This window comes from Paenibacillus sp. 1-8 (assembly GCF_056316205.1).
The window spans coordinates 172672-230342 of the sequence record NZ_CM149995.1 but is presented as its reverse complement, the minus strand read 5'-3'; the positions used below and the strand labels follow the sequence as shown (position 1 = coordinate 230342).

Annotated in this window: 49 protein-coding genes, 11 tRNA genes, 3 rRNA genes and 1 other RNA gene (2 of these 64 only partly in view); 3 read left to right on the top strand and 61 right to left on the bottom strand. The window is 48.8% G+C overall.

Annotation, left to right across the window (positions count from 1 at the left end; translation table 11 throughout):
- From rnr to AC0WRU_RS00995, 8 genes are all read right to left on the bottom strand, one after another.
- Positions 1–1284 carry the 5' end (the start) of a ribonuclease R gene (rnr, locus tag AC0WRU_RS01030; RefSeq protein WP_476126870.1) on the bottom strand. It extends 1344 nt beyond the left edge of the window, so 1284 of the gene's 2628 nt are visible here — the first part of the coding sequence; the start codon lies at positions 1282–1284; its stop codon lies off the left edge, out of view.
- 186 nt (positions 1285–1470) lie between these two features.
- Complete coding sequence (gene secG / locus AC0WRU_RS01025) at positions 1471–1704, bottom strand: preprotein translocase subunit SecG (protein ID WP_013368823.1); 234 nt, start codon at positions 1702–1704, stop codon at positions 1471–1473.
- Between the two features lie 341 nt (positions 1705–2045).
- Positions 2046–3332: a phosphopyruvate hydratase gene (gene eno / locus AC0WRU_RS01020; RefSeq protein WP_134911632.1), complete on the bottom strand. Its 1287-nt coding sequence runs from the start codon at positions 3330–3332 to the stop codon at positions 2046–2048.
- 63 nt (positions 3333–3395) lie between these two features.
- Positions 3396–4940: a 2,3-bisphosphoglycerate-independent phosphoglycerate mutase gene (gpmI, locus tag AC0WRU_RS01015; protein ID WP_476126869.1), complete on the bottom strand. Its 1545-nt coding sequence runs from the start codon at positions 4938–4940 to the stop codon at positions 3396–3398.
- Position 4941: 1 nt separating this feature from the next.
- Positions 4942–5694: a triose-phosphate isomerase gene (tpiA, locus tag AC0WRU_RS01010; protein WP_071639087.1), complete on the bottom strand. Its 753-nt coding sequence runs from the start codon at positions 5692–5694 to the stop codon at positions 4942–4944.
- A gap of 56 nt (positions 5695–5750) precedes the next feature.
- The gene (locus AC0WRU_RS01005) at positions 5751–6932 is read right to left on the bottom strand and encodes a phosphoglycerate kinase (RefSeq protein ID WP_476126868.1); all 1182 of its coding nucleotides are present in this window, start codon (positions 6930–6932) and stop codon (positions 5751–5753) included.
- Between the two features lie 123 nt (positions 6933–7055).
- Entirely contained in the window at positions 7056–8066 is a 1011-nt protein-coding gene (gene gap, locus AC0WRU_RS01000; RefSeq protein ID WP_476126867.1) for a type I glyceraldehyde-3-phosphate dehydrogenase, read from the bottom strand.
- 92 nt (positions 8067–8158) lie between these two features.
- Positions 8159–9196 carry a sugar-binding transcriptional regulator gene (locus tag AC0WRU_RS00995; protein WP_476126866.1) on the bottom strand — a complete coding sequence of 346 codons (1038 nt, stop codon included), beginning with the start codon at positions 9194–9196 and terminating at the stop codon, positions 8159–8161.
- Between the two features lie 235 nt (positions 9197–9431).
- On the opposite strand from AC0WRU_RS00995, the gene AC0WRU_RS00990 reads away from it, so the two are divergent.
- Positions 9432–9506: transfer RNA gene (locus AC0WRU_RS00990), tRNA-Arg, on the top strand.
- Positions 9507–9716: 210 nt separating this feature from the next.
- A complete protein-coding gene (clpP, locus tag AC0WRU_RS00985; protein ID WP_025686039.1) occupies positions 9717–10313 on the top strand; it encodes an ATP-dependent Clp endopeptidase proteolytic subunit ClpP in 597 nt (198 codons plus the stop codon).
- A 129-nt stretch (positions 10314–10442) separates the two neighbouring features.
- Here clpP and AC0WRU_RS00980 read toward each other — a convergent pair whose 3' ends face one another.
- From AC0WRU_RS00980 to rpoE, 52 genes are all read right to left on the bottom strand, one after another.
- Positions 10443–11552: a DUF3298 domain-containing protein gene (locus AC0WRU_RS00980; RefSeq protein WP_476126865.1), complete on the bottom strand. Its 1110-nt coding sequence runs from the start codon at positions 11550–11552 to the stop codon at positions 10443–10445.
- Positions 11553–11783: 231 nt separating this feature from the next.
- A complete protein-coding gene (locus AC0WRU_RS00975; protein WP_476128525.1) occupies positions 11784–12542 on the bottom strand; it encodes an SIMPL domain-containing protein in 759 nt (252 codons plus the stop codon).
- A 268-nt stretch (positions 12543–12810) separates the two neighbouring features.
- Positions 12811–13080 carry an HPr family phosphocarrier protein gene (locus tag AC0WRU_RS00970; RefSeq protein ID WP_013368811.1) on the bottom strand — a complete coding sequence of 90 codons (270 nt, stop codon included), beginning with the start codon at positions 13078–13080 and terminating at the stop codon, positions 12811–12813.
- 136 nt (positions 13081–13216) lie between these two features.
- A complete protein-coding gene (whiA, locus tag AC0WRU_RS00965; protein WP_476126864.1) occupies positions 13217–14161 on the bottom strand; it encodes a DNA-binding protein WhiA in 945 nt (314 codons plus the stop codon).
- 5 nt (positions 14162–14166) lie between these two features.
- Positions 14167–15153, bottom strand: a complete 987-nt coding sequence (locus AC0WRU_RS00960; protein WP_025686035.1) for a gluconeogenesis factor YvcK family protein — start codon at positions 15151–15153, stop codon at positions 14167–14169.
- Positions 15154–15165: 12 nt separating this feature from the next.
- Entirely contained in the window at positions 15166–16065 is a 900-nt protein-coding gene (gene rapZ, locus AC0WRU_RS00955; RefSeq protein WP_025686034.1) for an RNase adapter RapZ, read from the bottom strand.
- A 52-nt stretch (positions 16066–16117) separates the two neighbouring features.
- On the bottom strand, positions 16118–17068 hold the full coding sequence (locus AC0WRU_RS00950; protein WP_025686033.1) for an ROK family glucokinase: 951 nt from the start codon (positions 17066–17068) through the stop codon (positions 16118–16120).
- Between the two features lie 289 nt (positions 17069–17357).
- Positions 17358–18311 carry a thioredoxin-disulfide reductase gene (gene trxB, locus AC0WRU_RS00945; protein ID WP_476126863.1) on the bottom strand — a complete coding sequence of 318 codons (954 nt, stop codon included), beginning with the start codon at positions 18309–18311 and terminating at the stop codon, positions 17358–17360.
- Positions 18312–18350: 39 nt separating this feature from the next.
- Positions 18351–20132, bottom strand: a complete 1782-nt coding sequence (locus AC0WRU_RS00940; RefSeq protein WP_476126862.1) for a tetratricopeptide repeat protein — start codon at positions 20130–20132, stop codon at positions 18351–18353.
- A gap of 232 nt (positions 20133–20364) precedes the next feature.
- The gene (hisJ, locus tag AC0WRU_RS00935) at positions 20365–21189 is read right to left on the bottom strand and encodes a histidinol-phosphatase HisJ (protein ID WP_476126861.1); all 825 of its coding nucleotides are present in this window, start codon (positions 21187–21189) and stop codon (positions 20365–20367) included.
- 36 nt (positions 21190–21225) lie between these two features.
- Complete coding sequence (gene hisIE, locus AC0WRU_RS00930; protein ID WP_476126860.1) at positions 21226–21966, bottom strand: bifunctional phosphoribosyl-AMP cyclohydrolase/phosphoribosyl-ATP diphosphatase HisIE; 741 nt, start codon at positions 21964–21966, stop codon at positions 21226–21228.
- A complete protein-coding gene (gene hisF, locus AC0WRU_RS00925; protein ID WP_025684761.1) occupies positions 21963–22721 on the bottom strand; it encodes an imidazole glycerol phosphate synthase subunit HisF in 759 nt (252 codons plus the stop codon). The genes hisIE and hisF overlap by 4 nt, the downstream gene beginning before the upstream one ends.
- An 11-nt stretch (positions 22722–22732) precedes the next feature.
- Positions 22733–23464: a 1-(5-phosphoribosyl)-5-[(5-phosphoribosylamino)methylideneamino]imidazole-4-carboxamide isomerase gene (gene hisA / locus AC0WRU_RS00920; RefSeq protein ID WP_044645048.1), complete on the bottom strand. Its 732-nt coding sequence runs from the start codon at positions 23462–23464 to the stop codon at positions 22733–22735.
- A 43-nt stretch (positions 23465–23507) separates the two neighbouring features.
- Positions 23508–24137 carry an imidazole glycerol phosphate synthase subunit HisH gene (gene hisH, locus AC0WRU_RS00915; protein WP_044645049.1) on the bottom strand — a complete coding sequence of 210 codons (630 nt, stop codon included), beginning with the start codon at positions 24135–24137 and terminating at the stop codon, positions 23508–23510.
- A 3-nt stretch (positions 24138–24140) separates the two neighbouring features.
- Positions 24141–24749, bottom strand: coding sequence for an imidazoleglycerol-phosphate dehydratase HisB (gene hisB / locus AC0WRU_RS00910; RefSeq protein ID WP_025684758.1), 609 nt, complete (start codon positions 24747–24749; stop codon positions 24141–24143).
- The gene (hisD, locus tag AC0WRU_RS00905) at positions 24739–26046 is read right to left on the bottom strand and encodes a histidinol dehydrogenase (protein ID WP_476126859.1); all 1308 of its coding nucleotides are present in this window, start codon (positions 26044–26046) and stop codon (positions 24739–24741) included. The genes hisB and hisD overlap by 11 nt, the downstream gene beginning before the upstream one ends.
- Positions 26047–26105: 59 nt before the next feature.
- The gene (gene hisG / locus AC0WRU_RS00900) at positions 26106–26750 is read right to left on the bottom strand and encodes an ATP phosphoribosyltransferase (RefSeq protein WP_025683469.1); all 645 of its coding nucleotides are present in this window, start codon (positions 26748–26750) and stop codon (positions 26106–26108) included.
- Positions 26747–27952, bottom strand: coding sequence for an ATP phosphoribosyltransferase regulatory subunit (locus AC0WRU_RS00895; RefSeq protein ID WP_476126858.1), 1206 nt, complete (start codon positions 27950–27952; stop codon positions 26747–26749). The genes hisG and AC0WRU_RS00895 overlap by 4 nt, the downstream gene beginning before the upstream one ends.
- Before the next feature lie 236 nt (positions 27953–28188).
- Positions 28189–29331, bottom strand: coding sequence for an acyltransferase (locus AC0WRU_RS00890; protein ID WP_476126857.1), 1143 nt, complete (start codon positions 29329–29331; stop codon positions 28189–28191).
- A gap of 146 nt (positions 29332–29477) precedes the next feature.
- Positions 29478–29972 carry an acyltransferase gene (locus tag AC0WRU_RS00885; protein ID WP_476126856.1) on the bottom strand — a complete coding sequence of 165 codons (495 nt, stop codon included), beginning with the start codon at positions 29970–29972 and terminating at the stop codon, positions 29478–29480.
- Positions 29969–30622, bottom strand: coding sequence for a pyrophosphatase PpaX (gene ppaX, locus AC0WRU_RS00880; RefSeq protein WP_476126855.1), 654 nt, complete (start codon positions 30620–30622; stop codon positions 29969–29971). Before ppaX ends, AC0WRU_RS00885 begins: the two co-directional genes overlap by 4 nt.
- On the bottom strand, positions 30619–31677 hold the full coding sequence (lgt, locus tag AC0WRU_RS00875) for a prolipoprotein diacylglyceryl transferase (RefSeq protein ID WP_476126854.1): 1059 nt from the start codon (positions 31675–31677) through the stop codon (positions 30619–30621). The genes ppaX and lgt overlap by 4 nt, the downstream gene beginning before the upstream one ends.
- Positions 31678–31720: 43 nt before the next feature.
- Positions 31721–32659 (bottom strand): HPr(Ser) kinase/phosphatase, encoded by a 939-nt coding sequence (hprK, locus tag AC0WRU_RS00870; protein WP_134911655.1) that lies wholly within the window; start codon positions 32657–32659, stop codon positions 31721–31723.
- 295 nt (positions 32660–32954) lie between these two features.
- The gene (locus AC0WRU_RS00865; RefSeq protein WP_476126853.1) at positions 32955–34079 is read right to left on the bottom strand and encodes an ABC transporter ATP-binding protein; all 1125 of its coding nucleotides are present in this window, start codon (positions 34077–34079) and stop codon (positions 32955–32957) included.
- Positions 34080–34182: 103 nt separating this feature from the next.
- Complete coding sequence (locus AC0WRU_RS00860; RefSeq protein WP_476126852.1) at positions 34183–35331, bottom strand: PucR family transcriptional regulator; 1149 nt, start codon at positions 35329–35331, stop codon at positions 34183–34185.
- A gap of 164 nt (positions 35332–35495) precedes the next feature.
- Positions 35496–35568: transfer RNA gene (locus AC0WRU_RS00855), tRNA-Lys, on the bottom strand.
- A 7-nt stretch (positions 35569–35575) separates the two neighbouring features.
- Positions 35576–35661 (bottom strand) — tRNA-Tyr (locus AC0WRU_RS00850).
- A 9-nt stretch (positions 35662–35670) separates the two neighbouring features.
- Positions 35671–35743 (bottom strand) — tRNA-Phe (locus AC0WRU_RS00845).
- A gap of 77 nt (positions 35744–35820) precedes the next feature.
- A tRNA-Asp gene (locus tag AC0WRU_RS00840) sits at positions 35821–35897 on the bottom strand.
- 16 nt (positions 35898–35913) lie between these two features.
- Positions 35914–35989: transfer RNA gene (locus AC0WRU_RS00835), tRNA-Thr, on the bottom strand.
- Between the two features lie 4 nt (positions 35990–35993).
- Positions 35994–36069 (bottom strand) — tRNA-Val (locus AC0WRU_RS00830).
- Between the two features lie 10 nt (positions 36070–36079).
- Positions 36080–36156, bottom strand: a tRNA-Met gene (locus AC0WRU_RS00825).
- Between the two features lie 31 nt (positions 36157–36187).
- A tRNA-Ser gene (locus AC0WRU_RS00820) sits at positions 36188–36279 on the bottom strand.
- A 133-nt stretch (positions 36280–36412) separates the two neighbouring features.
- Positions 36413–39340: ribosomal RNA gene (locus AC0WRU_RS00815) — 23S ribosomal RNA — on the bottom strand.
- A 264-nt stretch (positions 39341–39604) separates the two neighbouring features.
- Positions 39605–39680, bottom strand: a tRNA-Ala gene (locus AC0WRU_RS00810).
- Positions 39681–39701: 21 nt separating this feature from the next.
- A tRNA-Ile gene (locus AC0WRU_RS00805) sits at positions 39702–39778 on the bottom strand.
- A gap of 38 nt (positions 39779–39816) precedes the next feature.
- A 5S ribosomal RNA gene (gene rrf, locus AC0WRU_RS00800) occupies positions 39817–39933 on the bottom strand.
- 118 nt (positions 39934–40051) lie between these two features.
- Positions 40052–41609 (bottom strand): 16S ribosomal RNA (locus AC0WRU_RS00795).
- Together the 16S, 23S and 5S rRNA genes with 10 tRNA genes alongside form the textbook arrangement of a ribosomal RNA operon.
- Before the next feature lie 439 nt (positions 41610–42048).
- Positions 42049–42324 carry a pro-sigmaK processing inhibitor BofA family protein gene (locus tag AC0WRU_RS00790; protein WP_025683202.1) on the bottom strand — a complete coding sequence of 92 codons (276 nt, stop codon included), beginning with the start codon at positions 42322–42324 and terminating at the stop codon, positions 42049–42051.
- Complete coding sequence (locus AC0WRU_RS00785) at positions 42321–42632, bottom strand: DUF2508 family protein (RefSeq protein WP_025683201.1); 312 nt, start codon at positions 42630–42632, stop codon at positions 42321–42323. The genes AC0WRU_RS00790 and AC0WRU_RS00785 overlap by 4 nt, the downstream gene beginning before the upstream one ends.
- A gap of 213 nt (positions 42633–42845) precedes the next feature.
- Positions 42846–43445 (bottom strand): recombination mediator RecR, encoded by a 600-nt coding sequence (gene recR / locus AC0WRU_RS00780; protein ID WP_025683200.1) that lies wholly within the window; start codon positions 43443–43445, stop codon positions 42846–42848.
- A gap of 26 nt (positions 43446–43471) precedes the next feature.
- Positions 43472–43783 carry a YbaB/EbfC family nucleoid-associated protein gene (locus AC0WRU_RS00775; protein ID WP_013308226.1) on the bottom strand — a complete coding sequence of 104 codons (312 nt, stop codon included), beginning with the start codon at positions 43781–43783 and terminating at the stop codon, positions 43472–43474.
- A 45-nt stretch (positions 43784–43828) separates the two neighbouring features.
- A complete protein-coding gene (gene dnaX, locus AC0WRU_RS00770; RefSeq protein ID WP_476126851.1) occupies positions 43829–45583 on the bottom strand; it encodes a DNA polymerase III subunit gamma/tau in 1755 nt (584 codons plus the stop codon).
- A gap of 157 nt (positions 45584–45740) precedes the next feature.
- Positions 45741–46007: signal recognition particle sRNA large type (gene ffs / locus AC0WRU_RS00765), an RNA gene on the bottom strand.
- Between the two features lie 107 nt (positions 46008–46114).
- Positions 46115–46312, bottom strand: coding sequence for a 50S ribosomal protein L31 (rpmE, locus tag AC0WRU_RS00760; protein ID WP_134911660.1), 198 nt, complete (start codon positions 46310–46312; stop codon positions 46115–46117).
- Positions 46313–46469: 157 nt separating this feature from the next.
- Positions 46470–47741, bottom strand: coding sequence for a radical SAM family protein (locus AC0WRU_RS00755; protein ID WP_476126850.1), 1272 nt, complete (start codon positions 47739–47741; stop codon positions 46470–46472).
- 150 nt (positions 47742–47891) lie between these two features.
- Positions 47892–49226: a transcription termination factor Rho gene (gene rho, locus AC0WRU_RS00750; RefSeq protein WP_025683196.1), complete on the bottom strand. Its 1335-nt coding sequence runs from the start codon at positions 49224–49226 to the stop codon at positions 47892–47894.
- A 258-nt stretch (positions 49227–49484) separates the two neighbouring features.
- The gene (locus AC0WRU_RS00745; protein ID WP_025683194.1) at positions 49485–50738 is read right to left on the bottom strand and encodes a UDP-N-acetylglucosamine 1-carboxyvinyltransferase; all 1254 of its coding nucleotides are present in this window, start codon (positions 50736–50738) and stop codon (positions 49485–49487) included.
- 208 nt (positions 50739–50946) lie between these two features.
- On the bottom strand, positions 50947–51801 hold the full coding sequence (gene fba / locus AC0WRU_RS00740; RefSeq protein ID WP_025683193.1) for a class II fructose-1,6-bisphosphate aldolase: 855 nt from the start codon (positions 51799–51801) through the stop codon (positions 50947–50949).
- A 229-nt stretch (positions 51802–52030) separates the two neighbouring features.
- The gene (locus AC0WRU_RS00735) at positions 52031–52417 is read right to left on the bottom strand and encodes a response regulator (protein WP_025683192.1); all 387 of its coding nucleotides are present in this window, start codon (positions 52415–52417) and stop codon (positions 52031–52033) included.
- Between the two features lie 214 nt (positions 52418–52631).
- A complete protein-coding gene (locus AC0WRU_RS00730) occupies positions 52632–54233 on the bottom strand; it encodes a CTP synthase (protein ID WP_025683191.1) in 1602 nt (533 codons plus the stop codon).
- Between the two features lie 401 nt (positions 54234–54634).
- Positions 54635–55183, bottom strand: a complete 549-nt coding sequence (rpoE, locus tag AC0WRU_RS00725; protein WP_025683190.1) for a DNA-directed RNA polymerase subunit delta — start codon at positions 55181–55183, stop codon at positions 54635–54637.
- Between the two features lie 404 nt (positions 55184–55587).
- Between rpoE and AC0WRU_RS00720 the strand changes: the two genes are divergently transcribed.
- Positions 55588–56748, top strand: coding sequence for a S8 family peptidase (locus tag AC0WRU_RS00720; protein ID WP_476126849.1), 1161 nt, complete (start codon positions 55588–55590; stop codon positions 56746–56748).
- A gap of 21 nt (positions 56749–56769) precedes the next feature.
- Here the strand turns inward: AC0WRU_RS00720 and AC0WRU_RS00715 are convergent, their stop codons facing one another.
- Positions 56770–57671 carry the 3' portion of an MBL fold metallo-hydrolase gene (locus AC0WRU_RS00715; RefSeq protein WP_476126848.1) on the bottom strand. The gene runs 463 nt beyond the window's last position, so only the last 902 of its 1365 coding nucleotides appear in the window; the start codon falls outside the window, past its right edge; it ends in the stop codon at positions 56770–56772.

Sequence of the window (57671 nt, the reverse complement as noted above, 5' to 3'; positions counted from 1 at the left end):
GTTCACAATCACTTTTGCTTCATCAAAATCAAAATCAACCGCGCCCCGGCGCATCCGGTTAGCTCGCAGCTTCAACGCCAGTTCCTTCATCGTGCGGAAGTCTTCCACCAGATCCTTGTACCGTTCCATCAGTTCAGCATCTTCCTCTTCGAGGATTTTGCGAACGTTGGTGTACGTCATTCGTTCCTTCGTTTTAATGACACTGGTGAAAACATCATGCTTTACGACCTTCATATGCTCATTGAATTCCATCTCACAGGACAAAGTCAGCCGATCCACCTGCGGATTCAAGGAACAAATGCCGTTCGAAAGCCGATGCGGAAGCATAGGGATAACACGGTCGACCAAATACACGCTACAACCGCGGTTATATGCCTCCTGATCCAGCTTGGAGTTCTCACGCACATAATACCCTACGTCGGCAATATGAACGCCCAGACGGTAGTTACCGTTCGGCAGACGCTCTACATTAACCGCATCATCCAGATCCTTTGCATCCTCGCCATCAATCGTAACAATTGTTTTATCGCGCAGATCGCGCCGCCCCTGACGTACAATTTCCTCTTCGGTAATCGCATCGGGAGCCTTCTCCGCTTCCTCTGTCACTTCATCGGGAAAAGCTTCTGGAAGCTGATGCTTGCGAATGACCGATAGAATATCGACGCCCGGATCATCCTTGTGCCCCAGTACCTCCAACACTTCGCCCTCCGCCGCAGCTCGTCCTTCCGGATAGCTTACAATGCGCACAACGACCTTTTGACCGTTTACGGCTCCGTTGGAGCTGGCTTTTGGAATAAAAATATCCCGGTTAATGCGCTTATCATCCGGCAAAACAAAGCCATACGCTTCCTGGCTCTGGAACACACCTACCACCTGCAGCACTGCGCGCTTCACGATCCGCACGACTTCGCCTTCCAAACGGCCACCCGAAGGTCCCTTCGACGTCACTCTTACCAGTACGGTGTCTCCATTCATTGCACTCTTTAAGTCATTAGCATGAATGTACACATCCGGGTGCTCCCGGTCTTCTGGGATCAGAAAAGCAAATCCCTTGGCATGAGCCTGCAAACGTCCGCGCTGCAAATCCATCCGTTCCGGCACACCATAGCGGTTCGTCCGGGTCAGCAGAATTTTTCCATCTTCCTCCAGCGCGTTCAAAAGCTTAAGGAATTCGCGGAAATCCGCCGCGTCCTTAATTTCAAAATGCTGCTCAAGCTCCTGGTAAGTCATAGGTTTGTATGCGGTCTCGCGCATAAAATCAAGTAATTGTTGCTCTGTTATCATAATATCGTCCACCTCGGGTGACCTTTAATTTTCAGTAATAATCCGCATGGTCCTTGTTCCTGATACAAGGCTCTTCATATACTCATACCCTAGTATACACGAATTTAATCGACGGCATCCCTGCCTGTCCAAAATCCAAAAAAGCCCCCGTTTCCCGTGAAACGAAGGCTTAAGGTTATATTTAGCTTATTTTGCAAAAAATGCAACTAAAACGGAAACGATCATAAAGCACGCACCCAAAACAGCAGTCACGCGCTGCAAAATCAAATCCATACCGCGAGCTTTTGTCTTGCCGAACAGATGCTCAGCACCGCCAGAGATGGCACCGGACAAACCTGCACTTTTCCCCTTTTGCAGTAAAACAACCGCAATAACAGCAATCGAGAATACAACGAGCAGCACTTTCAAAAAGATTTCCATGAAAAATCCCACCTCCTGAGCTAATACATCTGTTTTGCAAAACAACACAGCCTTTTTTATAAAAACATGATCATAGCATGTTATGAATAGCCGGAAATTAACGCAAAACACTATTTTTATTCTACCACAGTTTCCAGTAGATAACAACCAGCTCTACCGAGCCACTTCATTTAAGCCTTGCAAAAGAGTATAACCGACATCACATAAGAAAAAACAAAAAAACAGACCTGCTCACGTTAGCGAACAGGTCAGTTTTGTAATTACGTAAATGGCTTCGAGCGCTCAGACTCCGTGTTCTTGAATCACAGCAGCCTGACCACAGTCAGCATCTTTGCGCAATATTATTTTTTCAGGTTGTAGAAAGATTTCAGGCCGTGGTATTGAGCCAGTTCACCCAGTTGATCCTCAATGCGGAGCAATTGGTTGTACTTCGCGATACGGTCAGTACGGGAAGGCGCACCTGTTTTAATTTGGCCTGCATTTGTTGCAACAGCGATATCAGCAATTGTGCTGTCTTCGGATTCACCGGAACGGTGAGAGATTACAGCTGTGTATCCTGCACGTTTAGCCAACTCGATAGCATCAAATGTTTCAGTCAGCGTACCGATTTGGTTTACTTTGATCAGGATGGAGTTACCGATGTTTTCTTCGATACCTTTACCCAGACGCTCTGTGTTAGTTACGAACAGGTCGTCACCAACCAATTGGATTTTGTTGCCTAATTTTTCAGTGAGCAATTTCCAACCTTCCCAGTCATCTTCGGAGCAACCATCTTCGATGGTGATGATTGGGTATTTGTCAACCCAAGAAGCAAGCAGGTCAACGAACTCAGCAGAAGTGAAGGATTTGCCTTCGCCTTCCAGTGTGTATTTTCCATCTTTGTAGAACTCAGTGGAAGCAACATCCATACCGAGGAATACGTCAACGCCTGGTTTGTAACCGGCTTTTTCGATTGCTTCGATAATAGTGGACAAAGCTTCTTCATTGGATTTGAAGTTAGGAGCAAAACCGCCTTCATCACCAACAGCTGTGTTCAAACCTTTGGAATTCAGTACGGATTTCAGGTTGTGGAAGATTTCCGCACCAACACGCAGAGCTTCTTTGAAAGTAGGCGCGCCTACAGGCAGAACCATGAATTCTTGAACGTCAACGTTGTTGTCGGCATGAGCGCCACCGTTAACGATGTTCATCATTGGTACTGGCAATTGTTTAGCATTGAATCCGCCCAGGTAAGTGTACAGTGGCAGACCCAAAGCTTCAGCAGCAGCGCGAGCTACAGCCATGGATACAGCCAGAATTGCGTTTGCACCCAATTTACCTTTATTATGTGTACCATCCAATTTGATCATCAATGTGTCGATTTCCACTTGGTTTACAGCATCCAAGCCGATAACTTCAGGAGCGATGATTTCGTTCACGTTTTTAACAGCTTGCAGAACGCCTTTACCCAGGTAGCGGGATTTGTCGTTATCACGAAGCTCTACAGCTTCGTGAGCGCCTGTAGAGGCACCGGAAGGAACGATGGCACTACCGATAGCACCGGATTCCAGATATACTTCAACTTCAACCGTAGGGTTACCACGGGAGTCGAGGACTTCGCGAGCGTACACGTCAGAAATAATAGTCATTTGTACTTAATCTCCTTTGTCGATCATGATTTATTGGTCAAGCCTATACTTATTAAATCAAGCTTACTTGCGGGATGCAATCATAGATTTTCCTGTCATTTCCGCAGGCTGCGGAAGCTGCATTAAATCCAGAAGCGTCGGAGCTACGTCAGCCAGTATTCCATGCTCACGCAAAACGATATTTTCGTCAGTCAGAATGAACGGAACCGGATTGGTCGTGTGAGCTGTGAACGGACGTCCCTGCTCGTCAATTTCCATATCCGCGTTACCATGGTCGGCAATGATGATAACAACGCCGCCTTTGGCTTTAACCGCATCTACAACACGTCCAACACATTCATCCGTCGTCTCTACCGCCTTGATCGTTGGCTCCAGCATGCCGGAGTGCCCAACCATATCCGGATTGGCAAAGTTCAGGATGATCGCATCATGCTTGTCGGCTTCGATCTCCTTAACAGCAGCATCCGCAACCTCGTACGCGCTCATTTCAGGCTGCAAGTCATATGTAGCCACTTTAGGCGAGTTAATCAAAACACGAGTTTCGCCAGGCAGTTCTACATCACGACCGCCACTGAAAAAGAAGGTAACGTGCGGATATTTTTCGGTCTCGGCAATACGCAATTGCTTTTTATTGTTCTGCACCAATACTTCACCGAATGTGTTATCCAGGTTTTTCGGTTCGTAGGCTACAAAGCCTTCAACCGTTTCACTGAACAATGTCAGGCAAACAAAGTGCAAATCTTTAGGCAATTTCGGTCCACGATCAAAGCCACGGAAATCCGCGTTCGTGAATACCTGAGACAATTGGATCGCACGGTCAGGACGGAAGTTCAGGAAGATAACAGAATCATTGCTTTCGACCAGCCCCACAGGGCTACCGTCGGCCTTCACAATAACCGTTGGCTCCACAAATTCGTCGAACACCGATTTTTCATACGATTCTTTCAATGCTTCCATTGGATCTGTATATTGAGGACCTTCGCCGTACACGATTGCACGGTAAGATTTCTCTACACGCTCCCAACGTTTGTCGCGGTCCATGGCATAATAGCGTCCTTGTACAGTCGCGATTTTACCAATACCCACTTCCTGAATTTTGGCGATCAGCTGCTGCATGAAGTCCACGCCGCTGTCAGGCATAACATCGCGTCCATCCATGAAAGCATGAATATACACTTCTGTTAAGCCTTCTTTTTTCGCCAAGTCCAGCATAGCGAACAGATGACTGATATGGCTATGCACGCCGCCGTCGGACAGAAGTCCGTACAGGTGAAGTTTCGTGTTGTTCTTCTTGGCATGTTGGACTGCTTTAACCAATGTTTCATTGTCGTAGAACTCACCCTCACGGATGGACTTCGAAATACGAGTCAAGTCTTGATATACAATTCGACCTGCGCCGATATTCAAGTGACCTACTTCGGAGTTACCCATTTGTCCTTCCGGCAGACCCACCGCTTCGCCAGAAGCCGTCAGCGTTGTATGAGGATACTGTTTTAAATACCGATCGTAATTCGGTTTGTTGGCCTGTGCAACCGCATTGCCTTCCACGGTGTCGCGCAGCCCGAACCCGTCCATAATAATTAAAGCTACCGGTTTTGGTACTGTCATCTTACTTCGCCCCCTCAACAAGCGCGATGTAAGACGCTGGTTGAAGACTAGCGCCACCTACAAGTGCGCCGTCGATGTCGCTTTGGCCCAGATATTCAGCCACATTTTCAGGTTTCACGCTGCCACCATACTGAATCCGTACAGCATTGGCTGTATTTTCATCGTACAGCTCTTTAATCAGACTGCGGATATAGGAAATGACTTCATTCGCATCCTGCGAAGTGGAGGATTTACCTGTTCCGATGGCCCAAATTGGCTCATAAGCAACAACCACTTGTGCAGCCTGATCCTTAGCCAAACCAGCAAAAGCTGCTACAGTTTGCACTTTTACAACCTCTTTGGTTTGACCCGCTTCGCGGTCTTCCAGCTTTTCGCCTACACATACGATTGGAGTCAGGCCGTGGCGGAATGCCGCATGAACCTTTTTGTTCACCGTTTCGTCGGTTTCGTTAAAATATTCACGACGCTCGGAGTGTCCGATCACAACGTAGTCTACGCCCAGATCTTTCAGCATCCCGCCGCTGATTTCACCTGTAAATGCGCCGTCTTCTGCAAAGTGCAGGTTTTGTGCGCCAATTTTGATAGATGTACCTTTTACTGCTTCAACCAGAGCAGGAAGATTCGTAAATGGTGCGCAAATCACGCTTTCCACTCCTGCAACCTCTGCTTTGCCTTTGATCTCTTCGATGAAAGTTTTAGCTTCTGGTACGGTTTTAAACATCTTCCAGTTACCCGCGATAATCGGTGTTCTCAATGGTTTCAACTCCTAACTATTAGGTGCCCTAAAGCGTTTATTACGCGCAGGTTTGATTACTTATCGTTGAGTGCAACAACACCCGGAAGTGCTTTGCCTTCCATAAATTCAAGGGACGCGCCGCCGCCAGTAGAGATATGATCCATTTTGTCAGCCAGATGGAACTTCTCAGCCGCTGCCGCAGAATCACCGCCACCAATGATGGTGTATGCTTCTGTTGTTGCGCAAGCTTCCGCTACTTCACGCGTACCGCCAGCGAAAGGCTCCATTTCAAATACACCCATTGGTCCATTCCAAACAACCAATTTGGAGTTTTTGATAACATCTGCATAGATTTTACGTGTTTTCGGTCCGATATCCACGCCTTCCCAATCTGCAGGAATACCGTCGATGTCCACAATGTTCGTGTTCGCTGTAGCGCTGAAATCGTCAGAAATAACGATATCTACCGGAAGATAGAATTTTTTGCCGAGCTTCTTCGCCTTTTCGATAAATCCAAGAGCTACGTCCAGTTTGGATTCATCCAGTAGGGATTGACCCACTTCATGACCTTGAGCTTTAAAAAATGTATAAGCCAAACCGCCGCCAATGATTACGTTATCTGCAATGTTCAGCAGATTGTCAATCACGTCGATTTTGTCTTTTACTTTGGAACCGCCGATAATGGCTGTAAAAGGACGATCTGGGTTTGAAAGAGCTTTACCGATTACAGACAATTCTTTCTCCATCAGTAAGCCGGAAACAGCTGGAAGAAGATGCGCGATACCTTCTGTGGAAGCATGAGCACGGTGCGCTGCACCAAATGCGTCATTCACGAAAATGTCAGCCAGTTCAGCAAATTGCTTTGCCAGTTCAGGATCATTTTTCTCTTCTCCTGGATAGAAGCGTACATTTTCAAGCAACAGCACGTCGCCGTTTTGCAGATCAGCCACTTTCGCTTTAACAGCCTCACCAACTGCTTCGTCCACTTTAACAACAGGCTTTTTGAGCAGTTCAGACAAACGCACGCCAGCAGGAGTCAGACGCATGGATTCAACGACCTGACCTTTTGGACGTCCAAAGTGACTCGCCAAAATAACTTTTGCACCTTTTTCAATCAGGTAGTTAATCGTTGGCAAGGTTTCACGAATACGCTTGTCATCCGTAATTTTACCGTCCTCAACCGGAACGTTAAAATCTACACGAACAAACACCCGTTTTCCATTCAGTTCTATATCACGTACGCTCTTTTTGTTCATCTCCGTATTCCTCCGCACCCTTTTAATTTTACGAAACAGGAATTTAAGGCACATTTTGATATATAAAGAGCGGAAACAATAACTGCTGTTTCCGCTCTATGATGTTGCGCGATGAGACTGTTCTTACTTAGCCAATTTAGCGAAGTATTCCAACGTACGAATCAATTGTGCTGTGTAGGACATTTCGTTGTCGTACCAAGCTACAGTTTTCACCAGTTGTTTGTCGCCAACAGTCAGGACTTTAGTTTGAGTTGCGTCAAACAAAGAACCGAAAGTGATACCTTTGATGTCGGAAGAAACGATCTCATCTTCAGTGTAGCCGTAAGATTCAGCATCGGAAGCTTCTTTCATCGCAGCGTTAATTTCTTCAACAGTTACGTTTTTCTCCAGAACAGTTACCAGCTCAGTCAGGGAACCAGTTGGTACTGGTACACGTTGAGCCGCGCCATCCAGTTTACCCTTCAGTTCAGGAATTACCAGACCGATGGCTTTAGCAGCACCAGTTGTGTTAGGAATGATGTTTTCAGCTGCTGCGCGAGCACGACGGAAGTCACCTTTAGCATGTGGAGCATCCAAAGTGTTTTGGTCGCCAGTGTAAGCATGAATTGTAGTCATCAGGCCTTCAACGATACCAAATTTGTCTTGCAGTGTTTTAGCCATAGGAGCCAGGCAGTTCGTTGTGCAAGAAGCACCGGAGATTACAGTTTCAGTACCGTCCAGAATTTCATGGTTTACGTTGTAAACGACAGTTTTCATGTCGCCAGTAGCTGGAGCGGAGATAACAACTTTTTTAGCGCCGCCTTTCAAATGTTTCTCAGCAGCTTCTTTAGTTGTGAAGAAACCTGTGCATTCCAGAACGATATCTACGCCCAGGTCTCCCCAAGGCAGTTCTTCAGGGTTGCGGTTAGCCAAAACCTTAACTTCTTTACCGTTAACTTTGAAGAAGCCATCGTGTACTTCTACTTCTCCTTGGAAAGTACCTTGTGTTGTATCATATTTCAACAGATGTGCCAACATTTTGGAATCTGTCAAGTCATTAATTGCTACTACTTCAATACCTTCCACGTTTTGAATCCGGCGGAAAGCAAGGCGTCCAATACGTCCGAAACCGTTAATACCAACTTTAACTGTCATGAGTGAGTTCCTCCCAAAGTTCGTTTAGTTTAGTTTATATATTCAAGACAGACCCGAAAGCCCGTCAAGACAACACAATTCATAAATCCGTATTAACCATTCAAATAATGGCTTACAATTTCAGCAGCAGCGCCTTCGTCGGTGACAAGAATATCTTCCTGCCCGAAACGCAGCACTGCATGAATAGCGGCCGCCTTGCTCTTACCTCCAGCCACGCCTAGAACCGTCTCGGTACGCCTGATATCCTCCAAGCGAAGTCCAAGCGTCAGCATTTTGTGAATAACGACACCGTCTTCGTTAAAATAATAGCCAAACGATTCGGCAACCGCGCCCTCACTGCTGATCTGGGCAAAGGTTTCGGGGTCAAGCTTGCGTCTGCGTGCCATCGCTATGGCGTTGCCTATCCCGTGAATGATGATCCGACTCTCTCGAATCAGGCTCAAAATATCCTGAATATTCGCATCTTCAAGCAGGGAGTTGTAAGCATGATTGCTGAGCAAATCTGGTACATGGAGCAGACGGTATTGTGAGCCGACCTTGCGAGCCATTGTGGAAGCAATTGTGTTGGCCTGCATTTCCATGCTTTCTCCCAAACCCCCGCGTGCCGGTACGAACCATCCGCCCTTAAGTGGGCCATTAGCAGGTAGTGTCAGTTGGTCCGCCACGTCCGCAATCGTCGTGCCACCTGTTACGGCGACTACATCCTCGTCGTCCATAACGCTCAGCAGCGCTTTTGCACCAGCACGGCCCAGCTCCTGCTTCGTTAAAGGAGAAGCATCCGAATCCCCTGGAACGACAACCACCTTCCTCAAACCATAGGCTTGACGAATCTGATCCTCCAATTGGGACAGGCCGAACAAGTTGTTCGCAATCGGCTCCAGCTGTTCCAGCAGATCCAGTCCTGCTTTGCTCACCTTCATGCCCACACTCTCAATCTCAATCAGCCCTTGGGCTTTAAGAAGATCAGTTTCGGCGCGCAACACGCGCTCGGTCATGTTCAGTGAAGCTGCCAGCGTTCTGCGTCCAATGACATCGGACAGCATAATCTGATGCAGGATCGTGTACCTTTTTTTCAAAACATCCATGAGGTCGGGCAGAAGCTGCTTCTGTATTTCTAATATCTTTCGCATGCTTTCCACTCCCGCACACTTCTAAGTTCTGTCTCTAATGCTATATCACTAACTGGTCTTAAAACGTCCCGGGTTAACTTTTTAAGTCCCACGTATATCTTAACCAATATTTGCTCTACATGCAAGTCTATCTGAACCTATATTTCTCAACTTTTTATGTGAATATGCGCACGTAATAAAAGCTTGCAATTCAATGCCGTATATCATATAATCATCTTTGTTTCCAATTAGCTGTGCGCCCGTGGTCCAACGGATATGACGTAGGCCTCCGGAGCCTGAGATCGAGGTTCGATTCCTCGCGGGCGCGCCATTTTTTATGAATGTTTAAATGCTTCCATATACTATTTTAACCAACTAGAGCGCAGAGGGCTCTTTTTTTTTAACCATTAGTTTGACTTTCTTTGACTTTTTGTTTGAAATTGTTTATCATGTGGTTAATACGGTAACAGTTTATAAATAGGGACGTGTAATCGGCATGTCCACCAAATCCATTAACGATATTAAAGGGAGGTTTTTTGACGTGAGCTATGTTCCTATGGTAGTAGAACAAAGTAACCGCGGCGAACGCGCCTATGACATTTATTCCAGACTGTTGAAGGATCGCATTATTTTGTTGGGCTCGGACGTCAATGACGTTGTAGCCAACTCTATTATTGCGCAAATGCTGTTTTTGGCTGCCGAAGATCCTGAAAAAGACATTCACTTGTATGTTAACAGCCCTGGCGGTTCGATCACAGCTGGTATGGCCATTTTCGATACGATGCAATATATTAAACCTGACGTGTCTACGATTTGTGTAGGTATGGCGGCTTCCATGGGTGCGTTCTTGCTGAACGCAGGTGCCAAGGGCAAACGTTTTGCCTTGCCAAACAGCGAGATTATGATTCACCAACCGCTGGGTGGCGCACAAGGTCAAGCAACGGATATTGAAATCCGCGCCCGCCGCATTCTGAAAATGCGCGACAAATTGAACCGCATTCTCGCAGATCGCACAGGCCAACCACTGGAGCGCATTGAAAAAGACACAGACCGTGACTATTTCATGTCCGCAGATGATGCCAAGGAATACGGTATTATTGATAAAGTGCTAACTAGCTCCTCTCCAGAAGGTGTATAAGAGAACGAATTATCGCCTTTGAGTAGCTGGTAAACCAAAAAAGCTGCCCCGGATGATTGTATCCGGTAGGCAGCTTTTTTGCGTCTTACTGTTCTTTTGGGTATAAATAGTACAAATGATTCATTTGTACTATTCATTCTGTCCAGCAAAAGGCTTACTGCCTTGAGGCAACAATTGAGCAAACGAATAAGTGAACTCAGGAATACCATACGCATAAGGCCCATACTCATACAAGTCAAACACAATCGTCACACCGCTATTCGTTACATAAAAATTAGGATTAGCCGCAATATCCTTGAAGCCACCAAAGCCGCCTTCATTCACCATTGGACCATTAATTTTTTTCTTCAGGTCGCTATTAAGAAACTGTTTGTAATTAGGATTGGCCTTCAGCACGTCAGACAATTGCAGCAATTTCCCATCAGCGAGTGAGAACGTATATCCTTTACGGGCCGTCATACCATGAGCACCAGCCGTATCGGAGTAATCCTCCATAATGATGCTCAAAATCCCTTGTTGGTTATGGGCAATAACAAAATCATTACTGAAAGTATACGGTCTTTCTACTGTAGGTTCACCCTCTGCTACTTGCTTTTTGCCTGCTGCCAGTACTCCCTCCGCTTGCTTTTTGAGTACACTGTTAATGGCCTGCTGAGCTTCAGGGTTTAGCTGGCCACCGCTGATTTGCGGGTACTTAACCTTGTAGGACACCTTTGCATCACTCGAAGCCGGAAGAGATTGGGACGTAATCGTGATCGGATTTAGCTGGCTTTTACTCAATGTTACTGTTTTCTGAGCTGCATTCCACTGAGCATCGATACCCAGATAGTCTTTCAGCAGACTCATAGGAATGTACAGCTTCCCGGCGATCTGTTTGGCGGTCATGCTACGCGTGCTGATTCTGTTAACATTGACATAGGTATACGAGGAAGAGGACATGATGAAAAGCTTGTTGTACCCACTACCTACGGTATAAGTCGCTGTTTTGGCATCATAACTCACTGGAATTCCCAGGCTGTCGCGCAATACTGCTACGGGAATCAATGTGCTTCCGTTCACCTGAATCCCTTTGGTGGCCAACGTTTTACCATTCCATTTGATAGAAATACCTGGTTGCTGTGCTGTAGCCTGTTGTTTGGATGAAGCTGCTTCGATATAGGAAACGGGAACAACTGCGACTCCTACTAAAATTCCCGCTGTCAGCAGTGCGGTGCCCCATTTTTTCGTGTACTTGTTCATATGAAGTATCCCTCCTGTTGTAGATGTGTACTGTGTATTGATTACTTTACTTATTATATCTATACCCCAATGTTCGTTGTTTACAATCTGTACACTCTCCGATTTCAATCTGTACATCTAGGGGGCCCAGCTATTACAGACTCATTACAAAATAGTTTCGACATATAAAAAAGCCAGCAAGTCATCCTGCAAATAAAGCAGGGCACTTGTAGCTTCGTTATAATCTGTACGTTAGTTCAATTCGTATTGTGCCGATACTTGGACCTTCACAGTCACTTGACCCGATTGTATCTCTGTTCCACCGCTTGTATCCAAGAGTGCTTTACTCATAGCAGCCTCTCGTTGTGTGAAGATTTGGGCATCTCCCCCATCTACCGTTACGTTCAAGAGAGTTCCAAGCCCACGTTTAGTTGCCTTGGCTACAGCATTTGCTTTGGATTGAGCATTTCCCAACGCCTTGGCAATGGCTTCTTCTTCATAAGCTGAAGAGTTTTCTACTGAAAAACGCACGTTATCTACGTTGTTCGCTCCAGACTGTGTGGCCCCATCCAGCAATTGACCGATTTTATCCAAATCACGGTATTTAACGGAAAGTGTATGGTTGGCAATATAGCCTTTAAGCTTCTGTCCAGCTTTTTCGTCGTAGGTATAGTTAGGCTGCACGTAGAACTGGCTCGTCTGAATGTCGTCCGCACGGATGCTCCACTTTTCTTTCAGCAGTTGTGTGACCTTACTTATTTTAGCGGCGTTGGCTTTTTGGGCAGCGGCTGCTGTATTTCCTTCAGATTGTACGCCGATGGATAAATAGGCAATATCGGGTTTAACCAATACCTCCCCGCTACCACTCACATTAATTACACTGCTTACCGTCGTAGATGCTGACGCGGCATAGGCGCGATCTGCTCCTGTCCATAATCCTCCCGCTACTACTCCTGCCAATAATGCTCCTGCCAGAATTGCTGTATTTGCAGCTTTCGTCCAATGTTTCATCATATTCGCCCTCTTTTCTTGATGATGTGTGTACCTTCCAGACGGAAACAAAGGGAAAAGGTTGCAGTTAGGCACCATATTTCCGAACAGAGTACCACCACAGGATGTAAATTACTTGTAGCTTGGGCCAAACACAGCGGTGGTATTCAAAAAGACCCCATTAGAGCAGCCCAGCAGGGGATTGACCACTCTGTTTTTCCGGATACAAAAAAAGCCCCAAAGGGGCTTTCACTAAGAGCATTTACCATATCACAAAGCAGATGTTTGTTTATTGATTTTCCAGCTCTACCTTACTAACCAGACTTACTAAAGCGTTTACAGCCTGCTCGGCGTCCGCGCCTTCAGCACTAATGTTAATTTCAGTACCTGTACTGATGGCAAGGCTCATAATACCCATGATACTCTTGGCATTAACCTTTTTGTCTTCTTTTTCCACAAAAATCTCAGATGAATATTTATTCGCTTCCTGTACGAACAACGCAGCAGGTCTGGCGTGCAGTCCTGTTTTCAAGCGTACCACTACCGGATGTTTTGACATGTTAGCTTACCCCCTCATCAAATAAATCTGGACACTACTTACTCCATTTTATTTATCACATTATAACATTAACCCGGGACAGACACTAGAAAAAAAACTAAAAAAAACGGGGCTGAAAGCCCCACGGACACTCTTTTTACGGAATCAGGCCGTTTTCTCCCCTGATTTTGTCAGCCATCTCATCAATTTTACGAAGTCGATGATTTACCCCCGATTTACTCACGACCCCTTTGAGCATCTCCCCGACTTCTTTCAAATTCAAGTCAGGATGGGCGAGACGAATTTCCGCCACCTCTCGCAGCTTATCTGGCAGCGTATCCAGCCCGACTTCCCTCTCCAGCAGCTTGATATTCTCAATTTGCCGGACAGCAGCTCCAATCGTCTTGTTTAGATTAGCCGTTTCACAATTAACAATCCGGTTTACGGAATTGCGCATATCGCGCATGATGCGGACATCCTCAAATTTGAACAAAGCCTGATGCGCGCCAATGATGCTGAGTAGCTCAATGATCTTTTCGCCTTCCTTGATATAGAGAATAAAGCCTTTTTTTCGCTCAATGCAGCGGGCATTCAGATGAAACTCATTCGCCAGATCGACCAGCGCCTGGCAATGCTCCTCATACATCGAGGAAATCTCCAGATGGTAAGACGATCCCTCCGGATTGTTCACAGAGCCACCTGCCATAAAAGCGCCACGCAAATAAGCCCGCTTACAACAGTTTTTCCGAATGATATCCCGACTAATCCCGTCCGTGAACAAGAACCCTTCTGATACGATGTAAAGATCCTTCAAGAGCTCTTGTACACCGCTTGGAATGCGGACAATGTACACGTTATTTTTTTTCAGACGCATTTTTTTCCGTACAAGCAGCTCGATATGAACTTGAAAATGCTTTTTGATCAAGGAGTAAATCCGCCTTGCAATCGCGGCATTTTCTGTGGATACATCCAATGTCACCCTTTTATTGGACAGCTGTACGGATCCGAGCATGCGTATGAGCGCAGATAGTTCTGCTTTCTCACAGCAGGGCTGGCTCTCGATCATCGTAAGCTCTTTTTTTGTTTGTGCCGCAAAGGACAAGGGACTCACCTCCTTCTTAATATCCAGTTTTGTACCAATTGGTAAATGTGCTGGCTCAGTTTGTCGGCATCGTGCCGTAAATAGGTGCGGAACAGAACAAGCGTATCTGCCACCACTTTATACCCCCGGTCAGTCAGTTCTCCCATGTCTACTTGAACCGGCTTGGCTCCCTGCTCGGCATACATTTCCTGTACCTGGGGCGGAATTTCTCCATTATTGACGATTACATAATCAAACAAATGATGCCCTACATGCTCATAAATAGCCTGTAAGTGGTCTCCCACGGTATATCCATCCGTTTCGCCCGGCTGAGTCATAACGTTGCAGACGAATATTTTGATGGCGTCTGATTTCACTACAGCCTCTGCAAGCTTCGGTACAAGCAGATTAGGCAAAATGCTGGTGTACAGACTGCCAGGACCAATCAGGATCGCATCGGCCTCATTAATGGCCTCTACAGCCTCAGGCAACGGCTCCACGTGAGTCGGTTCAAGAAAAACTCGTTTGATTCTGCCGCCCGCTTCCGGGATTTTGGATTCACCGGTAACCACCGTGCCATCCTCCATTTCGGCGCTCAGTACAACACCTTCTTCAGCCGCCGGCAGCACACGCCCCCGTACAGCAAATACACGGCTAAGCTCACGCACCGCCGTCACAAAATCTCCTGATATATCGGTCATCGCCGCCAAAATCAGGTTGCCCAGACTATGGCCTGCCAAGCCTGATCCTGCGCCGAAACGGTATTTCAGCATATCGGACATCACCGGCTCTACATCAGCCAGTGCAGTCAGCACATTACGAATATCCCCCGGAGGGGGCATTTGCAGCTCACTGCGCAATATCCCGGAGCTTCCACCATCGTCAGCGACTGTAACAATAGCCGTAATATCCAGCGGCTTTTGTTTCAACCCCCGCAGCATGACGGACAAGCCGGTTCCGCCGCCCATAACAACAATACGAGGGCGCTCCCGTTGTGATCCGGTCTCTTTCATGTTTTCACCTCTTTAATGCCGGTCGCGATCAGCATCCCGATGTGAAACAGAAACCGATTCTGTTTCACTGGCACCCAGCATTTTTCCTAAATATTCAGATATCGCGACAGAACGATGCTTACCGCCGGTACAGCCGATACCGATAATGACCTGACTCTTGCCTTCCTTGCGGTATTGCGGAATCAAAAAATGTAACATATCCAACAGTTTGGTCAGAAATGCCTGAGTCTCAGGCCATTTCATAACATAATCATACACATCGCTGTCCTGTCCGGTGTGTGGCCGCAATTGATCCACATAGTGAGGATTGGGCAGGAAACGCACATCGAATATAAGATCGGCATCAATGGGAATACCATATTTGAAGCCGAAAGAGGTAATGTTTACGGAAAGCATGCTGCTCCCCAGATGAGAAAACCGGGAAATAATCCGCGCCTTTAAAGTTGCAGGCTTCATCACACTTGTATCAATAACCTGTGTTGCCGAGCTTTTCAGCTCCTCCAACATTTTGCGCTCTAGTCGAATTCCGTCCAGAGGCATACCATCCGGAGCAAGCGGGTGGCGACGACGGCTTTCCTTGTATCGCTGTACGAGAACACCGTCATTGGCATTCAGGAACAAAATTTCACAATGAATCGTAAAATGATCCTTAATATAGTTCAATGATTCCGACAAGGCCGTGAAAAATTCTCGCCCGCGCAAGTCAATCACCAGCGCCACTTTGCCTATCTTACCGTTGGACTGTTCAATTAATTCAGCAAATTTGGGAATCAGCACAGGCGGTAAATTATCAACGCAGAAGAAGCCCAAGTCTTCCAGGCTTTGCACTGCAATGGTCTTCCCTGCGCCTGACATTCCCGTAATAATAATGAGTGTTGCCCACGGCGCAGCGTTTTTTAGGTTGTCTGTCATATGGACTTCCCTCTCCTTTTGCTTCTTCGCTCTATGTCATGTACCCTATGGATCAGGAGCGCAGCAGCAAACCGGCTGCTCCTACGATACCTGCGTCATTGCCAAGCGATGCCGGAACAATAGATACCCCTTGCTGGAGCGGCTCAGGTGCCAGTTTGGCAAATACCAGACGCATCTCTTCGAACAAGAAATCACCCGCTTTGGAAACACCCCCGCCTACAATAAACAGCTCCGGGTTTAACACGGTGGCAACCGCTGCCATAGATTTTCCCAGATAAAAGGCAGCCCGCTTCACAATACGCAGCGCGACCTCATCCCCGGCCTTGGCCGCATCAAATACTTCCTTGGCGGCGATTTGAGCTTCCAGCGCCAGGGAAGTCCGATCTCCACGTTCCACAGCGTCATTTGCCATACGGATAATGCCCGTTGCAGAAGATACGGTTTCCAGACAACCCATTTTGCCGCACCCGCACTGAATGGCCTCCAGATCCGGTACGACGCTCATATGACCAATTTCTCCAGCCATGCCTGAGAAACCTTGATATATTTTACCATTAATAATAATACCACCGCCTACACCCGTTCCCAGGGTATAACATACGCAGTTTTCTATGCCTTTGCCCGCCCCGGCCCAAGCCTCGCCAAGTGCAGCGACGTTAGCATCATTGTCTATTTTTACAGGCTTGCCAATCCGTTCCTCCAACAGTGCACGGATCGGTACGTCACGAAAGCCAATATTGGGAGCGAGGACTATAATACCTTCGCGAACATTCGTAAAACCGGCAACGCCCGCTCCGACACCCTTCAGTTGATCCCATTCATAGGGAGATTGCTCAACAATGTGCCGCACATATTTTTCGATATTGCTGATCACAACGTCTACGCCCTTAGCTGTTTCCGTTGGTCCTTCGTATGTGTGCAAAAGCTGTCCGTCTTCATTACAAATGCCCACCTTAATTGCCGTACCGCCCAAATCGACACCCACATAGATACTTTCAGACATGTTCCAAGCCACCTTTATGTTTACTTAAAAACTGTGTATGAAATATATGATTAAAATCTTGACTTCATAATAATTACCTACGTTCCAACTATAATTGAAGCCCCGGTTACGGTCAAGGACACTTCCCTGTTGGAAAGCGCAGGATTAGCGGAACTTCAGGTCTCATCATCCATAAAAAGGAGAAAGCCTGTGCAGATGCAGCAGGCTTTCTCTTCCTGAATCCAAGGCACGGCTTAACAGGGCCTATCAATCGCCCTCACCTTAGCCATGTTGTATCCTGTAGCTTTCTTTATTGATCCAGTGTTTTGCTCCAGTCATGAACAGCGCTACCTTCGAGATATTTCTCGCAGTCCATAGCCGCCATACAGCCCGTTCCCGCAGCCGTAATGGCTTGACGGTAACGGCTATCCTGCACATCCCCGCAGGCAAATACCCCGGGAATCTTCGTTTCTGTCGTTCCTGGCTTCACTTGAATATAACCATGATCGTCTGTACTGAGTTGACCGTTCAGGAAGCCCGTATTAGGCGTATGTCCGATGGCCACGAACACACCATCTGCTTCGATCAGCTCATCCTGGTTCGTCTCATTATTGTGTACCTTCAAGCCCTTTAATCCCGTTTCTCCCGTTACGACCTCCAAAGGAGTCCGATTTAACGCCCAATGCACTTTTTCATTTTCCCGTACGCGATCCTGCATAATTTTAGATGCCCGCATCTCATCGCGACGGTGAACCAAGGTTACACTGGAGGCAAACCGGGTCAGGAAGCTCGCTTCCTCCATGGCCGAATCGCCTCCGCCTACTACAATGATCTTTTTCCCACGGAAAAAGAAGCCGTCGCAGGTCGCACAAGTGCTGACTCCGCGTCCTACATTGTCCTGCTCACCCGGAATACCGAGATACCTAGCGGACGCGCCTGTAGCAATAATCACTGACTCCGCCTCAATGATGCCTTTTCCCTCTACCTTCACTTTAAAAGGGCGCTTGCTGAAATCCACTTCCTCTACCCAGCCGGAAGTAAATTCAGCGCCAAAGCGTTCGGCCTGCTTGCGCATGTTATCCATCAACTCAGGTCCGAGGATGCCTTGCTCAAAACCCGGAAAATTTTCAATTTCGGTCGTTGTGGTAAGCTGCCCGCCGGGCTGCATTCCCTCAATGATCAGTGGATTCATGTTCGCGCGCGCCAAATAAATAGCGGCTGTGTAGCCTGCAGGACCTGTACCAATAATTATGGATTTATACATACGTTTGTTGCCTCCCTTAAGTGGTGTTTAGAGCAGGTCTCAGACCCGCTTTTTAAACGTGGAGATCGGCTGTTTCATCTTCTGCTTGATACCGCACACGCTGTCAATCTGGCGTGCATAGCGACTTACGGTCGATACGGAAATTCCATAACGGTCAGCTACTTCCTGATAGGTCACCGAATGATGATGCATTTTGGCTGTCAGGTATTCCAGCGCCGCTGCCCATCCCTCAGTATGCTGAACAATCGGGACTTCCGGGGCAAGCCGATCCAGATATTCCAGCCAAAGTGACCTCAAATCGCGTTGCATGACCGGATCAGACGGCTTGCTCATAACGGCAAGTACCTTATCCAGCACTGCCTGCCATTCCGGGTGGACAGTTGAATGGGCAGACACCTTATCTTCGGATACGTGGTGAACCTTCTCTGACTCTGGTCGCAGAAGTCGTTCCGTTTCCTGATTTGTCTCCTGTATGCCCTTAACTGGCGGCTCCGTCAGCTCTTGCAGCACTTGCAAGGCGCGCCGTTTCAACTCGCCTTCCTGATCCGGGTCTTCTATGAAGGACTCCAATGCCTGTCGCACCTCATCGTCACCGATCAGGCTTAGCGCCTGAATGACTTGAAGCTGGGTCGCTCGATCACCGTGGCGTAACGCCCAGAAGAAGGAAGACCGGATTAACGGGTCCCGCTTCATGCTGTCAGGCACCTGGTCAGCTCCGAACTTCTCCCACATGCGGAATTGTTCCTCAAAGGGGAGGTGGTAATGGTAGCTGAGCACTTGTAGCGGTGTACCCTCCTGCTGGAGCTCCTCCAGCCGGGACAGGAAAAACCGCGGAACTTCCGAGGAAGCATCCTGCTTTTGCAAATGACCCCACAACCGCCGGGCCTCCGCATATCTTCCCGTATTGCTGGCAGCCACCGCCGTATAATGGTACAGGGAGGCGTCATCATTATTCTCTCCGTCACCTTGAAGCAACCTGCGAAAATGTCTGTAGGCCTCCTCATGGCGTCCGAGAATCCCCATCGTAGTAGCCAGCTTGAATACCTGCTCCTCCTGAAATGGTATGGTGACCGTCAACGTTTGAATCAGACGATCCAATTCCGGACCTCCGCCCTCATGCTGATAAAAGATCGCCAGGTTGCACAACGCATGCAAATTACCCGGTTCATCCTCCAGCACCCGAAGAATGGTAGTCTTCGCATTTTGAAACAGTCCCATGTAGTAATACGCCAGCGCCAGATTGTTCCGCGCAGCGAACATGTCCGGCTGTTCCTCTGAAATTTGCTTAAGCAATTGGGCCGCCTGAGCAAACTTCCCTTCCTCCAGCAAGACACGGGCCTGATCATGCTCGACCACTCCCTGCCGGGCCTTAATGCGGTTCAGCTTGGTTGGACGGTCCAGCTCATAATAGAGCAGCTCCATCATTTCCTCGGCTTCATCGAGAAACTGTCCTTCTTCGTCCTCCTCCAAATACGTGACCAAGGCTTTCTCCGCTTCTTCAAACTGCTCCATATTGGCGTAATTATTCGCCATATAGAAGTAACACTCTGTCATCGACGGGTCTACGTCGCTCAGAACAGAGGACAGGATCTCATTCGAACCTGCATAATCCCCCATCTCTGATAATATACCCGCCATATTACAATGATTCACCGGATTATCCGGTTCATATTCAACGGCTTTGCGAAAATATTTCAATGCCTTGTCATAATGATTGCGATCAAGCGAGCGCACAGCTTTCTCAAAAAAGAAAGATGCGTCGAAACGCAAAACAATAATCTTAGGGCTAGGTCCCGAAGCTCGCAGATGTTTCCCTTTCATAAATAACAAAGGCACCTCCTTTAACTGTAACTGGCATGTTCATACCCTTCAGTATACCACAACTATAAAACGACTTGACAGTAGGGTATACCTCATCCCAAAAAAACGGAACCCTGTCCTGACCCATCCGCTGGAAAATGAGTGGATAAGCCAAATAGCCGCACGCGCCTTCATGTGTAAAAAGGCAACGTTCGGCAGATTATTGAGCTATATATTAGGCAGAACATAGACCTCAAAGCATCAACGGCACGGACGAGCGCTCACGCTGCCGGAATACGGCAAGCTCACGATATCCGACCTCATGCAGAAGCGCGCGCGCCTTCTCCAAATGCTCGGACAGCTTCGCCGGATCATGAGCATCCGAGCCTACCGTCAGCGGAATGCCTAGCGACAATGCCTCCTCCAGCATGCGGCGGCTCGGGAACATCTCTGCACAGGGCTTGGATAGCCCCGATGCATTCAGCTCCATCGCCCGCCCGCTGCGGGCAACGGCCGAGAGTACAGAGTGCTCCAGTTCACGCAGCTCCTCCGCTTCCTCCGGCTTCGGATAGTGGCCGAAACGCTTAATGACATCCAGATGCCCCATGATGTCATACAAACCGGTAGCTGCCGCTTTGGAAACCGCATCATAATAAGTCCGGTACACCTCCAGCACATTTTTGCCTTCCCAATGGTGTACCTGTCGGAAATCCGTTACATCCCACTCCCCAAGAAAATGTACGGAGCCAATCACATAATCCCACGGATATGCGGTGATGATGTCTTCGATTTCCCGTTCCCAGCCCTCGATGTAGTCGCCTTCCAAGCCGACACGAATGTCAATCTGTCCCTTATAGCGTTCCTTTAATTCCAGACATTCTTCCACATATCGGGGCAGCTCTTCCATAGGCATCGCCATCTCCGGGTAATAGTCGGCCGGGTTAACATGCAATAGCGGCATGTGATCGGACAAGCCAAGCTGATCCAGCCCCAGCCGAATACCCTGCTGCACATACTCTTCCAGATTTCCTATCGCATGTCCGCAGCGGGCATGATGCGTATGATAGTCAATTTTCATGCGGCTCTCCCCTCTTTCAGCGCTGCATCACCCATTTTAATCACGACGGGGACGCTCATGACGGCGGTTCAGCTCAGCCAGCACATCATCCAGCGGTAGTTTGCGCTCCTGTAACAGTACCAGCAAGTGATAAATCAGATCGCTGACCTCCAGACGAAGCTCCTCATTATCCTTATTCTTGGCGGCAATGATCGTCTCGGATGCTTCTTCGCCAACCTTTTTCAGAATCTTATCCACGCCTTTGTCAAAAAGGTAGGTCGTATAGGCCCCTTCAGGACGTGTCACTTCCCGCTCCTTAATGATTGCTTCCAACTGGGCAAGCACCTCAAAGCGGTCTGTTGCAGCATGAGTCGTGCCCGTTTGAGTCGCCGCCGACGCTTGGCCCCCGGCATTTTCCGAAGCAGGAGCCACAGCCGTTCCTGGTGCGGAAATATCACGGAAAAAGCAACTCGTTGCTCCGGTATGGCAGGCAGGACCATTCGGAATGACACGGACGAGCAGAGCGTCACCGTCACAATCCAACTGGATGGAGGTGATTTTTTGCGTATTCCCCGAGGTTGCCCCCTTGTGCCACAGCTCCTGTCTGGAACGGGACCAAAACCACGTCTCTCCCGATTCCAGAGAAAGCTTCAGCGATTCTCGATTCATATAGGCCAGCGTCAATACTTGAAGCGTGGCATCATCCTGCACAATCGCTGAGACAAGTCCCGCTTCATTCCAGCGGATATTATCCAATACCTGTTCCAGAGATAGCTGCTGGTTCAATTCGTTGCTCATCGTATCTCCACTCCTCTGCGCTTCAAATCCCGTTTCAGCTCGGGAATTCCTATTTCTTTATAGTGAAAAATGGTTGCCGCTAAGCCAGCATCCGCTTTACCCGCCGTAAACACGTCATAAAAATGCTCCTGCTTCCCCGCTCCACCGGAAGCAATGACCGGAATACCTACGGTATCCGACACCGCAGAGGTCAGCGGCAGATCAAAACCATCCTTGGTTCCGTCCGCATTCATGCTGGTCAACAGAATTTCGCCTGCCCCCAGCCGTTCAGCCTCCTTGGCCCATGCCAAGGCACGGATACCGGATGGCGTGCGGCCTCCGTGCGTATATACTTCCCACTCGCCCCACGCCTCATTGTACTTGGCATCAATCGCAACCACGATGCATTGTGAGCCAAAGCTGCGCGCACCCTCCGCAATAAGCTGAGGGTTACGAACGGCCGCCGTATTAATGCCGATTTTATCCGCCCCTGCACGCAGGATGCGCTTCATATCATCGACATGGGATATCCCGCCGCCCACGGTGAAGGGAATGGCAATTTCCCCCGCTGTCTGACGAACCACCTCTTCCATAGTGGCGCGACCTTCAACCGAAGCGGAAATATCCAGAAATACGATTTCGTCTGCGCCTTCCCGGTCATAAAGCGCCGCCAGTTCTACCGGATCGCCTGCATCGCGTAAATTCACAAAATTGACGCCCTTAACTACCCTGCCATCCTTTACGTCCAGGCAGGGAATAATACGTTTAGCCAGCATGCCTACCCCCCCTATGCCTTTGCTACAGCTTGTACGGCGACCTGTAAATCAATGCTACCTGTATACAATGCCTTACCCACAATAGCGCCGCCTACACCTTTTTGTGCATAGGCACTTAACGTAATCAGATCGTCCATCTTGCTGACACCACCGGAAGCAATTACGGTGCGTCCACTGCTTTTCGCAAGTGCCACGATCGCCTCTACATTCGGACCCTGCATCATTCCATCGCGGGAAATGTCCGTAAAAATGAACGTTTCCGCGCCCTTGGAGGCCAGCTCAGCCGCGAGTTCATCCGCCCGCACCTCCGAGGTTTCGAGCCACCCTCGTGTCGCTACATAGCCATTTCGCGCATCCAGACCGATCGCGATCCGGTCACCATAGGTACCCAACACCGCTTCCGTAAAAGCACGGTCCTCAATCGCCGCCGTGCCCAAAATCACCCTGCTCACGCCCAGTGACAACAGCCGTTCCACATGCTCGCGTGTACGCAAGCCACCGCCCACCTGTACAGGTACCTGCACCGCAGACGCGATGCGTCCAATCAGCTCATCATTCACAGGTTGACCCGCTTTCGCACCGTCCAGATCGACAAGATGAATGTAGGAGCCGCCCAAGCGTTCCCATTCGCGGGCCACCTCTACCGGATTTTCGTTGTATATCGTCTCCTGGTTATAATCACCCTGCACCAGCCGTACACATTTGCCATCGCGAATATCAATCGCCGGATATATCGTGAACAAAGTATGACCCCCTTGTGAGCTATTCAAAAAAACCTATGTGTAATTACGCTCGCTTTTCCGCCTCTGCCAATTCCAAAAACTGACGAAGCAGTCGCATTCCCATTTCCCCACTCTTCTCTGGATGGAACTGCATACCGTATACATGGCCTCTGCCCACGATAGCTGTCACCGGCCCGCCGTAATCGGTCACCGCCAACAAATCGCTTTCTACCTCCGGCTTGGCATGATAAGAATGCACAAAATACACATGCCCTTCCTCCAAGCCTTGCACCAACGGATGTTCCGGCTGCGTCATGCGCAGACGATTCCAGCCCATATGAGGCACCTTCACACCCAGATCAGGAGCAAAGCGCACGACCTCTCCCGGCAAAATATTCAGCCCCTCATGGCTGCCATATTCTTCGCCACGAGTGAACAACAACTGCATCCCCAGGCAAACGCCGAGCAACGGCTGTCCAGCGCTCGCGACCTCCTGAATGACCCGATCCAAGCCACTGGAACGCAAATGCTCCATAGCGTCTCCGAACGCCCCCACACCCGGCAAAATCACACCGCTGGCGGAACGTATCACTTTCGCATCTCCTGTTACTACAGCCTCATAGCCAAGACGCTCAACCGCCTTGCTCACACTATGCAGATTGCCTCTGCCGTAATCCACAATAGCAATGGACATGGACTACAGCACTCCCTTCGTCGAAGGCACTCCCGTCACCCGCGGGTCAATGGATGTCGCTTCATCCAGTGCACGTCCCAGTGCCTTGAACACCGCCTCGATCATATGGTGGGTATTTTGCCCGTAGTGAACAATGACGTGCAGCGTCATACGAGCCTCCAACGCGAATTTCCACAGAAATTCATGCACCAGCTCCGTCGAAAAGCTCCCTACCTGCTGTGACGGATACTCCGCACGATACTCAAAATGCGGTCGGTTACTAAGATCAATGACGACCTGCGCGAGCGCCTCATCCATCGGTACAAAGACGCTGGCATAGCGCTTGATTCCTTTTTTATCACCTAACGATTCCAGCAAGGTTTGCCCCAGACAGATACCAATGTCCTCTACGGTATGGTGATCGTCGATGTCAACATCCCCTCTGGCCTGTACGTTCAGGTCAAATTGTCCGTGCTTGGTGAACAAATCCAGCATATGATTCAGAAAAGGGACATCTGTTTCGATTTCGGTTTGCCCTGTGCCGTCTACCGCAAAAGATAGCTGAATATCCGTTTCGTTCGTCTTCCGGCTGACGCTACCTGTACGTCCTGCACCGTTATTTTCATTCCCCATCGCCATCCACCGCCTTCTTCTCATTGTCCAATCGAACCTGTATCGCCCTTGCGTGGCCTTCCAGCCCTTCATGCCGGGCAAGCTGCATAATCGTCTCTCCATTGCGCAGCAGCGCTTCCTTGCTGTAATAGATCATACTCGACTTCTTGATAAAATCATCAATATCGACCGGAGAAGAGAACCGCGCAGTTCCATTGGTCGGAATAATGTGATTAGGCCCGGCAAAATAATCGCCTATCGGCTCCGAGCTGTACGCTCCCAGGAAAATCGCTCCCGCATTTTCGATCAGACCCACATGCTCCATCGGATTCTCTGTCATGATTTCCAAATGCTCCGGGGCAAGCTTGTTCACAATCTGGATCCCCTCATGCAAAGTGTCCACGACAATAATCGCTCCATAGGCATCAACCGATGCAGCAGCAATATCTCTGCGTGGCAGCTCCGCCAACTGGCGCTGTACCTCGGCTGATACTTCTTCTGCCAAGCGTTGCGAGGGCGTAACCAGAATGGCCGAGGCCATTTCGTCATGTTCTGCCTGCGAGAGCAGGTCAGCCGCTACATAAGAGGCGTTCGCCGTATCGTCAGCCAGTACGACAATTTCACTTGGTCCTGCAATACTGTCGATATCCACCGCACCGTACACCTCACGCTTCGCCAGCGCTACATAAATGTTGCCGGGGCCGCAAATTTTATCGACCGGTTCAATACGATCTGTCCCGTAAGCGAGAGACGCAATCGCCTGGGCTCCGCCAACCCGGTACATTTCTGTCACACCCGCCTCTGCCGCAGCTACCATTGTATATGGATCAATTCCCGCCTTGCCGCCTGTTGCCGGGGGTGTCACCATGACGATCTCCGGTACACCAGCCACCTGAGCCGGAATCACATTCATCAGCACCGAGGACGGATAAGCTGCTTTACCGCCCGGAACATACACGCCTACCCGCTTCAACGGTCGGATAATCTGACCCAGCAAGCTGCCATCCGGTTGTAAATCCATCCACGAATTACGTTTTTGCTTCGTATGAAAAGTACGGATATTGTCCGCCGCCTCCCGAATCGCCTGCAAAAAAGAAGGCTCAACCTTGTCATATGCCGCCTTCAATTCTTCCTCCGTCACACGGAGCTGCTCCGCCGTCAGCGATACACCATCGAACGATTCCGTATACCGCAGGACAGCCGCATCTCCCTCCTGCCGTACCGAACGGATAATTGCACGAACGGCTTCATTTTGCTCAGGTGTACCGTAATCTACCTCCCGCTGGAGATTGAAATCACGGGCTGATACGATCTTCATTTGTCCCTTCCCCCTTGCTTGCAGATTGCAGATTGTTCTCCTAACCATTGGCCTTTACCTTAGTCCCTGGGTGCCACCGTAGTCGGAATTACCTGATGCAGTCGGTCACACAACGCCTGAATCGGACCATTTTTCATCCGGTAGCTGACCCGATTGGCAATCAGCCGACTCGTAATATCCAAAATACTGATCTGCTCGACCAATCCGTTCTCTCTCAAGGTCTGTCCTGTTTCCACCATATCGACAATCCGGTCTGCCAATCCGATTAGCGGTGCCAGCTCGATAGAACCATTCAGCTTGATAACCTCCACCTGCTGGCCTTGCTCCCGAAAATACTGGGAAGCCACATTCGGATACTTCGTAGCCACCCGCTGACGAATACCCGGCTGCCAATCCGGCAAAGCAATGACTGACATTCGGCAACGGGCAATTCCCAGATCAAGCAGCTCATACACATCCTTGTTCTCTTCCAGCAAAACATCCTTGCCTACAATGCCGATATCCGCAGCTCCGTACTCCACATACGTAGGAACGTCGACCGGCTTCGCCATAATAAACTCCATTCCCAGTTCAGGCAGCGGAATAACCAGCCTGCGCGTATCATCCACATCTACTGGAATAGGAACCCCCGCTCGACGAAACAGCTCAGAAGCCTGCTTATAAATCCGTCCTTTCGGCATGGCTACCTTCAACGTCTCCGTCATGGCAATTCCCTCCCTTGTACCGGTTGTCTTTCTTCGACTGTGTAGCTGTAAACCTCTGCGTACAAGTCCTGTTGCTCGCGGCGGCGATCCTCAGGCCCACCACTCAGCCCTGTCACCACAGTCCGTCCTGCTTCACGAAGCTGTGCAGCGGCGGATAACGCCTCTCTACGTCCCTGCGCATCATAACGAATGAGGACCGGGCGCTTCGCCTCGATCTGAATACCGTCCACACCATCGACAATCCGGTTCGTCTTCAACGCGAATCCTGTGGCAGGAACGGAACGGCCAAACTGCTGTAGCAGATTGTCATAGCGCCCTCCATTACATACGGGGAATCCGATTTCCGCCGCATAGCCCTCAAAAGTCATTCCTGTATAATATGAAAAGTCTCCGATCATAGTAAGGTCAATTAGCACATGCTCAGACACGCCGTAACTCTCCAGCACTTCCCAAACCTCGCACAGATGCGCAATGGATTGAATCGTCTGCTGCTCGATGCTAAGACGGGTAGCCTGCTCACAAATTTCTTTGCCCCCGCGAAGCCGGAGAATAGCCTCCAGCTTATCCCGATGTTCGGCAGGCAAACCCAAAGCTTCAATCGCTGTCCGGTAGCCCACCACATCACGGTTCAATAACAGCTCCTTTAGCGCTTGCTGTTCAGCCTGACGACCCGGAATGATTTCCTCGAACAGACCGTTCAGGAATCCCACATGCCCCATGGCAATTTTAAAAGAGGACACCCCTGCCGCCTGCAATGATGCAATCGCCAGCGCCACCACCTCCGCGTCAGCCTCGGGCGAGTCATCGCCCACCAGCTCCACACCCGTCTGGAAGAATTCCGCTTCTCTTCCCGCCTCTTCCTCAATCGCCCGAAATACATTTGCGTGATAGGAGAGCCGGAGCGGCACTTCTTCTTCCTTCAACAGCGATGATACCACACGTGCAATCGGCGCAGTCATATCAGAACGCAGCACCAGCGTGGTTCCCCGGTTATTGAGCAGCTTGAACAACTTCCGATCCGAAGTAGAACTAGCCACACCCACCGTATCGTAGTATTCCATCGTAGGCGTCATAATCTGACGGTAGCCCCAACGCTCCATGCATTCCAGTACATTCAATTCAATCGCCCGCAGCTTCGACACCGCACGCGGAAGATAATCCCGAACCCCTGCAGGGATTTCAAATCCTTTTGGCTTGGTCATCTCTATCACCTCATGATTTCACAATATCTTTATCATGGTAAAGTGCTAATAAACTAAAGTATATTCGATATATTATCATGCTCTGCCTGCGAACGTCAACCGAATGGGCAGCCCATTTTTAGAGCCGCATTGCGAAACGATCTCCCTCTATTTATTTTATCCATTGCATAATTCATGAATCCTAAAAAAAGACTGTCAGCCTTTCAGCCAACAGTCATATCAACATATTCAACCACTCACCTGTTCACCTTTCTCCGGGACGGAAACTTTGGAACTGTGCCCAGGCCGACCCAGGAATAAGGTACATAACGGAAACACAGCGTCACAATCAGCCATGAGCCAAACAGCGCTAACAGCCAACCTCCGGCAACAGAAAAGATATATTCTACCGGTGTTCCGTGCAAATTCAGCTTACGATACACGCGCAAGAGCGCCGGATGGAGCAAATAAATACCGAAGGAACAGGCACCCAGCCAACTGACCCAAGTTCGCAACGTATAGTTAGCGTGACGGTATAAGAAAGCCGAGAACTGAAACAGCACCAGCGCAGATACAAGAGCATGTGCATTACGTAACAACTCATAGATCAACGAATCTGTATAGATCGCTTCCCGATACGCTACAAACCATATCTGCACATAGACTATGCCCAGCAACAGCCAAGCCGCCCACAAACCATACCAACTGATCAACTGACCGCGACCAACTGCCGTACCTGACACCGGAAAAAACCACTTTTTAAACTCTTCATATCCAATCGCGACAGCTGCACCCAAGGCAAAATAACTGATATACGTAATCGCAAGACTTCCTCTTTCCTCTTGCCAAACGTATTTGTTCAGCAGTACAAACCCCCATTGAATGACTAACCCTACTGTCAAAATGACTAAAGCTGCTCTCCGCGGACTCGATATCCAATGGCGTAAACGCTGCACTCCCCACAGCAACAGCGGAAAGACCAAATAAAATTGGATTATGATGATGACATAATACAAATGCGTGTACGCCTTTCCCGTTAACAGCACAAGCGGAAGATCACTGAGCGGCATCAGCCCACGTGCCACCAAGGTCAAATAGTAGATAAGGGAGAATAAAACATATGGCAACACAATAAACATCAACCTTTTCCGAAAAAACACCAGCATATTCTTGCCACGAAGCGGCTTATCCACATAATTGTAAAACAGAACAAACCCGCTCACAAAAATGAATGCTGGCACCGCAAAGCTACTGAACACATTTAAAAATAAAAATGGATAAAACAACAGGGAGTGACGCGCATCAATCAATGCCATTGAAGTCGCATGAATCGTAATCACGGCTGCGATCAATATTCCCCGGTAAATATCAAGCTCTGGTATACGTTCTTTTTTGGCCAAATCAACACGCTCCCATATCGCCTTGCAAATATGTCTATTATCAAGTTTTAAACATAACTAACATGCATTACCCCATTTATTATACAGAAAAACAGCTCAAGAAAGACCCCTTAATACATAAGGGGCCTTTCTTGTTGTGCTATTTACTACTCATCCACACCAGTGCGTTTTAAATCACGCAACGGATTGCCACCTACAAATGCTCCTGCAGGCACGTCTTTATGCACGACCGCTCCGGCCGCTACTATAGCTCCGTCACCAATGGTGACACCCGGCAAAATGGTTGTATTCGCGCCGATCAGCACGTGATCCCCGATTACCACTTTACCGATACGATACTCCTGTATGAGGTATTCATGAGCCAGTATAGTCGTGTTATATCCAATCACCGAATTGTCCCCTATGGTAATATGCTCCGGAAAAAAAACATCTACCATCACCATCAGGCCGAAGGCCGCATGCTGCCCTACCTTCATCCCGAGCACTCTGCGGTAAATGACATTCTTCCAGGATAGCACGGGACAATACCGGGCGATCTGTATAAAAACAAAGTTTTTAATCCCTTTCCAGCGGCTTACCGTCCGGTAAATCTGCCACAGCGCATTGGGGCCTTCCACGGGATAGCGGTCAACCTTCCTCACGATACATCGACACCTTGAAGCTCCAGCTTCAGTAAATCCCGCATATCATGCAAAATGTAATCCGGTCCATAGCCCCGTAGAGTTTCCTCACCCTTGAGCGACCAGGCTACACCCGCCGATTTCACACCTGCGGCTTGAGCCGATAGAATATCAAAGGAACTGTCTCCAACCATCAACGTATGCTCCGCTTTGGCGTTCAAGCCAGCCAGCGCCTTAAGCACAGGTTCTGCGTGCGGCTTCGGGTGCTGTACGTCGTCTACCGTCACGATATAATCCATAGAGGAGGTCATATCGAACAGATCAAGCACACGAATCGTAGAAGGACGTATTTTAGTCGTCACAATCCCCAGCTTGATTCCCCGCGCACGCAACTCCTGAATAACCTCGATGACATACGGAAATGGCTTCACCATTTGATCGTGATGAAGCAAGTTATAAGCACGATAGCCTTTAACTAGCTCAGACACATCCTTTAATCCCGAAAACGTACGAAGCTGGTCATCCAGCGTTCCGCCCATATGAGGGATAATATGCTCCCGTGTCAGCGGGTCAGCGCCCGGGTGATTCAAAATGTGCAGAAATGAGTTGATAATCAGCTCATTCGTATCCATAATCGTACCGTCCAAGTCGAATAAAACCGTATTTATCATAGATGCTCCTTCTTGTCCCCGTCCATGTCTTCCTTGTGTAGCTTATCCGGCGCAGCCGTTGTGGGAGGAATCGTATCTTGACCCGGGCGGGAAGCCTGTTCCGGCGTGACGTCAGGTACCTGATCGACTCCTACCTTGCTGGAGACAATCGGATCGCTATATTTCGGAACAGATGCACCCTTACGACGACGAACCACGATGAAAATCACAGCAGCTACAACAATGAAAATAGGGAGCAGTTGCGAGATCCGTACATTACCGTAACTCGGGTCCAGATGCCCTGGTTCAAACCCCAGCCATACCATAGGAGACCACAAAGCATTCACAAAGGAAGCCAGCCAGTCTGGTCCCTGAAAAGCCAAACTATCCGTCCGTACACGCTCGATGAAAAAACGGCCAATCGAGTACCAAATGAAGTAAAACGCAAACATTTCGCCTGCACGTACAAATTTCATACGTCGAATAACGAGCAGCAGAATCACACCTACAATACTCCACAGGGATTCATACAGGAATGTGGGATGGTGAAACACCCCGTTAACGTTCATCTGATTTACAATGAAATCCGGCAGATGCAGTTGATTCCGCAAAAACGCTTCTTCCGTCGGTCCACCGTAGGCTTCCTGATTGACAAAGTTACCCCAGCGTCCAATCGCTTGACCGATCAGCAGACCCGGCGCACAAATATCGGCAATCCGCCAGAAATTATAACCCTTATAGCGGAAATAGATGACTGCACATATAATCGCGCCGATCAATGCACCGTATATCGCAATACCGCCATTCCAGATTTTGAAAACATCCCATAGATTATCTCGATAATCTTCCCATTTGAAGGCTACATAATAAATACGCGCTCCAATAATAGCCGAGGGAACACCCAACAGCAGCATATCCATAAAAAATTCCTGCGGAATGCCAAATCTTTTACCTTCACGAATGGCGAGATATAAACCCACAAGCGCCGCCAGCCCCAAAATAAGCCCGTACCAATGGACCTTAATTGCCCCGATTGAAAAAGCAATCGGATTCAGCAGTAATGTTGCCGTTGACATATGTTTCTCTCACTCCTTGTTCTTCCTTGCAAACGACTCAACCTTAATCCATATCTTCCATATCTTCAGAAATTGTAGCCGTCAGCTTGTTCGTAAATTGCAGAGCTGCATTCACGCCCATTTGCTTCAAACGATAGTTCATTGCCGCCACCTCAATAATAACGGCCAAATTTCGGCCTGGACGAACTGGAATCGTAACGAGCGGAACATCCGTGTCAATAATACGTGTCGTTTCTTCATCCAAACCAAGACGGTCATACTGCTTGTCCTGCTGCCATGCCTCCAGACGGACAACCAGCGTAATCCGCTTGTTGTTACGAACTGCACCTGCGCCAAACAGCGTCATCACATTAATGATGCCCACGCCGCGAATTTCCAGCAGGTGACGAATCAGTTCCGGCGCCGTACCATGCAACTGAAAATCGGACGTTTGCCGGATTTCCACTGCATCATCTGCTACCAGACGATGACCGCGTTTAACCAGCTCCAGCGCTGTTTCACTTTTACCAATGCCGCTACTGCCCGTAATAAGCATACCTACACCGTACACATCACACAATACACCATGAATAGTGGCCGTAGGAGCCAGCTTTCTTTCAAGAAAACCCGTAATGCGGCTTGATAAAATCGTCGTGGCCATATTAGTTCGCAATACAGGGACATCCCGCTCAGCGCTTGCCTCCACTAGTTCTGCGGGTACTTCCAGACCGCGTGTGATGATGATACACGGAGTCAGCTCCGTACATAGACGCTGCATCCGATCCTTTCTTTCCTCAGGAGGAAGCATACCGAGAAAAGCCAGCTCAGACCTTCCCAAAAGCTGCACCCGCTCCTGTGTGTGGTATTCAAAATACCCGGCCATCTCCAGCCCTGGACGATTCAAATCATCCACCGTGATCAGCCTGCGCAGACCTTTCTCACCGGAAATAACCTCCATTTGAAATTGCTGTACAAGCTCAGATACCTTTACCTTTTTAGCCATCGTATTCTCCCCTTCATCCTGCATGACCGGATTCTATACGTGATTTTATTTATGTAGCGTCACCCTATCAACCATTCAGCCCATCGCCAGCTCATCCTGTGCCAGCTCAAGCCTTACCTTTTCAGCATCATTTCGGGTCACCTGTGTTCATGCTGAACCCAGACCCATACCAATGTACCCATCGTATCGGAATTTTCCATTGAATGCAATGCCAAAGCTGGAAGCTGTATGGGATATACAAAAAGAGCCGCCTTTCCCCGGCCGGGAAACTGCAGCTCTCTTTCATCGGTTGATCTTATTCGCCAACCAGAACGCTCAATTCTGATTCCTTATCAAAAAAATGAACCTTGTTCATATCGACAGCCAACTTCGCTTTGACACCATCACGAGTATTGGAACGTCCGTCTACACGGGCAATAATCGTATCATTTCCGGCACCACTCAGGTACAACAGCATTTCATGACCGAGATTTTCGGTAACATCCACAGTGGACATAAAAATCGTATTCGGAGAAGCCTCCAAAAATACAGGTTCTTCATGAATATCCTCAGGACGGATACCCAGGATAACTTCTTTACCGACATAACCCTTGGCTTTCAAAATCTGTCCCTTACCTTCAGGCACGAACAGATCCAGACCTGGTGCAGTGAAATACATTGCGCCGTCCTTCTCAGCCAGCTTGCCTGTGATGAAGTTCATCGTAGGAGAGCCGATAAAACCAGCTACGAACAGATTTACTGGACGGTTGTACAACTCATCCGGGGATGCAGCTTGTTGAATAATGCCATCCTTCATAACAACAATCCGGTCACCCATCGTCATCGCTTCGACCTGGTCATGCGTTACGTAGATAACAGTCGTTTCCAGACGTTTAGCCAGCTTCGTGATTTCCGCACGCATCTGACCACGCAGTTTGGCATCCAGATTGGACAATGGCTCATCCATCAAGAACACTTGTGGGTCACGTACAATCGCACGTCCCAAGGCAACACGCTGACGTTGACCACCTGACAGCGCTTTCGGCTTGCGATCCAGCAGATGCTCGATATCCAGGATTTTAGCCGCCTCACGTACACGCTTATCAATTTCGTCTTTCTTCACCTTGCGGAGCTTCAGACCAAAAGCCATGTTTTGGTATACGTTCATATGCGGATACAAGGCATAGGATTGGAAAACCATCGCAATATCGCGATCCTTTGGAGCTACGTCATTCACGACACGATCTCCAATGTACAATTTGCCGTCCGAGATTTCTTCCAGACCAGCGATCATACGGAGCGTAGTAGATTTACCACAACCGGAAGGACCGACCAATACGAGGAATTCTTTATCTTGAATGTCCAAATTGACATCAACAACCGTAGCTTTATCTGCACCCGGGTATTTTTTGAAAATATGCTCTAAGCGTACACCAGCCATAGCTTTTGCCTCCCCAAGATCAAGTTTTGAAATCGAATACATTTCTTACTTGTATCTTACCCTAGTACCCACTGCGTGGCTATTCGCAAACTGCACAAAAATGCTATTTCCTTTTTGTCACTTTGTACAATAGTAGAAAAAGCTTGACCAAAACCGCATCATTAAACGTCCGCACATCCAATCCGGTCTCCTGTTTGATCTTGTCCAAACGGTAAATCAACGTATTTCGATGCACATATAGGCGCTTAGCCGTCTCACTCACATTACAATCCAGTTGAAAAAAGATATCCAATGTAGCCATCGTTTCAGCATCCTCCAATATGACGGACGACCGCACAACCTGCTCCAAAAATTGCACGCGTTGCTCCTTCGGAATACGGTTTAATAACCTCTCCAAATGCAACTCCCATGAAAAGTGGATGTGCTCTGTTACATGAAAAATTTTGCCGAGATGGATCGTCTCCCATAACAAATTCAGCTCTTTGGAAAGACTTTCCAATAGTATAGACGGCTTGGATACCGCCAAATGAAATACACCTACCCACTCATTTGCGATAAGCTCGTATAAACCCAGGCTGAAAGCCGTAAGAACCTCCTCCAGCGATTCCGTAAAATCCGCATCCCTGGTTTCGACATCCTTATCCCGATCGTCTTCTGCTCCCAACAGTAGTTCCTTTTTAGCCATAATCAGCCAAGACTGTTCATCCAGTGGAGTAAGCAGCACATTCCCTCCAAAATAACTGGCTAACAATCGATGTAGCTGAGTGTAAGCAATAGCGCCCCCCTGTGTTCCTTCACCAGTCAGTACAATGGGAACCATATACGCCGACAGCGAATCCCGAAGCTCCAACTCATCAGGAACCTCTTCTTCATTCTGTAGGTTGCCAGCCTGCTGTATGAGCCACTGTCCAAAACGCCTCATTCGTTCTTCCTCAGCATATACCGGATTATCGGGCCGTTGCGTCCCCGTCCCATCCTGCCAGAATTGCTCCATGTTCCAGAGTAGCGCCTCAATCAGCTTCCGTTCACGATCCGTCAAACGCTTTGCCTCTACCGCAAAGGCAGCCAATTCTCCTGCTACCGCACGGAACGGAAAATATATTTTGCTATCACGTACAAACGACTTATCCGGTACAGCTGATTCTGCTGGCTGACCTTCTGCAATCATTTCCGGACACCAAGGCAGTATAGTAAAAGGTGCTTGAATAATATTCTGAAGCTGTTGCTGTATCCATCCTGTATCCAAAGCCACGCGATCACCACTTCACTTTTTTTAGAATAACCTCTAAGCGAACATAATGAACCTATTATAACCTGCCGATACCTTAAAATAAAAAAGCTAGTAAGAAACATAACCTAAATCCATGCAAAAATGCATACAAAAAAAGTCATCAACTATAAGTTGATGACTTTCGATGAGCCATGAAGGACTCGAACCTTCGACACCCTGATTAAAAGTCAGGTGCTCTACCAACTGAGCTAATGGCTCATAAAACTGGTGGAGGATGATGGATTCGAACCACCGAACCCGTAAGGGAGCAGATTTACAGTCTGATGCGTTTGGCCACTTCGCTAATCCTCCATATAAAGGTGGCTCGGGACGGAATCGAACCGCCGACACGAGGATTTTCAGTCCTCTGCTCTACCGACTGAGCTACCGAGCCATATCCACTAACAAAAAAATAAAGTGCGGAGGGATACCCCTTCCCACTTTAGTACGTAAAACTATCATATTGAAAAATGGCGGAACTGACGGGATTCGAACCCGCGATCTCCTGCGTGACAGGCAGGCATGTTAGGCCTCTACACCACAGTTCCCTGGATTTTTCAAAAATGGTGCCGGCGAGAGGACTTGAACCCCCAACCTACTGATTACAAGTCAGTTGCTCTACCAGTTGAGCTACACCGGCACAATGGTGGAGGCTGAGGGGATCGAACCCCCGACCCTCTGCTTGTAAGGCAGATGCTCTCCCAGCTGAGCTAAGCCTCCTGGGTATGTATGGTAGCGGCGGAGGGGATCGAACCCCCGACCTCACGGGTATGAACCGTACGCTCTAGCCAGCTGAGCTACACCGCCATAACATAATATTTCGCCAGCTTGTCCTAAATGGCGGAGAGAGAGGGATTCGAACCCTCGCACCACTTTCGCAGTCTAACCCCTTAGCAGAGGGTCCCCTTATAGCCACTTGGGTATCTCTCCATATAAATGGACTCACTTAGCAAAAATTCCGCGCGTTACTCTATATATCACCATAGTGAAATAGAATACCAAGCGTAATTTCAAGGTGTTACACCCTGAAAACTGAATCCGAAACTCCATTGCGTCCTATTCTTAGGATAAGCCCTCGACCGATTAGTATTGGTCAGCTCCATGCATTACTGCACTTCCACCCCCAACCTATCTACCTCGTCGTCTTCAAGGGGTCTTACATACTGGGAAATCTCATCTTGAGGGGGGCTTCACGCTTAGATGCTTTCAGCGCTTATCCCTTCCGTACATAGCTACCCAGCGGTGCTCCTGGCGGAACAACTGGTACACCAGCGGTACGTCCATCCCGGTCCTCTCGTACTAAGGACAGCTCCTCTCAAATTTCCTACGCCCACGACAGATAGGGACCGAACTGTCTCACGACGTTCTGAACCCAGCTCGCGTACCGCTTTAATGGGCGAACAGCCCAACCCTTGGGACCTACTTCAGCCCCAGGATGCGATGAGCCGACATCGAGGTGCCAAACCTCCCCGTCGATGTGGACTCTTGGGGGAGATAAGCCTGTTATCCCCAGGGTAGCTTTTATCCGTTGAGCGATGGCCCTTCCATGCGGTACCACCGGATCACTAAGCCCGACTTTCGTCCCTGCTCGACTTGTAGGTCTCGCAGTCAAGCTCCCTTCTGCCTTTGCACTCTTCGAATGATTTCCAACCATTCTGAGGGAACCTTGGGGCGCCTCCGTTACTCTTTAGGAGGCGACCGCCCCAGTCAAACTGCCCACCTGACACTGTCCTCGTACCGGATCACGGTACCAAGTTAGAACCTAGATACGATCAGGGTGGTATCCCAAGGATGCCTCCTCTCAAGCTGGCGCTCAAGTCTCTTAGGCTCCCACCTATCCTGTACAGATCGTACCCAAATTCAATATCAAGCTGCAGTAAAGCTCCATGGGGTCTTTCCGTCTTGTCGCGGGTAACCTGCATCTTCACAGGTATTAAAATTTCACCGGATCTCTCGTTGAGACAGCGCCCAAGTCGTTACGCCATTCGTGCGGGTCAGAATTTACCTGACAAGGAATTTCGCTACCTTAGGACCGTTATAGTTACGGCCGCCGTTTACTGGGGCTTCGGTTCATAGCTTCGCCCCGAAGGACTTACCACTCCCCTTAACCTTCCAGCACCGGGCAGGCGTCAGCCCGTATACTTCGCCTTGCGGCTTCGCACAGACCTGTGTTTTTGCTAAACAGTCGCTTGGGCCTTTTCACTGCGGCCCCCTCGGGCTATTCACCCTACCGAGGCACCCCTTCTCCCGAAGTTACGGGGTCATTTTGCCGAGTTCCTTAACGAGAGTTCTTCCGCGCGCCTTAGAATTCTCTTCTCGCCTACCTGTGTCGGTTTGCGGTACGGGCACCTTCTCCTGGCTAGAGGCTTTTCTTGGCAGTCTGAGATCATGACCTTCGCTACTACAATTTTCGCTCCCCATCACAGCCCAGCCTTACGATGTGCGGATTTGCCTACACATCAGCCTCACTGCTTAGACGGACATCCATCAGTCCGCGTCACTACCCTACTGCGTCACCCCATCGCTCATAACGGATTACGGTGGTACAGGAATTTCGACCTGTTGTCCTTCGACTACGCCTATCGGCCTCGCCTTAGGTCCCGACTTACCCTGAGCGGACGAACCTTCCTCAGGAACCCTTAGGCTTTCGGCGGATCTGATTCTCACAGATCTTTTCGTTACTCATACCGGCATTCTCACTTGAATGCAGTCCAGCGCTCCTTACGGTACACCTTCAACCCGCATTCAACGCTCCCCTACCCCTGATACCTAAATATCAAGCCATAGCTTCGGTGGCGTGTTTAGCCCCGTTACATTTTCGGCGCAGAGTCACTCGACCAGTGAGCTATTACGCACTCTTTCAATGGTGGCTGCTTCTAAGCCAACATCCTGGTTGTCTGTGCAACTCCACATCCTTTCCCACTTAACACACACTTGGGGACCTTAGCTGATGGTCTGGGCTGTTTCCCTTTCGACAATGGATCTTAGCACTCACTGTCTGACTCCCGGAACTAAGTCTATGGCATTCGGAGTTTGACTGAGCTTGGTAACCCTTGCGGGCCCCGCACCCAATCAGTGCTCTACCTCCACGACTCTTATTCCGAGGCTAGCCCTAAAGCTATTTCGGGGAGAACCAGCTATCTCCGGGTTCGATTGGAATTTCTCCGCTACCCCCACCTCATCCCCGCATTTTTCAACATGCGTGGGTTCGGGCCTCCAGTGCGTGTTACCGCACCTTCACCCTGGACAGGGGTAGATCACCCGGTTTCGGGTCTACGTCCACGTACTAAGTCGCCCTATTCAGACTCGCTTTCGCTGCGGCTTCAGCTCTTCACCTTAACCTTGCACGGGAACGTAACTCGCCGGTTCATTCTACAAAAGGCACGCCATCACCCATAGATCGGGCTCTGACTTCTTGTAAGCACACGGTTTCAGGATCTATTTCACTCCCCTTCCGGGGTGCTTTTCACCTTTCCCTCACGGTACTGCTTCACTATCGGTCGCCAGGGAGTATTTAGCCTTGGCAGATGGTCCTGCCGGATTCATACGGGGTTTCACGTGCCCCGCACTACTCGGGATCCGTCTCGGAGGGAACAGGTTTTGAATTACAGGGCTTTTACCTTCTCTGGCGGGCCTTTCCAGACCTCTTCATCTAACCGATTCCTTTGTAACTCCATGTGAGACGTCCCACAACCCCAAGGAGCAAGCTCCTTGGTTTGGGCTAATCCGCGTTCGCTCGCCGCTACTGACGGAATCACTATTGTTTTCTCTTCCTCAGGGTACTTAGATGTTTCAGTTCCCCTGGTATGCCTCTGTTCTGCCTATGTATTCAGCAGAAAGTGACTGTCGATGAAGACAGCCGGGTTTCCCCATTCGGACATCCCCGGATCAAAGCTTGCTTACAGCTCCCCGAGGCTTTATCGTTGTTCGCCACGTCCTTCGTCGGCTCCTGGCGCCTAGGCATCCTCCGTGTGCTCTTTGTAGCTTAACCTAGACTTTTCTTTCATAGAAAGAAAATGTCGATGTTCGATAAAGAGTGATTTTTGCCAAAGGCAAAATATCTTTCCTTACCTGCTACCTTTATTTCACTTGTTTACACAAGATCAGCGTAAAGGAATATTCTAAAACGCAATTTCGTTTCGGTATCCAGTTTTCAAGGTGCAATACAGTTTCATCGAAACTGTAGCCTGTGTGATTATCGATCCAACTCCGAAGAGTGGATGATCATCATGCAGTTTTTTGATGAAGTTGTAATTGGTGGAGCCAAGCGGGATCGAACCGCTGACCTCCTGCTTGCAAGGCAGGCGCTCTCCCAGCTGAGCTATGGCCCCAAAAAGTGATATAAAGTTATATGGTGGGCCCTAGTGGACTCGAACCACCGACCTCACCCTTATCAGGGGTGCGCTCTAACCAGCTGAGCTAAGGGCCCATAATAAACCACCAAAGAAATTCTTCTTTAGTGGTTGCGCTTGGCGACGTCCTACTCTCCCAGGACCCTGCGGTCCAAGTACCATCGGCGCTGGAGGGCTTAACGGTCGTGTTCGGGATGGGTACGTGTGGAACCCCTCCGCTATCGCCACCAAACGTTTGAGAGTTTGAGCTCTCAAAACTGAGCAACGAGTGAGTAACAGGCCTAAACCTGAGTTTTGAAGCTTACGCTTCATATTTGAATGTTTCCATTGCAGGAAACGATTCTCCATAGAAAGGAGGTGATCCAGCCGCACCTTCCGATACGGCTACCTTGTTACGACTTCACCCCAATCATCTACCCCACCTTCGGCGGCTGGCTCCCTTGCGGGTTACCCCACCGACTTCGGGTGTTGTAAACTCTCGTGGTGTGACGGGCGGTGTGTACAAGACCCGGGAACGTATTCACCGCGGCATGCTGATCCGCGATTACTAGCAATTCCGACTTCATGCAGGCGAGTTGCAGCCTGCAATCCGAACTGAGACCGGCTTTTCTAGGATTCGCTCCAGATCGCTCTTTCGCTTCCCGTTGTACCGGCCATTGTAGTACGTGTGTAGCCCAGGTCATAAGGGGCATGATGATTTGACGTCATCCCCACCTTCCTCCGGTTTGTCACCGGCAGTCTGCTTAGAGTGCCCAGCTTGACCTGCTGGCAACTAAGCATAAGGGTTGCGCTCGTTGCGGGACTTAACCCAACATCTCACGACACGAGCTGACGACAACCATGCACCACCTGTCTCCCCTGTCCCGAAGGAAAGGTCTATCTCTAGACCGATCAGGGGGATGTCAAGACCTGGTAAGGTTCTTCGCGTTGCTTCGAATTAAACCACATACTCCACTGCTTGTGCGGGTCCCCGTCAATTCCTTTGAGTTTCAGTCTTGCGACCGTACTCCCCAGGCGGAATGCTTAATGTGTTAACTTCGGCACCAAGGGTATCGAAACCCCTAACACCTAGCATTCATCGTTTACGGCGTGGACTACCAGGGTATCTAATCCTGTTTGCTCCCCACGCTTTCGCGCCTCAGCGTCAGTTACAGCCCAGAGAGTCGCCTTCGCCACTGGTGTTCCTCCACATATCTACGCATTTCACCGCTACACGTGGAATTCCACTCTCCTCTTCTGCACTCAAGCTCCCCAGTTTCCAGTGCGACCCGAAGTTGAGCCTCGGGATTAAACACCAGACTTAAAGAGCCGCCTGCGCGCGCTTTACGCCCAATAATTCCGGACAACGCTTGCCCCCTACGTATTACCGCGGCTGCTGGCACGTAGTTAGCCGGGGCTTTCTTCTCAGGTACCGTCACTCTTGTAGCAGTTACTCTACAAGACGTTCTTCCCTGGCAACAGAGCTTTACGATCCGAAAACCTTCATCACTCACGCGGCGTTGCTCCGTCAGGCTTTCGCCCATTGCGGAAGATTCCCTACTGCTGCCTCCCGTAGGAGTCTGGGCCGTGTCTCAGTCCCAGTGTGGCCGATCACCCTCTCAGGTCGGCTACGCATCGTCGCCTTGGTAGGCCTTTACCCCACCAACTAGCTAATGCGCCGCAGGCCCATCCATCAGTGACAGATTGCTCCGTCTTTCCTCCCCTCCCCATGCAGGGAAAGGATGTATCCGGTATTAGCTACCGTTTCCGGTAGTTATCCCAGTCTGATAGGCAGGTTGCCTACGTGTTACTCACCCGTCCGCCGCTAAGTTATGTTAGAAGCAAGCTTCTAACATAACCCCGCTCGACTTGCATGTATTAGGCACGCCGCCAGCGTTCGTCCTGAGCCAGGATCAAACTCTCCATTAAAGACCAACCGAGATTGGTTTATAGAAAGAGCGATATGCTCATTTTGAAACTGACGAGATAAAATATCTCTTTTTGCTCCAGCTCCGTTCAGCCTTACAGCATGTCCGAAACCTTCGCGGTTCACTCACTCGTTGTTCAGTTTTCAAAGATCAAACCTTCATATTCTCTTGCTTTGTTTCACCACCGCATCTCAGCGGCGACTTGATTAATATAACATACATTCGGGATTTAAGTCAACACTTTTTTAAAATTATTTTTCAATTTCATTTCAGCGTTGTTCTCACAAAAAAATTCCCGGGCTTTAAGGGCCGAGAATTAATGTATCATATAATTGAATTGGTCGTCAACTATATTTTAAAACAAAAGCATATTTTGCTTTGCCCTTACGCGAAAGCTCACATACAATCAATCCTTTTCCTTGATTAAACTCTATACACACTCACATTGCCTGTCCAAACAATATCATTTTCAATCCCAGTAAAAGCGCGATTCCAGGCACTCCCAAAACCGTTACGGCTCCCATCGTTACCGGATTAATCGGGATATACACCTGCGTGACCCAACCCGAATAATTAATGACATACAGTGCAATTGCCGCCAGAGCCATATGTGCTCCAAATACAGTAAGCCAGCCGATACCCAGACGTTTTTTGAGGATTAGATATGACAGCACCACAACGCAAGCAATCAGAACAAGCCAGACAGCACCTCTCATTCGGCCCTCCGTTTATGAACACGGTCTGCGTCATTGGCATACCCCGGTTCGTCTGCGGGCAGGTGGAAACGATGTAACCCTTGCTGTTTGGCACATTTTAAATGTATCTGATATTTACGCTCCGCAGCTTCCAGAACAAAAATAGCATAGTCGATTTCGTCCTCGCCTGTAGCTTCATGAAATAACCGATGCGCTCTTAACCATTCTGCGTGCGAAGCCCGAATCTGAGCAAACAACTCCTGACGATACTCTGCCTCCGATTTGCCGTGCTCTTGTCGACGAAAATTTTGCTTCACCCGTTCCCACATCCATTCATCCTCCTCACAAGCTGAATTATGTGCACAGTCTGTAAGACTACCTTATTCATACTTATTTAACAGAGGACAAACTTAGAACAAGAACTGCCCATACCAGCCCTATCATCACAAAATAAAAAGGAGCCATAACGGCTCCCCATTGTGTCGAGACAATCCATACGATTTATCGACACTAAAAATATCTATAACATATACATGTACTTATTAGTTCAGCTCTCTGCGGCCTTCCAGCGCTTTGGACAGTGTTACCTCATCGGCATACTCCAAATCCCCGCCTACCGGCAATCCGTGAGCAATACGAGTAACCTTGATTTCAAAAGGACGTACCAGCCTGGAAATGTACATGGCCGTCGCTTCTCCTTCAATGTTCGGATTCGTAGCCAAGATCAGCTCTTTGATGCGTTCATCACTAAGTCTGTTCAATAATTCCTTGAGCTTGATATCCTCAGGACCAATTCCCTCCATAGGAGAGATTGCCCCATGAAGCACATGGTAAAATCCGTTAAACTCCTTGGTGCGCTCCATAGCTACCAGATCCTTGGAATCCTGAACAACACAAATGACGGAAGCATCCCTCGTCTTATCCTGACAGATCCGACAAGGGTCCGTGTCCGTAATATTGCCGCAGACGGAACAGAAGTGAAGATTGCGTTTCACATTGACCAGCGCTTTGGCAAAATCAATCACATCGTCTTCCTTCATTTTCAGTACGTGAAAAGCCAACCGGGCAGCCGTCTTCGGCCCCACTCCCGGCAGACGCGTAAATGCATCAATCAGCTTTGCAATCGGCTCCGGATAATACAATAGTGTGTTTCTCCTTTATGCACAGTCTAGAACAAGCCTGGAATCTTCATACCGCCTGTAAATTTACCCATATCATCATTAGCCAGTTCATCTGCTTTGGACAAAGCATCGTTGACCGCAGTCAACACGAGATCTTGCAGCATTTCCACATCATCAGGATCTACAGCCTCCGGTTTGATGGTGATGGAAAGCACTTTTTTATGTCCGTTTACCTCTACAGTCACAACACCGCCACCGGAAGTACCTTCAATTACTTTTCCGCCAAGCTCCTCTTGGGCTTTCAGCATTTGCTCCTGCATTTTTTTCACTTGCTTCATCATTTGGTTCATATTGTTCATTTCAATCATCTCCTTTAATGAAGTATACATCCAGACACTTTGATTTTAATCCTTTATAACTACCAGATCTTCCCCAAAAAGTTCAATAGCCTCATCAATCCAGGGCTCCTTGGACTTTCCCGGCACGTCAAGCTCCTGCTCCAGTTGGAATTCTTCGGCAGGCTGGTCGGGAACTCCTTCAATCGCAGCATTCCAATCCTTTTGCATCATCGTCACCAGACGATAGGGATGGCCCAACTGTTCGTGCAGAACCTTCTCAATGACCTGCTTGTTGGCAGGCTTTTCAGTAGTTTCACGGTGAATGTTATTCTTAAACGCCACGAGCACGCTATCCTCTAATACAGACACAGGCTCGCCGTCCATAAACCATGCATGAACTGTGACTTTCGCTTCTTTGACTCCCTGCAAAATTTGGCTCCACTTACGCCCCGCAGCCGCAAATGCCTCTCCCGACTTCTCGGCGATATAGCGATCCAACTGGGAAGGGAGCTTGGCTGGCGCAGAAATCCGCGGAGCGGGAGCGCGCCCTCCGGGGGCCTGACGGCTCCCCGACGATGCATCCTGCCCTGCCCCGGCAGCCAATCCGCCTTGCAACGCACGTTCCAGCTTCTTCTCCAGCTCGGCAAGCTGGCGCTTCAAAACGGCTACATCTTCTTGGTTGGCAGCAGCAGCGCCGGAATGCTGTGCGGTCGGCTGAGCAGCAGCTCCAGCTTGCCCAGGAATGCTGCACAACTTCAATAGAGCTACCTCAAACAAGGTTTGCGGCTGAACGGCATACTTCATCTCGCTCTGATAGCGATTAAGCGTGTCAATCATGCTAAAGAGCTGCTCCTTGGTAAAAGCTTCTGCCACTTCCTTGAACTGCTCCGGCTCCAGCACGCGCTCTGTCATTTTAGTTGCCTGCGGCACCATCTTAATCATAAGCAGATCCCTGAAATAGTACAGCAGATTTTCCATGCATTTATCTGCGCTTTTACCTTCTTGCATAAAGTTCTCAATCATTTGAAGTACTGTGCCGACATCTTCTTTCAGCAATGCCAAGGCAAGCTTACCGAATTGTTCAGACGCAATACCTCCCGTCATATCCAGCACTTGCTGATAAGTAACCCGACCGTCTGTAAACGAAGATATCTGATCCAGAACGCTAAGTGCATCCCGCATTCCGCCATCTGACAGACGCGCAATGTATTGTAATGCGTCCGAATCAGCCTCTATGTTCTCCTGTCGACATATAAGGTCAAGCCGTTCTGTCTGCTCCTCTAGCGATACCCGCCGGAAGTCAAAACGCTGACAACGCGAAATGATCGTCGCTGGAATCCGGTGCGGTTCTGTCGTAGCCAATATGAACATCACGTGTGGCGGCGGCTCTTCCAGCGTCTTAAGCAACGCATTGAACGCTTCCGTCGTCAGCATGTGCACTTCATCGATGATATAAACCTTGTGCCGTACTTCCGTCGGCGCATATTTGACTTTATCGCGCAAATCACGAATCTCTTCAACGCCCCGGTTGGAGGCTGCGTCAATCTCCTGTACATCCATGACCGCTCCCGCCGTGATCCGTTTACAGGCTTCGCATTCGTTGCAAGGCTCCGGCGCCGGTCCATGCTCACAGTTAATTGCCTTGGCCAAAATTTTGGCGGCACTCGTCTTACCCGTTCCTCGCGGACCGCTGAACAGGTAGGCATGGGACGTGCGATTTTCGCGGATGGCATTCTGCAATGTCTGGATAATATGCTGTTGTCCTACCATGTCCTTGAACGACTGAGGCCGCCAAGCACGGTACAACGCTATATGTTCCAATGCGCGTTACCCTCTTTCCCATTCACTTTCATGAACATTAATGTTCACTTCATTATACTATACTCCCGTCCGAATCTAAACCGGACACCTTCCAATTTATAAACACAAAAAAACATCTTCGCAATGACTGCCAAGATGTTCTAATTCCCAATATATACCGTGCACCTGTTATTGATCGTTGTGATCCGAGCGGCAATCCTGAACAACAACTCGGGCTAGGCCACCCTCCGGCACAAGAGTGGACCTGCTTATGGCTGCTTCCTTCCGGACCTGACCAGGTTCACAAGTACTCATTGCGGAGGACCCAACCGTCAACATTGTGCGCAGGGACCAGCCTCACATCAACAACACCTCTAACAGGAATTCAACCTCGCTATAGCGGATTGCGAGTTACAGGGCACCGCTACCTCCCCATCTAGCACGGTGAAAATAAGTATATCTCAAGGCCGCACAAAATGCAAACATCCACAACAAAAAGAGCCCTCTGCAATAGCAGAAGGCTCTAATAACTTTATAACCTGCGGTAATCGATTAGATACCGTATTTCTTCTTGAAACGATCCACACGGCCGCCAGCATCAAGGAATTTCTGCTTCCCTGTGAAGAATGGGTGGCAAGCGGAGCAAATCTCCACGCGCAGAGAACCTTTCACAGAACCGGTTTCGAACGTATTTCCGCAAGCACAAGTGACATTAGTTACGTTAAATTTCGGTTGAATAGCTTGTTGCATTGAACTTTCACCTCTTTCCGCCCTGAACGTCCTATCAGCCCAGAGTTGTATGAACACATGTTCACATTATAGCACCTGGATATGAGCGTTTCAACAACTCTTTTGTGTATCCAAAAATGGCGTAAAACAAGTGTAGTTCAACCCGCTATTGACCGTTTTAGGCCTTGGCAAATTTGGGACGCGCCAGCCCTTGAGGCGGTACGTGGGTGTAGGACCCGATAACAACATCAGGCAGTTCCTCCCGGTAAATCTCAAGCATTTGCTTCATACCAAGAATCTCTCCCTGGGCAGGTGGAATCAGCTCCAGATAGCTTTCAGGATCAATATTCAGGTTGCGCATCTGAATAAGCTTGAGCTTGGTGCGTTTGGCAAACTCAATCATCGCTTCGATTTCTTCCTCACGGTCTGTCACACCCGGAAAAATCAAATAGTTAATCGACGTATATACACCTTGCTCGGAAGCATAACGAAGTGATTTTTCCACATTGGCTAACGTGTAGCCACGCGGCTTGTAATACGCATTGTAGTGGTCGTCCAGTGCGCTAATCGTGCTGACCCGCATCAGATCAAGCCCGGCATCTACAATACCCCGGATATGATCGTTCAAGCCTGCATTCGTATTGATATTAATGTATCCCATATCTGTAACGGAACGGACCTCTTTGATCGAATCAATAATCAACTTGGCTTGAGTAGAAGGCTCCCCTTCACACCCTTGGCCAAAGCTAATAATGGACTCCGGTGTTTTCAAATGCTCCAGCATGACTTCCACAATCTCATCGACACGAGGGCGGAAGTTCATTCTCGTCTGAGGGGATACAAAACCACTGTCATCCGGCTGTTCGGATATGCAGCCAAAGCATCCGGCATTACAAGAATAAGATACCGGAACTCCACCCTCCCAGCGATTCAGGAACGTGTTCGAGGAAGTAAGACACTCATAGCCTAATGCACAGTTGGACAAATGTTGGTACAGCCGATTTTCCGGGTACTGCTCTGTCATCCGCTGCACGCCCTGTTTCACCTCGTGGCGGTCACAGTTTTCCGGATTCCATTTAGACGGATTATCACTCCGCTCTGCCGTTACATAGAAGGCTCCATCTTTCCAGACCACGGCCGAATAGCCGAACAAGGGGAGCTTATACTCCTTATCGGTCTTCACATACCCTGGCAGGCACAAGCGTGTAAAGCCTTGAGGTAACAAGGCCCCCACTGCCTGCATATCGCCTGGCAAGGAAACCATTTCCCCGGATTCAGGGTTCATACCAACCGGGCGTGTGTTGGGCAGACTTACCAGCGTAGCTCCTTCCGGTAGCGGAATAAGCTCGTCTTCCATGATTTCGACAATCATGTCCGCACTGCGGGCAAGCCCAAACAAAGAAGCATGATCATATACATTGCCTTTTTCGTCGGCATACACCAAATACATTGTAGAGCTCCTTTCGTTCCGTCAAGCGCACGCCTGAAACAATTCGAACCGTGACGGCTGCGTGCTTGAGGAACAGACAAATACCTATCGTGGAAATTACGTTTATCCATAGGCTGATCATTGTTATTGAGGGTAGTTATATTGCTGGCTTTAGTTGGTTGAAGCTGGAACCGATGCTGCGGTGGAACGCGTGGTTCTCCGTTGCGGAGTGCTTGAGCTGCTTTGTGATCCACTGGACGGTGCCGTTGTATCAAACGAGGCCAAAAACTCTGCGTTGTTGCTGCTGTTACGTAACTTTTTTAGGAAGCCTTCCACAAAATCGTGGCTTTCCGTCATATTTTTACGAATGGCCCAAATGGTATCCAATTCTTCCTTGCCTAACAACATTTCCTCACGCCGGGTACCGGAGCGACGAATATCAATAGCCGGGAATATGCGGCGTTCCGCAAGCTTGCGGTCCAAATGAAGCTCCATATTGCCTGTACTTTTAAACTCTTCATAGATAATGTCATCCATCCGCGATCCCGTATCAATGAGCGCCGTGGCCAAAATGGTAAGACTTCCACCCTCTTCCACATTCCGCGCCGCACCAAAAAAACGTTTTGGACGGTGGAAGGCCCCTGGATCAATACCCCCACTAAGCGTACGACCGGAAGCTGGAATAACCAGGTTGTAGGCACGCGCAAGACGAGTAATGCTATCCAACAGGATAACCACGTCTTTTTTATGCTCTACGAGGCGAAGGGCACGCTCTAGAACCAATTCCACTACCTTGATATGGTTCTCAGGCAGTTCATCAAAAGTGGAAGCAACAACTTCACCTTTAACAGAACGCTGCATGTCGGTCACTTCTTCCGGACGTTCATCAATCAACAAGACAAACAGCTCAATCTCGGGATTGTTGGTAGAAATGCTATTGGCAATTTCTTTGAGGAGAAGTGTCTTACCAGCTTTGGGAGGTGCCACAATGAGTCCACGCTGTCCAAGTCCGACAGGGGCCAATATATCCATTATTCTCGTAGACAAATTATTGGGGGTAGTTTCAAGAACTAACTTGGTTTGTGGATAAAGTGCAGTCAGTGCGGGAAAGTGTAGCCGCTCAGCAGCTTGTTCAGGACTTCTTCCATTGACGGCGTTAACTTGAAGCAATCCAAAATAACGTTCATTTTCTTTCGGAGTCCGGCATTTACCGGATACTAGATCGCCCGTTCTCAAGTCAAACTTGCGGATTTGTGAAGCAGAGATGTAAATATCTTCGGTACTCGGGAGATAATTAATCGGCCTCAGAAAGCCGTACCCTTCAGGAAGTATTTCCAGAACCCCCTGCATAAACATCAATCCGCTCTTCTCGGCTTGTGCACGCAGGATGGCAAAAACTAATTCTTTCTTCTTGAGCGTTCCGTAGTACGGGATCTGGTATTGCTTGGCCAGCTTGTACAGATCGGTCAGCTTCATTTCTTCCAGATCGGAAATTTGCAGATCCATATAATAACCACCTATTCAATTATTAAGTCCATTCAAAACTAAATGATAGACAATGACATCATAAACACCATTAACATAATTTTAACCAAAACAAATAAAGTTATGCAGCCGTCTGCTTGGATTATACCGAATTATTCCGGTTTTCCGATAAAAGATTGTTAGGTATGAACCTATATCTTGTATCATGCAACGGCTGCATAGAGCCTATCCATTCTATTGTTCATCCGTTCCGGATGTTCAAAAAATGTAAGAAGCTTGTTATTCTGTCTGCCGCCATACGTCCGCGCCCAAAAGACGCAGATTGGAGACGAGATGATCATAACCACGGTCGATGTATTCGACACCTGACACCTCGGTTACGCCTTCACTTACCGTAAGTCCGGCAATGACAAGCGCAGCACCAGCACGCAGATCGGCCGCTTTGACTTTAGCCGCATTTAGCTTGCCGCCCTCAATAATAGCCGAACGACCTTCCACGCGGATTTTAGCCCCCATTCGCACAAGTTCAGGGACGTGTTTAAAACGATTGCTATACACAAAATCGCTCAGTACACTGACTCCTTGCGCCTGCGTAAGCAAGCTGGTCATAGGAGATTGCAAGTCTGTGGCGAAGCCGGGGTAAATTAAGGCTTTAACATCAACATGCTCATATGAAGGCGAGCCCAGAACACGAATACTTTCGTCATATTCCTCTATACCGATACCCATTTCCTGCATTTTTGCAGTCAGGGCCTCCATATGCTTGGGAATTACGTTGTCAATTAAAACATTACCACGAGTAGCCGCAGCAGCAATCATATATGTGCCCGCTTGTATGCGGTCAGGTATGATGGAGTGACGGCAGCCATGTAGCTCGGACACGCCTTCAATCCGGATCGTTTCCGTTCCGGCGCCCTTAATAATGGCTCCCATGGAGTTCAACAAGGTTGCTACATCTATAATCTCAGGCTCTTTAGCCGCATTTTCGATAATTGTGGCGCCTTTGGCACGTGCGGCCGCCAGCATAATGTTAATCGTAGCTCCTACACTGCTGACATCCAAATAAATCTTGGTACCGCGCAGCTCTTTGGCATGCAAATGAATAGCACCGTGCTCGTTCGTAACCGTAGCACCCAGTGCTTCAAAACCTTTGATATGCTGATCAATGGGCCGAGGTTCAAAATTGCACCCTCCTGGCAAACCGATGATCGCTTCCTTGAATCTGCCTAGCATGGCTCCCATCATATAATAGGATGCTCGTAATTTCTTAACAGGTCCATTCGGCATGGGAATGGATTTAATGGAGGATGGATCTATTCTCATCTGGCTGCCTTCCCAGGCAACGGTTGCACCAAGTTCCTCCAGTATTTCGGAATACACCGCCACATCACTCAACAGCGGCAAATTGTCCAAAATGACTTCCGACTCTGCCAGAATGGCGGCGGGAATCAAGGCGATGGCACTGTTTTTGGCACCGCTGATGGAAACTGTACCTTGAAGCGGCCGTCCACCGGTGATCATCAATTTTTCCATAAGCTTGAGGGTCCCCCTACTTGTTTTGCAGTCGGTCAAATAATAAACTTTCAACTTTTTGGTGGTTAAAATGGAAAGACACCGGCTAAGCGGTGTGCTTTCCAAGCCAAACTATTCAACTGAACAGATTCAAATCTTCTGTGCAGAAATACAATTACAATCAAGAAATACATTGAACCATGCAGGTGCACGGTAAATCAACTTATTCTTACGCTTGGTTGTTGGAACCAAACTCACGGATTTTACCGATAACGGTTTGTTTAATCGCTTCACGACCTGGAGCGATAAATGTACGTGGGTCATAAGCATCCGGTTTCTCAGCAAGCACTTCACGAACCACTTTCGCGAACACGATTTGGTTCTCTGTGTTTACATTGATTTTGGAAGTTCCCAGCGAGATTGCTTTTTTGATGTCATGCGTTGGGATACCAGTACCACCATGCAGAACGAGTGGAAGTTTGATTGCATTGCAGATCTCTTCCATTTCTTTGAAGCCAAGGTTCGGCTCGCCTTTGTAAGGTCCGTGAACGGAACCCAGTGCAGGAGCCAGTGTGTCGATACCTGTTTCGTTAACGATACGCAGACAGTCGTCAAGCTTCGCGTACATTACGTCACCTACAACATCATCCTCTTGACCGCCAACCATTCCAACTTCAGCTTCAACGGAAACGCCTTTGGAATGTGCATATTCAACGACTTTTTTCGTCGTTTCAATATTTTTGTCGATTGGGCTGTGGGAATCGTCAATCATAACAGATGTGAAACCAGCATCAATGGCTTCTTTACATTTTTCAAAGCTGGAACCGTGGTCCAAATGGATCGCAACCGGAACCGTAATCTTCATGTCATGAATAAGTCCTTCTACCATTTTAACAACAGTGTAGAAACCGCCCATGTGACGTGCTGCGCCTTCAGATACGCCCAGGATTACCGGGGATTTTTCTTCTTCAGCAGCGCCCAGAATAGCTTGAGTCCACTCCAGATTGTTAATGTTGTACTGACCTACCGCGTATTTTCCTTCAAGTGCTTTGTTCAACATGTCTGTCATAGATACCAATGGCATGGTTACAGTCCTCCTAAGGGTGTTTGGGTTTGTCTATATTTTAGCCGACATCACATACGGGCTTATTATACCACAACCCATATTAAATACTAAACAAGCTTTTGCACATCAACACATACGAAAATCACGCCCAGGACGCCGTTTTTTCATAGAATTGTATAAGGAGAGGATTTACTTTCAGTATTTCCCATAAACACAAACAAAAAACCCTGTTGTGTTAACAGAGTTTTCAACCAAAGTGACTCGTTTCATCACCCCTGAGTTGCTTGTTTACGGCGATTCGCATTTCATCAATATCAAAGGGCTTGGTAAAGTGCATGAGTGCTCCCAGCTCCGTCGCCTCTTTAATCATGTCCAGTTCTCCATAAGCTGTCATCATAATAACCTTGATATCGGGATTCATGGTCTTTAGATGCTTCAAGATTTCAAGTCCGTCCATACCCGGAATTTTCATATCGAGCAAAACCAGATCAGGCGGTTCCTTTTCAACAATTTCAAGTGCAATTTTTCCGTTTGCTGCCTGAAAGGTCTCGTAACCCTCACTTCCGAACACTTCCATCAGCAAAATTCGTATTCCATTCTGGTCATCGACGATTAACACTTTTTTCTTTTCCAATGTCTTAACCTCCTAAGATCTTAAAACGAGGATCATGCAGCTATTGCCATAACAGCGTCCGATGACGTACAATATCCGTCCCATACCCTAAACTATATTCGCTCCTGCAAAAAGAAAATCCTTCTCTTATACATAATTGTGGAATATTCTTTCATAATCAGGAAGCGTGGAATGAAAAAAAGACCTCCCTGAGGAGGTCTTACAGGCCGCAGCATTAGCCTTGAAGCTGCAATGCTGCCTTAACAAATTCACGGAACAACGGCTGTGGACGGTTCGGACGGGAAGTAAATTCCGGATGGAATTGTACCGCCAGGAACCATGGATGCTCAGGAAGCTCCACGATTTCCACCAAACGTCCGTCCGGTGAAGTACCGGAAATGCGAAGACCTGCTTTTTCAATAACTTCACGATATTCGTTATTGAATTCATACCGATGACGGTGTCTTTCATATACCAGTTCATCGTTGTAACAAGCCGAAGCCAGCGAACCTTCCGTCAGTTTGCACGGATACAATCCGAGACGCATCGTGCCGCCCATATCTTCGATGTCCTTTTGGTCAGGCAGCAAGTCGATGACCGGGTAATCCGTAGCCGGGTTGATTTCCGAGCTGTTGGCTCCTTCGAGACCAGCCAGAGAACGTGCAACCTCAATGACAGATACCTGCATGCCAAGACAAATACCGAAGAACGGGATTTTCTGTTCGCGTGCATAACGGATGGTGCTGATTTTACCTTCAATTCCGCGATCGCCGAAGCCACCAGGTACGAGAATACCGCTAATGCCGCCCAGCATGTCCGCTACGTTCTCGTCGGTTACTTCTTCTGCGTTCACCCAACGGATTTTCACATCTGCATTGGCATCAAATCCAGCGTGTGAAAGGGATTCGACCACACTTAAATAAGCATCATGCAGTGCAACATATTTACCAACAATAGCAATTTCAACCGTTTTATCCAGCTTTCTGATCCGTTCAACAAGCCCTTCCCACTCCGTCATATCTGGTGCAGGTGTTGTCAGCTTGAGGTGATTGACTACGATCTCGTCCAAGCCTTCTTCACGCAGGTTCAGTGGAACCTCGTACAAGGTCGACGCATCGCGGCATTCTACTACTGCGTTAGCATCAATATCGCAGAACAGCGCGATTTTGGCCTTCATATCGGAGGAAAGTTCATGCTCTGTACGGCAAACAATGACATTCGGCTGAATGCCGATGCTGCGCAGTTCTTTTACACTGTGCTGAGTTGGTTTGGTTTTAACCTCACCAGCAGCTTTAATATAAGGAATGAGGGTTACGTGAATGTACATTACATTCTCGCGTCCAACCTCACTTTTGAGCTGACGGATAGCTTCCAAAAATGGCAAGCTCTCGATATCGCCCACGGTACCGCCGATTTCTGTGATAATTACGTCCGAACCCGCTTCACGGCCTGCACGATATACGCGCTCCTTGATTTCGTTCGTAATATGAGGAATAACCTGCACCGTACCGCCCAAATACTCCCCGCGACGCTCTTTGCTGATTACGCTGGAGTATACCTTGCCTGTCGTGACATTGCTGTTCTTGGACAGATTAATATCAATAAAGCGCTCATAGTGTCCCAAGTCAAGGTCCGTTTCCGCACCATCATCCGTTACAAACACTTCACCGTGCTGGTAAGGACTCATCGTACCCGGATCGACATTCAGGTAAGGATCGAATTTTTGAATCGTTACCTTCAGTCCCCTGTTCTTCAAAAGCCTCCCCAGTGAAGCTGCCGTAATCCCTTTGCCCAAGGAAGACACAACCCCGCCTGTCACAAAAATATACTTTGTCACTGTTTAAAACCCTCCTAAATAAAGTCCAAAATTCAGGCGACATTATGATGTTATCGTAACCCGTTTACACGGATTATCATCCATGAAGAAGGCAGCGGAATCATTTTCCATGTCCGCCGCCCTTAGCCCTCTTTCATGAGTGCAAACACCCTATAAAAAACAAAAAAGCACTCCCGTAGTACGGGGCACTTTTATACAAAAAGCAAACATATAAGTGAATCAATCATAAGCCCAAGCAATAGTTTACCCCGTGTCCAATCCGCTGTCAAGGAAGTTATCTGTGTTAATTTGCCCATTGAACAAGATTGGAGGGAATCCATCTGAAAGCTTCAAATCAGAAGGCAGTTACAAGAAAATGGTCATGAAAAAGGGGAGAATACATCTCCCCTTACAGCCTGATCCTAACGAAGCGAATCATCGTCGTCTTCCGTCGACTCGTCGTCGTTCTCATCTTCTGTATCTTCCTCATCACTGAGGTCTTCATCGTCTATAACCACGTCTTCATCACTATCATCATCTTCACCGTCGAACAGCTCTTCTTCGCCGTCCTCGTCTTCACTGTCTGCATCGAAGTCGTCATCGGCGCTGTAAGTTTCTTCTTCCTCATGATAGTCCTCTTCGTCGTCATCGTCTTCGTCATTAATGATACGAGGACGCTTGGCGCCTGTCAGAGTATCTTCGGATTTATCCACTGGATACCAACGCTTCAAGCCCCACAGATTCGTACCGACACAGGCGAAACGCCCGTCAATGTTGATTTCAGTATATAGCTGAGCGATAACGTCATTAATTTCTTCGTCGGACATGCCGCGCAATTTGGCGACTTCCTTCATCAGGTCACGGTAATAATATGGCGTATTGGCCGCTTTCAATACCATAAATGCCAAATCCACCATTGGAGTCTCGTGGACTTTCTCCGGGTCAATCTTCAAGTTGAGTGGGGTACTCACCTAGGGACACTTCCTCTCACACGTAATTCACAAGAACATGTTTCAGAGCATACACGATACATGCAATACTAACATATCCATTATCAAAACTAAGTAAAACCTATTTGGAAGCAAATTGCAAGTTAAACATGGGTATTCGTACAATTTGCATTAGTATGCCTTGAACAAGGCAGCGCACGTTAAAAAGACGGGGTCCCCCCCGTCTCCGACTGTACCCGCTCCGGGAGAAGTTCCCCAAAGTTGTTGCACAAGAGCTTTTGCCCTCCATGTATCGTATGTGTCCACGATCGCTTTGACACGACAGCAGGCCTATTTCGGTAAAAAAGGGGCAGGTTTCCCATGCCGCCGCTGATGCTTGCTCATACAATACCTCAGCATGGCTTATCGGAGGGGGACTGTCTCAAATGGACTATCCGGGTTTTTTGCAGCGTTTGCACGAGGGCATTTCGGAGCCGTCCGGCAATGGACGGCACAAACAGATCATTACGTTCGATAAGCCTCACCAATACCGGGAATGCCTGTCCTATCTCAGGAAGCTGAAGCCCGAGCTTGCGGGATTGCGGCAAGTACAACCGGCCCGACTGATTCGCGCTCTGATCGCCCCGCTTCCAGGGGGAGACAGGCTGGGCAAATATCACAGCGGTGTTACCGTTGAAGAAGATACTCGCATGAGGGTACATGGAGGAGCGGCCCAGATGGCGAAGGCGGAGAAAAACCTGCCCATGCCGTGGGGGGTTAAACAGGTACGCGCACACAAGGCTTGGCCTTCCTCTACAGGAAACCGAATCAGGATTGGCGTGATCGACACAGGAGCGGATTTTCAACATCCTGATCTGCGGCATTCCCTCGCCAGAGGCATCAATTTGCTTAATCGGACCATGCTACCCTATGACGATAACGGTCACGGCACTCATATTGCCGGTACCATCGCGGCATCCAACTATGATGAGGGTATGGTTGGCGTAGCACCTCAGGCGCTGATTCATCCTGTAAAAGCATTTGACCATAACGGAGCCGCCTACGTCTCCGATATTATTCTCGGCATCGATTGGTGCGTATTGAATCGTATCGATATCATCAATATGAGCTTCGGTATGAAATCACGCAGCAAGGCGCTGCTTGATATGGTGAACAAAGCGTATCAAAACGGTATCGTGATCGTAGCTTCCTCGGGAAACGAGGGCAAGCGCCGGAGTATTGACTACCCGGCACGCTATTCCCAGACCATTTCAGTCGGAGCTACCGATAAATACAGACGCATCGCGCCTTTCAGTAACCGGGGACAATTCGTAGACGTGTACGCGCCGGGTGAAAAGATCATTTCCTCATGGATACACGGCAAGCATCACGAAATGAGCGGTACGTCTATGGCTACTTCCCACGTGACCGGAAGCATTGCCCTGCTCCTTTCACTGAGACCGGAGATGGAGCCTGGAGAAATCAAAGCACTGCTCAAGCGTACCGCTACACCGCTGCGCCTTCGTAAAAGCACCGGGCGCAACTCTATATCCACGAAACTTGGGGAAGTCGATGCCCTCCGACTGATACAGGAGGGTACGAAATAACGGATGGAGTAAATGAATCATCTAAACGTTTAACGTTGCGCCCGGCTCCAAAGAGTGAATGACTTTTACAGAACTTTCGTGTTCGGTCCAACCTTCTCTTATCAGCTCGTCACGCACAAGATCAGTCTGCGGCTTGGGCGCATGAACGAGCACAACCTGTTTACCAGGCAACTCCTTCAACATTAGTCTCACATCCGATATCCCCTGATGCACCTTGTAAATCAAATGCTGAACGATACAACGGTCATTCTGATCTGTTTTCTGACCCGTTTTTTGATTCGTACAATCCAGCAGATGTTTACCAAAAGAACCGCTCGAAGCATGTCCCGTTAAAATAACTCCGTTATGATTACTTTTTCCGCTACCTTCGCCATCCCCCGCACTCAGCGGATGATCTGATAAATACTGATAGTACCAGCGCGCCTGTGGCGAATCCATCATGCCATCCCCGGTTACGATCATAGCCGCAGCGTTCTGTTCCAGCAGCCGTACTCGCTCCGCAGCATCACGAGGCACAAGGATCCGGCCACTGTGCAGCACACGTTCTATCCGCGCAGGTACTTCCGGGCGTAGCCATTCTTTCAAACGGCTCAAACGCTGCAATCCCTGCCATATATCCGGCTCTACAATCATTGCTTGTTCAGGGAACTGCTCGCTGGCCCACACAATCAACTCCTGCCCCCGGCCAAAGGCGGGTACCGGAAGCAGCACATGACCACCAGAAGACAATATCTGTCCCATCCCGGCCCGCAGCCGCTCCAGCTTCACAGGCTGCGGGTCTATATCCATGCCATAGGCATTATCCATAATGGAGATATCGGCCAGATTAGGTTCCGGTGCATCGGCAACGAGCAGTTCGGATTCGCGGCTGTAATCTCCCGAAAAGAACAACCGCTTTCCTTCCATATCTACCATGTACCACA

What these genes read in the sequence shown, in the direction of transcription:
- hisIE (WP_476126860.1), bottom strand. Translation starts at nt 21,966, where the DNA reads ATGAGCAACGAATTGAACCAGCAGCTATCTCTGGAACAGGTATTGGAT.
- AC0WRU_RS00950 (WP_025686033.1), bottom strand. Translation starts at nt 17,068, where the DNA reads ATGTCTGAAAGTATCTATGTGGGTGTCGATTTGGGCGGTACGGCAATT.
- AC0WRU_RS00865 (WP_476126853.1), bottom strand. Translation starts at nt 34,079, where the DNA reads ATGGCTGGTGTACGCTTAGAGCATATTTTCAAAAAATACCCGGGTGCA.
- hisH (WP_044645049.1), bottom strand. Translation starts at nt 24,137, where the DNA reads ATGTCCATTGCTATTGTGGATTACGGCAGAGGCAATCTGCATAGTGTG.
- AC0WRU_RS00975 (WP_476128525.1), bottom strand. Translation starts at nt 12,542, where the DNA reads ATGAAACATTGGACGAAAGCTGCAAATACAGCAATTCTGGCAGGAGCA.
- trxB (WP_476126863.1), bottom strand. Translation starts at nt 18,311, where the DNA reads ATGTATAAATCCATAATTATTGGTACAGGTCCTGCAGGCTACACAGCC.
- hisG (WP_025683469.1), bottom strand. Translation starts at nt 26,750, where the DNA reads ATGACGGAGACGTTGAAGGTAGCCATGCCGAAAGGACGGATTTATAAG.
- fba (WP_025683193.1), bottom strand. Translation starts at nt 51,801, where the DNA reads ATGCCATTGGTATCTATGACAGACATGTTGAACAAAGCACTTGAAGGA.
- hisD (WP_476126859.1), bottom strand. Translation starts at nt 26,046, where the DNA reads ATGAAGATCGTATCAGCCCGTGATTTCAATCTCCAGCGGGAGGTAGAT.
- lgt (WP_476126854.1), bottom strand. Translation starts at nt 31,677, where the DNA reads ATGTCAACGGCAACATTACTGCTGAATCCGATTGCTTTTTCAATCGGG.
- rpmE (WP_134911660.1), bottom strand. Translation starts at nt 46,312, where the DNA reads ATGCAACAAGCTATTCAACCGAAATTTAACGTAACTAATGTCACTTGT.
- eno (WP_134911632.1), bottom strand. Translation starts at nt 3,332, where the DNA reads ATGACTATTATTTCTGACGTGTACGCTCGCGAAGTCCTCGACTCCCGT.
- secG (WP_013368823.1), bottom strand. Translation starts at nt 1,704, where the DNA reads ATGGAAATCTTTTTGAAAGTGCTGCTCGTTGTATTCTCGATTGCTGTT.
- AC0WRU_RS00980 (WP_476126865.1), bottom strand. Translation starts at nt 11,552, where the DNA reads ATGAACAAGTACACGAAAAAATGGGGCACCGCACTGCTGACAGCGGGA.
- hisB (WP_025684758.1), bottom strand. Translation starts at nt 24,749, where the DNA reads ATGGGGAATGAAAATAACGGTGCAGGACGTACAGGTAGCGTCAGCCGG.
- hisF (WP_025684761.1), bottom strand. Translation starts at nt 22,721, where the DNA reads ATGCTGGCTAAACGTATTATTCCCTGCCTGGACGTAAAGGATGGCAGG.
- AC0WRU_RS00970 (WP_013368811.1), bottom strand. Translation starts at nt 13,080, where the DNA reads ATGTCAAAACATCCGGTAGTGGTACGCTTGAAAACAGGACTGCACGCC.
- AC0WRU_RS00895 (WP_476126858.1), bottom strand. Translation starts at nt 27,952, where the DNA reads ATGACCAAGCCAAAAGGATTTGAAATCCCTGCAGGGGTTCGGGATTAT.
- AC0WRU_RS00755 (WP_476126850.1), bottom strand. Translation starts at nt 47,741, where the DNA reads ATGTATTTGGTGTATGCCGACGAAAAAGGCAATGTATATGATCATGCT.
- ppaX (WP_476126855.1), bottom strand. Translation starts at nt 30,622, where the DNA reads ATGATAAATACGGTTTTATTCGACTTGGACGGTACGATTATGGATACG.
- AC0WRU_RS00995 (WP_476126866.1), bottom strand. Translation starts at nt 9,196, where the DNA reads ATGCGAAAGATATTAGAAATACAGAAGCAGCTTCTGCCCGACCTCATG.
- rho (WP_025683196.1), bottom strand. Translation starts at nt 49,226, where the DNA reads ATGGATCTGCAAATTTCCGATCTGGAAGAAATGAAGCTGACCGATCTG.
- AC0WRU_RS00775 (WP_013308226.1), bottom strand. Translation starts at nt 43,783, where the DNA reads ATGAACAATATGAACCAAATGATGAAGCAAGTGAAAAAAATGCAGGAG.
- rapZ (WP_025686034.1), bottom strand. Translation starts at nt 16,065, where the DNA reads ATGACAGACAACCTAAAAAACGCTGCGCCGTGGGCAACACTCATTATT.
- AC0WRU_RS00960 (WP_025686035.1), bottom strand. Translation starts at nt 15,153, where the DNA reads ATGAAAGAGACCGGATCACAACGGGAGCGCCCTCGTATTGTTGTTATG.
- AC0WRU_RS00785 (WP_025683201.1), bottom strand. Translation starts at nt 42,632, where the DNA reads ATGTGGGAACGGGTGAAGCAAAATTTTCGTCGACAAGAGCACGGCAAA.
- hprK (WP_134911655.1), bottom strand. Translation starts at nt 32,659, where the DNA reads ATGGCTAAAAAGGTAAAGGTATCTGAGCTTGTACAGCAATTTCAAATG.
- AC0WRU_RS00940 (WP_476126862.1), bottom strand. Translation starts at nt 20,132, where the DNA reads ATGAAAGGGAAACATCTGCGAGCTTCGGGACCTAGCCCTAAGATTATT.
- AC0WRU_RS00790 (WP_025683202.1), bottom strand. Translation starts at nt 42,324, where the DNA reads ATGAGAGGTGCTGTCTGGCTTGTTCTGATTGCTTGCGTTGTGGTGCTG.
- AC0WRU_RS00745 (WP_025683194.1), bottom strand. Translation starts at nt 50,738, where the DNA reads ATGGAAAAATTGATGATCACCGGTGGACGGCCGCTTCAAGGTACAGTT.
- gpmI (WP_476126869.1), bottom strand. Translation starts at nt 4,940, where the DNA reads ATGACAGTACCAAAACCGGTAGCTTTAATTATTATGGACGGGTTCGGG.
- hisJ (WP_476126861.1), bottom strand. Translation starts at nt 21,189, where the DNA reads ATGAAAATTGACTATCATACGCATCATGCCCGCTGCGGACATGCGATA.
- AC0WRU_RS00720 (WP_476126849.1), top strand. Translation starts at nt 55,588, where the DNA reads ATGGACTATCCGGGTTTTTTGCAGCGTTTGCACGAGGGCATTTCGGAG.
- AC0WRU_RS01005 (WP_476126868.1), bottom strand. Translation starts at nt 6,932, where the DNA reads ATGAACAAAAAGAGCGTACGTGATATAGAACTGAATGGAAAACGGGTG.
- gap (WP_476126867.1), bottom strand. Translation starts at nt 8,066, where the DNA reads ATGACAGTTAAAGTTGGTATTAACGGTTTCGGACGTATTGGACGCCTT.